The sequence below is a fragment of the Chitinophaga niabensis genome (assembly GCF_039545795.1).
Taxonomy (GTDB): Bacteria; Bacteroidota; Bacteroidia; order Chitinophagales; family Chitinophagaceae; genus Chitinophaga; species Chitinophaga niabensis_B.
In genome coordinates this window covers 1,619,805-1,677,475 of the sequence record NZ_CP154260.1, presented here as the reverse complement: position 1 = coordinate 1,677,475, position 57,671 = coordinate 1,619,805, and the positions used below count along the sequence as shown (strand labels likewise).

At 46.4% G+C, this 57,671-nt stretch carries 37 protein-coding genes (2 of these 37 cut by a window edge); 22 read left to right on the top strand and 15 right to left on the bottom strand.

Translation table 11 applies throughout. The features are described from left to right. The 8 genes from AAHN97_RS06945 to AAHN97_RS06910 form a co-directional block, all read right to left on the bottom strand. Nucleotides 1-547 carry the beginning of a RagB/SusD family nutrient uptake outer membrane protein gene (locus tag AAHN97_RS06945; RefSeq protein ID WP_343306835.1) on the bottom strand. The gene continues 959 nt to the left of window position 1, outside the view, so 547 of the gene's 1,506 nt are visible here — the first part of the coding sequence; it begins with the start codon at nt 545-547; its stop codon lies beyond the left edge, outside the window. A 28-nt stretch (nt 548-575) separates the two neighbouring features. After that, on the bottom strand, nt 576-3,626 hold the full coding sequence (locus AAHN97_RS06940; protein WP_343306834.1) for a SusC/RagA family TonB-linked outer membrane protein: 3,051 nt from the start codon (nt 3,624-3,626) through the stop codon (nt 576-578). A gap of 439 nt (nt 3,627-4,065) precedes the next feature. Beyond that, nucleotides 4,066-7,227 carry a PVC-type heme-binding CxxCH protein gene (locus tag AAHN97_RS06935; RefSeq protein WP_343306833.1) on the bottom strand — a complete coding sequence of 1,054 codons (3,162 nt, stop codon included), beginning with the start codon at nt 7,225-7,227 and terminating at the stop codon, nt 4,066-4,068. 66 nt (nt 7,228-7,293) lie between these two features. After that, nucleotides 7,294-8,151, bottom strand: coding sequence for a ThuA domain-containing protein (locus AAHN97_RS06930; protein ID WP_343306832.1), 858 nt, complete (start codon nt 8,149-8,151; stop codon nt 7,294-7,296). Then, complete coding sequence (locus AAHN97_RS06925; RefSeq protein WP_343306831.1) at nt 8,148-9,098, bottom strand: 2-hydroxyacid dehydrogenase; 951 nt, start codon at nt 9,096-9,098, stop codon at nt 8,148-8,150. Before AAHN97_RS06925 ends, AAHN97_RS06930 begins: the two co-directional genes overlap by 4 nt. Then, complete coding sequence (locus AAHN97_RS06920) at nt 9,095-9,586, bottom strand: VOC family protein (protein WP_343306830.1); 492 nt, start codon at nt 9,584-9,586, stop codon at nt 9,095-9,097. The genes AAHN97_RS06925 and AAHN97_RS06920 overlap by 4 nt, the downstream gene beginning before the upstream one ends. 10 nt (nt 9,587-9,596) lie before the next feature. After that, entirely contained in the window at nt 9,597-10,763 is a 1,167-nt protein-coding gene (locus tag AAHN97_RS06915) for a mandelate racemase/muconate lactonizing enzyme family protein (RefSeq protein ID WP_343306829.1), read from the bottom strand. A 3-nt stretch (nt 10,764-10,766) separates the two neighbouring features. Then, the gene (locus tag AAHN97_RS06910; protein ID WP_343306828.1) at nt 10,767-11,651 is read right to left on the bottom strand and encodes a sugar phosphate isomerase/epimerase family protein; all 885 of its coding nucleotides are present in this window, start codon (nt 11,649-11,651) and stop codon (nt 10,767-10,769) included. Nucleotides 11,652-11,957: 306 nt separating this feature from the next. On the opposite strand from AAHN97_RS06910, the gene AAHN97_RS06905 reads away from it, so the two are divergent. Next, nucleotides 11,958-12,857: an AraC family transcriptional regulator gene (locus AAHN97_RS06905; RefSeq protein ID WP_343306827.1), complete on the top strand. Its 900-nt coding sequence runs from the start codon at nt 11,958-11,960 to the stop codon at nt 12,855-12,857. Here the strand turns inward: AAHN97_RS06905 and AAHN97_RS06900 are convergent. Continuing rightward, nucleotides 12,854-13,606 (bottom strand): SDR family NAD(P)-dependent oxidoreductase, encoded by a 753-nt coding sequence (locus tag AAHN97_RS06900; RefSeq protein ID WP_343306826.1) that lies wholly within the window; start codon nt 13,604-13,606, stop codon nt 12,854-12,856. The two genes, AAHN97_RS06905 and AAHN97_RS06900, sit on opposite strands and share 4 nt — an antisense overlap. Before the next feature lie 88 nt (nt 13,607-13,694). Here AAHN97_RS06900 and AAHN97_RS06895 point away from each other — a divergent pair, with 88 nt between their 5' ends. From AAHN97_RS06895 to AAHN97_RS06850, 10 genes are all read left to right on the top strand, one after another. After that, nucleotides 13,695-14,075, top strand: a complete 381-nt coding sequence (locus AAHN97_RS06895) for a winged helix-turn-helix transcriptional regulator (RefSeq protein WP_343306825.1) — start codon at nt 13,695-13,697, stop codon at nt 14,073-14,075. A gap of 378 nt (nt 14,076-14,453) precedes the next feature. Continuing rightward, nucleotides 14,454-17,846 (top strand): SusC/RagA family TonB-linked outer membrane protein, encoded by a 3,393-nt coding sequence (locus AAHN97_RS06890; protein ID WP_343306824.1) that lies wholly within the window; start codon nt 14,454-14,456, stop codon nt 17,844-17,846. A gap of 41 nt (nt 17,847-17,887) precedes the next feature. After that, on the top strand, nt 17,888-19,363 hold the full coding sequence (locus AAHN97_RS06885; protein ID WP_343306823.1) for a RagB/SusD family nutrient uptake outer membrane protein: 1,476 nt from the start codon (nt 17,888-17,890) through the stop codon (nt 19,361-19,363). Nucleotides 19,364-19,391: 28 nt separating this feature from the next. Continuing rightward, complete coding sequence (locus AAHN97_RS06880; RefSeq protein ID WP_343306822.1) at nt 19,392-20,345, top strand: putative zinc-binding metallopeptidase; 954 nt, start codon at nt 19,392-19,394, stop codon at nt 20,343-20,345. A gap of 45 nt (nt 20,346-20,390) precedes the next feature. Then, nucleotides 20,391-21,452, top strand: a complete 1,062-nt coding sequence (locus AAHN97_RS06875; protein WP_343306821.1) for a hypothetical protein — start codon at nt 20,391-20,393, stop codon at nt 21,450-21,452. A gap of 129 nt (nt 21,453-21,581) precedes the next feature. After that, entirely contained in the window at nt 21,582-22,166 is a 585-nt protein-coding gene (locus AAHN97_RS06870; protein ID WP_343306820.1) for an RNA polymerase sigma factor, read from the top strand. Between the two features lie 46 nt (nt 22,167-22,212). Continuing rightward, a complete protein-coding gene (locus AAHN97_RS06865; RefSeq protein ID WP_343306819.1) occupies nt 22,213-23,376 on the top strand; it encodes a FecR domain-containing protein in 1,164 nt (387 codons plus the stop codon). A 193-nt stretch (nt 23,377-23,569) separates the two neighbouring features. Continuing rightward, nucleotides 23,570-26,911, top strand: a complete 3,342-nt coding sequence (locus tag AAHN97_RS06860) for a SusC/RagA family TonB-linked outer membrane protein (RefSeq protein WP_343306818.1) — start codon at nt 23,570-23,572, stop codon at nt 26,909-26,911. A 9-nt stretch (nt 26,912-26,920) separates the two neighbouring features. Next, entirely contained in the window at nt 26,921-28,357 is a 1,437-nt protein-coding gene (locus AAHN97_RS06855; RefSeq protein WP_343306817.1) for a RagB/SusD family nutrient uptake outer membrane protein, read from the top strand. Nucleotides 28,358-28,426: 69 nt separating this feature from the next. Further along, nucleotides 28,427-29,551 (top strand): TlpA disulfide reductase family protein, encoded by a 1,125-nt coding sequence (locus tag AAHN97_RS06850; RefSeq protein ID WP_343306816.1) that lies wholly within the window; start codon nt 28,427-28,429, stop codon nt 29,549-29,551. Between the two features lie 266 nt (nt 29,552-29,817). Here AAHN97_RS06850 and AAHN97_RS06845 read toward each other — a convergent pair whose 3' ends face one another. Further along, complete coding sequence (locus tag AAHN97_RS06845) at nt 29,818-31,026, bottom strand: right-handed parallel beta-helix repeat-containing protein (RefSeq protein ID WP_343306815.1); 1,209 nt, start codon at nt 31,024-31,026, stop codon at nt 29,818-29,820. A 290-nt stretch (nt 31,027-31,316) separates the two neighbouring features. Then, nucleotides 31,317-32,204 (bottom strand): AraC family transcriptional regulator, encoded by an 888-nt coding sequence (locus tag AAHN97_RS06840; RefSeq protein ID WP_343306814.1) that lies wholly within the window; start codon nt 32,202-32,204, stop codon nt 31,317-31,319. A gap of 115 nt (nt 32,205-32,319) precedes the next feature. Between AAHN97_RS06840 and AAHN97_RS06835 the strand changes: the two genes are divergently transcribed. Further along, entirely contained in the window at nt 32,320-33,480 is a 1,161-nt protein-coding gene (locus tag AAHN97_RS06835; RefSeq protein ID WP_343306813.1) for an alpha-hydroxy acid oxidase, read from the top strand. A 111-nt stretch (nt 33,481-33,591) separates the two neighbouring features. Here the strand turns inward: AAHN97_RS06835 and AAHN97_RS06830 are convergent, their stop codons facing one another. The 4 genes from AAHN97_RS06830 to AAHN97_RS06815 are packed head-to-tail and all read right to left on the bottom strand — an operon-like array spanning nt 33,592 to nt 40,929. Further along, nucleotides 33,592-34,695, bottom strand: coding sequence for a cellulase family glycosylhydrolase (locus AAHN97_RS06830; protein ID WP_343306812.1), 1,104 nt, complete (start codon nt 34,693-34,695; stop codon nt 33,592-33,594). 9 nt (nt 34,696-34,704) lie between these two features. Next, entirely contained in the window at nt 34,705-36,351 is a 1,647-nt protein-coding gene (locus AAHN97_RS06825) for an exo-alpha-sialidase (protein ID WP_343306811.1), read from the bottom strand. 11 nt (nt 36,352-36,362) lie between these two features. Then, entirely contained in the window at nt 36,363-37,901 is a 1,539-nt protein-coding gene (locus tag AAHN97_RS06820) for a RagB/SusD family nutrient uptake outer membrane protein (protein ID WP_343306810.1), read from the bottom strand. Between the two features lie 13 nt (nt 37,902-37,914). Then, on the bottom strand, nt 37,915-40,929 hold the full coding sequence (locus AAHN97_RS06815; RefSeq protein ID WP_343306809.1) for a SusC/RagA family TonB-linked outer membrane protein: 3,015 nt from the start codon (nt 40,927-40,929) through the stop codon (nt 37,915-37,917). Between the two features lie 164 nt (nt 40,930-41,093). Between AAHN97_RS06815 and AAHN97_RS06810 the strand changes: the two genes are divergently transcribed. From AAHN97_RS06810 to AAHN97_RS06765, 10 genes are all read left to right on the top strand, one after another. Continuing rightward, nucleotides 41,094-44,243, top strand: coding sequence for a two-component regulator propeller domain-containing protein (locus AAHN97_RS06810; protein ID WP_343306808.1), 3,150 nt, complete (start codon nt 41,094-41,096; stop codon nt 44,241-44,243). Next, nucleotides 44,233-44,991, top strand: a complete 759-nt coding sequence (locus AAHN97_RS06805) for a response regulator (RefSeq protein ID WP_343306807.1) — start codon at nt 44,233-44,235, stop codon at nt 44,989-44,991. The genes AAHN97_RS06810 and AAHN97_RS06805 overlap by 11 nt, the downstream gene beginning before the upstream one ends. A 207-nt stretch (nt 44,992-45,198) precedes the next feature. Continuing rightward, the gene (locus AAHN97_RS06800; RefSeq protein ID WP_343306806.1) at nt 45,199-45,783 is read left to right on the top strand and encodes an RNA polymerase sigma factor; all 585 of its coding nucleotides are present in this window, start codon (nt 45,199-45,201) and stop codon (nt 45,781-45,783) included. A gap of 72 nt (nt 45,784-45,855) precedes the next feature. Further along, nucleotides 45,856-46,995 (top strand): FecR family protein, encoded by a 1,140-nt coding sequence (locus tag AAHN97_RS06795; RefSeq protein WP_343306805.1) that lies wholly within the window; start codon nt 45,856-45,858, stop codon nt 46,993-46,995. Between the two features lie 93 nt (nt 46,996-47,088). Next, the gene (locus tag AAHN97_RS06790; RefSeq protein WP_343306804.1) at nt 47,089-50,415 is read left to right on the top strand and encodes a TonB-dependent receptor; all 3,327 of its coding nucleotides are present in this window, start codon (nt 47,089-47,091) and stop codon (nt 50,413-50,415) included. A gap of 11 nt (nt 50,416-50,426) precedes the next feature. Next, nucleotides 50,427-52,331: a RagB/SusD family nutrient uptake outer membrane protein gene (locus AAHN97_RS06785; RefSeq protein ID WP_343306803.1), complete on the top strand. Its 1,905-nt coding sequence runs from the start codon at nt 50,427-50,429 to the stop codon at nt 52,329-52,331. An 11-nt stretch (nt 52,332-52,342) separates the two neighbouring features. Continuing rightward, nucleotides 52,343-53,014, top strand: coding sequence for a DUF3823 domain-containing protein (locus tag AAHN97_RS06780; RefSeq protein WP_343306802.1), 672 nt, complete (start codon nt 52,343-52,345; stop codon nt 53,012-53,014). Nucleotides 53,015-53,017: 3 nt separating this feature from the next. Beyond that, entirely contained in the window at nt 53,018-56,500 is a 3,483-nt protein-coding gene (locus AAHN97_RS06775) for a PVC-type heme-binding CxxCH protein (protein WP_343306801.1), read from the top strand. Further along, on the top strand, nt 56,497-57,618 hold the full coding sequence (locus tag AAHN97_RS06770; protein ID WP_343306800.1) for an FG-GAP repeat domain-containing protein: 1,122 nt from the start codon (nt 56,497-56,499) through the stop codon (nt 57,616-57,618). The genes AAHN97_RS06775 and AAHN97_RS06770 overlap by 4 nt, the downstream gene beginning before the upstream one ends. 6 nt (nt 57,619-57,624) lie before the next feature. Then, nucleotides 57,625-57,671: the 5' portion of a sugar phosphate isomerase/epimerase family protein gene (locus AAHN97_RS06765; RefSeq protein ID WP_343306799.1), read on the top strand. 799 nt of this gene lie beyond the right edge of the window; the window shows 47 of its 846 coding nt (coding positions 1-47); the start codon lies at nt 57,625-57,627; its stop codon lies beyond the right edge, outside the window.

Here is a 57,671-nt window from a genome sequence, read left to right as displayed (position 1 = left end):
CCGGTGCCTGCTTAGGCTTCAGATCCGGAGAATTCAACTCAACCGGTTTCAGGATAAGCGGAATATTTCCGAACATACGCACCAGACCAAAGTAGTACCAGGCTCGAAGGAAGCGGGCCTGCCCCAGCAGCTTTTTCTTGTCCGTTTCGTTCATGTTGATGGCAGGTATTTTTTCGATAGCCAGGTTCGCATTAGCAATGCCCCTGTAGTAGCTCACCCAGTACGTGCGGCCATATGCATTATCCGGCGTATTGATCAGGTCTTTCACAAAATAGCTGTTCACCGCCTGCCCAAGATCTGTATCCGCCAGGCCGGTGGCAAATTCCGTCATCATCCAGGCACCACCGCCAAAGCCGCTACCCATAGGCTCACGCATGGATGCATAAATACTATTCACACCACTTGCGGCATGCTCGGCCGTGCGGTAATACTGGTCTATTGTGAAGTTACTCGGATCACTTTCGTCCAGGAATTTGCTGCAACCGCTCAGCAACACTGTTCCCGCGGTACAGAGCAGCAGGTAATATCTTGATATGTATGATTTCATGTTATTTCCTTTAAGGTTACGAAATGGGTTACAGGGTTACATTCAGCCCCATCATAAATACACGTGGCTTCGGGTAATCATATAAGCCAAAACCCTGATCAAAGGGAGAGCCGGAATTGGACACTTCCGGATCGTACCCTTTGTATTTGGTTGCCACAAAGGCGTTTTGCACAGATGCATACACCCTCAGCCTGTTCAGCTTCATCCTGGTAACGGCAGTTGCAGGGAAAGTGTAGGCAAGCAGGAAATTACGGCCGCGGATAAACGAGGCATCCGTCACCTTGTGGCTGTCATTATTTGTGTCATAGCCTGCCGGTACGGGGCGAACCTGTGCAATAGGTGTGTTCTGATTAGTTTCCGTCCAGGCATTCAATACGGTTTTGTAGCTGTTGGCAATACCCTGGCGATCTTCCAGGGAATGGATACTCCTGTCCAATACATCGTTTCCGTACATGTACTGGAGGTCCAGCGTAAGTGACCAGTTCTTGTAACGGAAGGTGTTCATAAAAGTGCCGAAGCCATCCGGGATCCCTTTTCCGATGATCATGCGGTCATTATCATTGATCTGCTTATCATTATTCCGGTCTAGGTATTTTATATCTCCGGGAAGGGCATTGTATACAGCCGCCTGCCCTTTTTCCTGCGTGCTCCAGGTACCAAGATTTACACGGCCGAAGAAAGCACCCAGCGGTTCACCTACACGAATAACTGTAGCACCTGAGTAAATATCGCTGCCGCCGGTGAGCGCCAGTACCTTGTTTTTATTGATGGAAATATTAAACTGCGTGTTCCAGGAAAAGTCTTTCTGTTCTATGTTAGTGGTATTGATGGACAGCTCAACACCTTTGTTCTCCATACTGCCGATATTGCGGGTAATGCTTGTATAACCACTGGTGGTAGGCAAAGGCGCCGCCAGCAGCATGTCAACTGTTTTCTTCCTGTACACATCAAACTCCAGTGAAATGCGGTTATTGAAAAGTCCCAGTTCCATACCGGCATCCAGCTGAAGGGTTTTCTCCCATCTCAATTCATTGTTGGACATGCGGCTGATACCTATACCCGGACTTCTTACACCATCGAAAACCACATCATAGTTACCCAGGCCTGCCAGCGCCTGGTAAGCGGATATTTCCGAGTTACCAGTTGCGCCATAACTGGCTCTCAGCTTGAGGTTGGAAATAGCTGGCACTGCTTTCATGAAGTTCTCCTGCGAAACGCGCCAGGCAATTGCTGCGGAAGGGAAAAAAGCAAAACGGTTGTTGCTCCCGAATTTGGAAGAACCATCCATCCTCCCGGTGAAAGTAACCAGGTACTTATCCATCAACCCATAATTAAGCCGGGAAAAATAAGAGTTCAGGCCGTAAGCAGTACCTGATGAAGTGGGGGCCTGTGGATTGGCGCCGGCACCGAGATTATAGAACTTAAAGTAATCGTCCGTAAAACCCTGGCTGGCGGCAAAGTTGCTGAACTGGTCCACATGCTGCCAGGAAAGGCCCAATAATGCATTCAGCGAATGGATACGGGAAAACTGTTTGTTATAGGTGAGGTAATTTTCGAACTGCCAGGAGTTATAGCGGTTGTTGGTGATCTGTGCCACACCTCTTTGCCCGCGGGAAATATAATTCAGATCCCTTCCACCGTAATAATCAAGCCGCTGGTTAATCACATTGGCGCCTACGGTGGTCCTGAACTCGAGGCCATTCGCCAGCTGAATGTTCGCGTAAATATTACCCAGCAGTGTTTGCGTACGAAGATAATAAAGCCGTTCTTCCAGCACCTGTATCGGGTTACCGCCACCTTCCATGCCCGGGTAATCATCATTTCCGCCCCAGGACCCGTCAGGGAATTTTACAGGAATGATAGGCAGTGCTTCCAGTACCTGGCGCATGGTTACGATACCTCCGCCTCCAAGCTGATCTACCTGTTTTTCATTCTGGTCCGTATATCCCAATGTACCACCCACTTTCAGCCAGTCTTTGATCTGCGTATCAAATACAAAGCGGGCAGCATATCTTTTCTGCCATGATCCTTTAATCAGCCCGTTTTCATTCCGGTAGTTAAGGAATGCACCGTAACTGCCTTTCTCATTACCATTGGTGAACGATAACTGGTGATTCTGTGTAAAAGCTTTCTGCATGGCTTCGTCCTGCCAGTCTGTATCATACAGTGGATTGCCCTGGCTGTCGAAGAGCAGCGGGTTGTTACGTTTTGTTCTGGGGTTAGTATATTTTCCATTTGTCCATCCTACTGAATCATACTTTTGTGCGTTCTGGTAAGCAAGATCTTCCACCTGCAGAAACTCTTTTGCATTCAGTACTTCCAGTTTGCGGGGTAATGTTCCCACACTAAAATCCGCATCATATGTTACTTTGCCTCCGCCGGATGAACCTCTTTTGGTGGTCACCAATATTACACCGTTTGCACCGCGCGCTCCGTAAATGGCGGTAGACGAAGCATCTTTCAATACTTCGATGGACGCAATATCATTCGGGTTCAAATAATCTATTGGCGTACTACCGTTCTGCAAACCGGCCACATTGAGGATCACCCCGTCAATTACATAAAGCGGATCGTTCTGGATGTTGATGGAACTGTAACCGCGGATACGGATGTTGGCACGGCCGCCGGGGCGGCCTGAGTTGGAAGACACGTTCACGCCCGTTACCCGGCCGGACAGTTCCTGGTTTAATGAAGAACTGGGCCGCTCCATCAGTGCCTCGCTTCTTACTGTTCCCACCGCTCCGGTGAGGTCTGATTTTTTCCGCGTACCATATCCAACAATCACCACATCACTGAGGTTGGACGATTTGGTTTTAACGGTGATCTTATATTCTGTACGGGCATCCACCGTTATCTCTGCAGATTCATAGTTCAGGCCGGAAAGTACCAGCACCGTTCCCTGCGGCACACTTAATGTAAACTTTCCTTCAGCATCTGTTGCCGTGCCCGTTTTGCCCTGTTTAACAGCCACGGATACACCAATGGCAGGAGCACCCGACTCATCGGTGACGGTACCTTTAATTGTTTTTGATTGTGCCCGGACGTAACCGGGAAGTGCAGGCAGGACGATGCACATCATGCAACACAATATCCTGCGTAGTTTTTCTGATCGCATATAACTGGTTTATCAGCAGCAAGCGCCGCCGGGGTTAGAAAATGAAAATAACAGGAGGCCAAACAACTGGTGTTTGCCTTCAAAAAAAAGATTAGGAAACATGAGGGTACGGGCCCGTACCTACGAATAGATTAACGTAACGTAGCGTAGATCCTCGATTAGATCTGGTTCACTGACCGGGTTTTCTTCATAACATGGAAATTTAACTTGAACGTGATTAAATGGGTGTTTTCATGCAAAACATTTTTCTATTGTACATACTCTCATGCTAATATTCTAAAAATATGGTGCCATCCAATGGGAAAGAGTGAAGAAGAGAGCCGGCTGAAAACGGCCAGCTCTTACTTATCAATCAAACTATTGGAAGAAATCATGAACACGGGCATTTAGCCCCCTTCCAATATCATTGTACCCTTTCCAGGGGATGTTCTTTCAATAATTGCTCAGCGGAATAGAAATCCTTTTTACTTTCTATGGCCTTTCTCACTTTTCTCACTTTCTCCACAGAAACAGCAGGACTGTTATTTCCAAATGAGTTGCGGACATAGGTCAATACAGCTGCTACCTCATTGTCTTTCAGTAATCCGCCAAAAGGTGTCATTGGCACCTGGCCCGGATACTTTTTACCATTTACCGTTATGGGTCCCATCAATCCTTTAAGCACCAGTTTGATCAGCCTTTCATCACTTCCCTTTACCCAGTTAGTGGATGCAAGGGGTGGAAAACCAGAAGCAGTGAGTCCTTTTCCGTCTGCCTGGTGACAGGTTTTACAGTATCCTTCTTTGTTATAAATAATTTTCCCCTGATTAAACAATGCCAGCTCAGCACCTTTCAGTACTGTTCTTTCTTCTTTCTCCCTTGCTTCCCTTACATTCATTCCATTTAAATGTGCTACAGCCGTCCTGTATGCAGGCAGCATCCAATCATCCATCGGTAATTTATTGGCCTCGGCTAAAATGGGAAGGCCTTTTTCTTTACCGAGCCAGGAAGCGGCTACAATAGCCATGAGCCTTACGCGGCTATGTTGGTCCCTGGCAGCCTGCATCAGCAAATTTGCCTGGTCAGGTACCTGGTGCCCTGTATAACGAACGACCATTACTGCTGCTGCCCTTACATGGTAATCCTTCGCTTTCAGCAGCTGCCTTAAAAGTTTCTGATCTACTTTATCCATTCCCCAGCTCACCCAAAGTCCTTCCAGCAGATGATGTTCATATCCCGGATCATTCGCATCCAGCTTAGCCACCCAGGTTGTTAGTTTAGACAGTACTTCTGAAACATCCCGGCCTCTCAGCTCCCGGCGGGTCCTGTAACGCGTTCTGTATTCCGGCAGTTTCAGATTATCCAGGAGTTCTTCAATACTGGCATCTGCTATCTTTGCCGGTTTCACCAGGGGCCTGGAAGGATAGGTAATGCGATAAATCCTTCCATGCGAGTGATCACGCAAAGGGTCCCTTGCATTATGCTGCATATGCCCGATAAGGATATTATGCCAATCCACCACGTACAAAGAACCATCAGGTGCAAACTCCAGATCTACCGGGCGGAAATTAGGATCATCACTCACCAGCAGGTCCTGACGAAAACGGCTTTTATAACCCGTTTTGTCATCTTCCATCGTATGTTCTTTTGTTCCGAGGAAGCCAATGGTATTATTGATCAGCAGGTCTCCCTGTACTTCATCGGGAAAATGCCGGCTGGATATTATTTCGATGCCTGATGTTGGCCTCACCAAGTGTTTCTCTTCTACCAGTTGTTTGGATTTGTGTGTAGCCTGCCCATACCTTGGCAATACAGTTCCGGGAAGCATCCAGCGTACATCCGGACTGGATGTTTCTGCAAAGAAAGGCTGCCCCCAGCTATCGAATGTAATGCCCCAGGGATTTGGAATAGCCAGTTGCGCGGTACGTTCCAGTTTCCTGCGGAGGGGATCGTATCTGTAAAAGCCGCCGTTGGTAGAATATACAGGCCCGTAAGAAGTTTCTACATTGGTACGAAGGAATACCCCTTCTCCTGAGTAGATAGCTCCGGAGCCATCTGTTGTGAAAGCGTGGTTGCTATGGTGCGAATCGTGATCATCAAAACCGCTCAGTAATATCTCCTTCTTATCCGCTTTACCGTCACCATCCGTATCTTTTAACAGCACAAAATTAGTTCCCTGGGACAGGTATACACCTTCCGGTGCTATCTCAAAGCCCAGCGGTAAATGGAGGCTGTCTGCAAATATGGTTTGTTTATCTGCTTTGCCGTCATTATCGGTATCCTCCAGGATAATGAGCTTATCGTTCGGCAATGGGTCTCCTACCCTGTATTGCGGATAACTGGGCATCACTGCCACCCACAACCGCCCTTTGTTATCAAACGATAACTGTACAGGTTTGGCGAGCGCACTGAATTCCGTTTCCGAAGCAAATAGCTCTACTTTATATCCCGGTGGTACTTTCAACTTACTCACAGCTTCCTGCCCACTGAGATATTCAAGGTTACCATTTTTACGACTGGGCTCATAGTTGGTTTTAACCTCCGGTAATACACTGGTATGTTGATCTGCAGCTGCCAGGTCCATCTTCTCACCTTTTGAAGCAGCCAGCCAGATGGCAGTATCCCTGATCACTGTCATCTCGCGGATCTTCTTTATTTCGGCAGGGAAATTGTCAGGCCCAAAAGGTTTGTACCTGCGGCCATATACATGCACACCGTTAGGAATTTTATAATCGTTCAGCCACATCCAGTTCTTTTCCATCACTGCATCATGCACCAGCTTTTTGTTCTGATCCGTATGCGCTGCGCTTCCTCCAAAGATCTGATCTGCCAGTAATAAGCCGAATTTTTTATACCCTTCTTCATTCAGTTGGGAGCCATCGATAGTTAATGGTGCTGCCGTTTCTTTATACCATTGCAGAGATGGTGTAAATGCATCTACAAAAAGTACCTTATTCAGTGCAGCCACTTCTTTCATTGCTTTGGTGTACAATTCCAGGTTTTCGTTTTCTTTACGGCCATCCGGCAGATCATACTTATCAGAGAGATCTTCAAAAGCAATGGGTGAAACAATCACCAGCTGGGGTGCAGAAGTACCATTGTACTTTTGTTTCAACGTCCATTTAATAAAAGCCTCCAGCTCTGCCTTATAGTTGGCAATCCCCGCTTTTCCCGCAAACGATTCATTGTAACCGAAAAAGGAAATGATCACATCTGTTTTAAGCCTTGTAAGCCATTGATCAGGTGTTTCAAAAAAACCTTCACCGGCATCTTCCATTTCCGCCCAGCCGGATGCATCTTTTCTTTTCACCATGTTAGCCCGCTCCACCTGGAATTTTTCCGCACCGGGAAAAGCCCATGCAGAATTTCTGCCGGCATGTGGCCGGAAGCCAGGCGTTTCGCCCGGACGGCACATATTACGGATGAACAGATCATACGTTGGAAAACGCAGATAGAGTTCCGTTTCAAAATTATCATAATGAACCATCCTCGACCCCAGGTTATTACCGATCAGCGCAATGCGCGATCCCTTGGTGATAACAAGAGGAGCAGATCCTTTTATTTTAAAGGCGTTTAAAATCATCATCGCAGGGATAACCGCGATAAGCGATAGAACGCTGATCTTTATTAATCTCATGATCTCAACGGATGTTTATTTAGCAACGCGGTAAGGTACCTGGATGTCCATTTTACCTTTCCATTTCGTGGGTATTTTCAGGCTCAGCTCATAGTGAATGGCATTGATCACGAGCCGCTGAAAGGCTTCTATTCTGAAATCTTCCGGATGGCCAAGCGTGGTCATAAAAACTTTTCCACCGAAAGAATTGGTGCCCGTCCAGGCTACAGGGTTTTCAACAGCGGGCCTTTCAGGGTCCACGGCTTTACCGGTAAGCAGCCAGGTAGAACCTTTAACAGGATAATCCGGTACAACATGGTATAACCAGGAGCGAACGTGAAAATCTTTTGCTACGCCCGTTAAAATAGGGTTGTTTGCCTCTTTGGGAACGATGCTCACATCTGTGCTGCTATTGTGCCCATAGTGTGTATGTTTGGCTTTCCCTCCCCAACCCGGAGGTGCATTCAATGCAAACTCTCCAAAGGCGTTCCATTTTTCGCTGGCATGCCCTTTAGGAAAATTGAAGGCATGTGTAGTAGTGCGGAATCCCATAACAGGTTTTCCGGTTTTCAGGTATGCTTCAATATGAGCAAGCTGCTCAGGAGGAAGTCTTCGCCAGCGCAGGAAGAACACAGCAAGGTCCGCATCCTTCAATGCTTCCAGGCCGGGAATATTCTCTTCGCTGTTATGATCAGGAGAGGCTTTGAGAACAATTGTTCTCATGCCATAGTTCTTTTCCAGTTCCGCCGCAATAATGGGCAGCGTTTCTTCACCACTGTATTCATGATCTCCACAAACAAAAACAACCAGGGGCTTTTTTGCCTTTTGCGGAGATTGCGCACAGAATAAACCTGTACTGAGTGTTAATAATAAGCTTATGCAAAATGTATTCATACAAACGAGTTTCGATTATATATACTGTTGGGATCCGGCTCCCCGCCTGTAAGTACTGCCACTACGTTGTTTACAGTTAGCAGGCACATTTGCCGGTAGGTGGATGCAGTTAAGCTGCCGGAATGCGGTGTAATAATTGTACGTGGATGTTCTACAAGCGGGAGGCTCTGAACAGGTGGTTCATCCGGCAGCACATCCGCAGCAAAACCTGCAATTTCCTGTGCGTTCAATGCATCCAACAGCGCCGCATGATCGATCAATGCACCTCTTGCCGTATTAACCAGGAATGCACGCGGCTTCATCAAAGCCAGCTCCTTTTCTCCGATAATTCCATTTGTTTCTTTAACCAGAGGGAGATGCAGGCTGACTATATCAGAATGACCTAACACTTCTTCCATAGACAGGTACCTGTATGGAAGCGCGTGTACTGCTATGTCCCAATACAACACCTCCATACCAAAGGCCTCTCCCAACCTTGCCACGCGCTTTCCTATATTTCCCATACCCAGGATGCCAAGGGTTTTGCCATTCAGCTCATCTCCCGCATATTGATTGCGCCAGTCCCAGTTGTGCTGCTTAACACGCTCCACCGATGTGTACAGGTCACGCATCAACATCAGCATCAAGGCCAGGGCATGCTCTGCTATGGTAGCCGCATTACTGCCTGGTGCATTGATCACCTGTATTTTTCTTGCCGTTGCTTCCGTTACATCTACATTATCCAACCCAACACCACAGCGGGCAACGACCTGCAAAAGCGGGCACGCTTCCATCAGGGCTTTACCGACCTGCTTTTTCCCCCTTGTGATAATGGCATGCACTTCCACTTTGTTCAAAACATCCTTTACACTGCCTTCGTCATATCCTGTAAATACGTTCACGTTTTCCTGAAGTACAGCCAATGCTTCGTCCGCAATAGTTTCAAGTAACAATACGTTCTTCCTCATGGTTTTTTATGATATAGAGTAGCATTATCAGATCTATCACCTCTGAAGTCGTTCCTGTTGGAAACATACAGGCCTTCTTCATACAGCTCGTCTTCGAAGATCCTGGGATCAACCTCTGAACCAGGCACAGAAGAGATCTCCACCAGGTTGCCTGCAGGATCGCGCACAAACATCTGCATAGCGCCATCAGGTAACTTTCTCACTTTGCCCCAGGGACTTATATCAATAACATTCAATTCCTTCATTCGGAAAAAAGTGCTGTTGAAATCATCTACCTGCACACAGATATGCCCGCGAAAAGAAGTACGATCTTCCCATTCCGAAATATGTAATTGCTGCTCATCGTTAAATTTGAAAAACATCACAGGATAATCAAAATGGAAGGCAGGCAATGGTTCCAGGCCAAGTTCCTGCTGATAGAATTCACCTGCTTTTTCCAGGTTGTCGACAATGAGTGTGACGTGGTTAATTTTAAGTGCTTTTGCCATAAGTATTTATTTAAACAGGCTGCTTAAACTGTTTCACAAAATCCCAATCTGGTGTTACGCCTAATCCAGGGGCAGAAGGTACATCGATCTCTCCATTTATAACCGTGATCTTTTCCTTCACCAGGTCGTACATCATGGGGTTTCCTCCCAGGGAAAACTCAATGATCGTTGCCGAAGGTGAAGCAAACGCTACCGTTAGCCCTGCCATGAAAGAAAAAGCAGATCCCCAGCAATGAGGTGCCAATTCCGCCTGGTGTACACTGGCCAGATGGCCTACGCGCATGGCTTCGGAAATACCGCCAATGATAGCCGCATCCGGCTGTATAACATCTATAGCCCTTAGTTCTAAAAGTTCGTGTATATCAAAACTGGTATATTCACTTTCACCTGCAGCGATGGGGATGTGTGTGGAAGCCCTCACTTCTGCAGTTCCTTTTTTGTTATCGGGACTAATAGGCTCTTCAAACCAATAGACATTACAATCTGCCACCCCTCTGCAAAACTGCTTAGCTTCCGGAACACTAAAGGTTCCATGTGCATCTACCATCAATTTGATATCCGGCCCCAGCGCTGCTCTTGCCGCTTTTACCCTGTCCACACTTTTCTGAACAGTATCATCCATTACCCCCACACGCATTTTCACGCCCTGAAAACCTTTGTCCACATAACTTTTCAATTGTGCGCCGATATTGTTCACATCAGCCCAGCCACCACTGGCGTATGCCGGCATCTTCTCCCTGCAGGCACCTCCCAGCAGATCAACTACCGGAACATTCAGCATTTTACCTTTCAGGTCCCACAAGGCGGTGTCAATGCCACTCATGGCAGAGATTGTAAGACCACGCCTGCCAAGGACCGGGAACTTCCTTCCTCTTGCGAGTGCGTAGTGGTCACGCGTGCCGTTGTACATTTCCTCCCAAAGCCGGGTGATGTTCCTGACAGATTTGCCGAGCAATATTGGCTTCAGATCGTGTTCGATACAATGTACAATGGAAGCGCATCCCCCCGATGACCCCACTGCAGCTTTCGCTTCTCCAAACCCCTGAAGCCCTTCATCTGTTGTTATCACTACCAGCGTCATATCAAAGTCAGTCAGCAATCCATAATCCGAAGTATGTTGTTTCTCCTTAGGAATGGGGCAGCGTAACCAGAACGCCTCTACGTTAGTTATTTTCACTCGCTATATAAGTTTTATTAAGGTATTATATGATTGTTGGGTGAGCATGGTGTAAAATTCTTCTGTAACGGAAGAGCTGCCATGGTCTATCAGGAATTTCTCCTGTTCGGGTGTAAGATTTTCAGGCGCTTCATCAATGGAACCCGGGTAGGGATTAGCGGGAGTACGGTCCAGTGGCGCACAGAACTCTACAGAAAGTACACTGTTATAATTTACTTCCCCCAGCGTATCTATGATCTTCTTCCAGTTGAGATGCCCCATTCCCGGCGCCATCCTGTTGTTATCCGCTACGTGAAAGCCTGCCAGCTTTCCTTTGGCCTTTCTGATCGCTTCAAACATATCCGTTTCTTCCATATTCATATGAAAGGTATCCAGGCATACACCACAGTTTGGACCAACCGCCTCAGCAAGCGCCAATGCCTGCTCTGCCCGGTTGATGAAATAGGTTTCGAACCTGTTAATGGGTTCTATGCCCAGCAGGATGCCTGCCGCTTCACTATATGCATAGATCTCTTTCATGGATTCAACTGCCCATTTCCACTCCTCTTCAGGCCTTCCGTCCGGCACCATCTTTCCTACAGTACCCGGCACCACGGAAACCATATGACCATCCAGCTCCTTTACCATTTTCACCACATCCTTTACGTACTGCACGGAACTGGCACGTTGGGCTTCGTTCCTGGCGAGCAGATTGCGGTCTCCCAGCATCAGGGTCACAGAACCCCAGCAGGTCAGGCCATGACCCTTCAGTAGTTTTCTTACCTCCTTTGTATCGTAATGTTCGGGACTTCCGGCAATTTCGAGTTTAGTGTAGCCAAGCGAGGAAACTCTTCTTATAGTTGTTTCAATAGTTTCGGCGCGCATCCAATTGTGTATCGCAAGTTCCATAACGGTGATGGCAGGTTTTGTAAACGTGAAAATTATATAACAAACTTATTCAGACTTCCTTTTAAATAAAAGTACTTCATTTGCCAATTTTCGATACTATATTTACCGTAATTAGCTTTTGGGGGCTCCGGCAACAAGTATTGTACCAAAAACAACGAACAGATGAAGCCGACAGACTCCATCTGACCCGTAAAAAATAAATATGAACAGATGAAGCCGACAGGCTCCATCTGACCTGTAAAAAATAAATATGAACAGATGAAGCCGACAGACTCCATCTGACCCGTAAAAAATAAATATGAACAGATGAAAGTTTCCTACCGCCATATATCCACACCTGAGGATGCCAGTTTTACGATCAAAGAATACTGTCAGCCCCGCTTTACCAATACTTTCCATTTTCATCATGGGTATGAAGTGATCCTGATCGTAAAAAGTGCAGGCCATGTTTATGTGGGCAACAAGGTGATGAATTATCATGAAGGAGAGATCTTTATGTTCGGTCCGGGACTCGTGCATTGCTGGTCCAGCGACAACCTGACCACCAGCGCCGATGACGTAGCCCAGGCCACAGTAGTGCAATTCACCGCAGATTTTATGGGGAAGGACTTTTTTGAGACCGTGGAATTGAGGAAGATAAAGGAGTTGTTGCAGGAATCCGTTTACGGCTTAAAATTCAGGAACACCTCTCCTTCCCTCCACCCGCTGTTCTTCCAGTTCCAGCCCAACCAGCAGATGAAGAACCTGATCCTGTTACTGCAGATCCTGGAAGAGTTGTGTCAGCGTAGAAAGGACGGCGCCATATTAATAACAGACGATGTGAGAAAGATCCATTACAAGGAGAGCGATTCTAAAAAGCTGGCATCTATTTTTAACTACGTGTTTGAGAATTATCATCATGAGGTAGATATCAGGACTGCCGCCTCACTGGCCTGCATGAGCGAAGCCGCCTTCTGCCGTTATTTCAAAAGGAACACGCATAAAACATTCTCTCAGTTTGTAAATGAGATCAGGATCAGCCATGCAACAAGGCTTTTAATGGGGAAAGAGAACAATATCACAGACATCTGTTATACCTGTGGGTTCGACAATGTTTCTTATTTCAACAGGCAGTTCAAAATTCTCCAGGGAATAACGCCCAGGGAATATCGTAAAGTGTTTATTGAAAGTAATGCGGGCAAACCTTTTCTGCGGACTGCAGATTAAAATGCATAATGCCGCATACCACCATCCACAACAGCCACAGTACCTGTGATATATCTTGCACGGGGTGATACCAGGAAAGCAGCCATATTCGCCATGTCCTGGGGTTCTCCAAAATCACCCAGGGGTATCTCCTGCGCGGCAAAGTTCTTACGCTCCTCACCCGGGAAGAAACGGCGGATGTTATTTGTATCTATCAGGCCTGGTTGCAGGCAGTTGACCCTGATACCATATTGACCGAGCTGGGCGGCGAGCTGCTTGGACCACATGACCACGGCTGCTTTGGCGACGGATGAACCGTTAACAGTTCGTAACTCATAAGTGCTGGCAAGGTTAAGGATAACGCCCTGCTTACGTGTGATGAAATGAGGCAATAACTGTTGTGTCAACTGCCGGGGACGATCAAAGTCAAGCGTCATGGCTCCTTCCCATCCTTCTTCCGTACCTATAACATCCAGGGGAGCACTCTGGCCGGCATTGTTCACGAGAATATCCACCTGCCCAAGACTGGCGAGTGCAGCTGCTGCGATCTTTTGCGGGCCCTCCGCCGCCGTGAAATCCTGGGCGAATGTAATGGGTTCGATACCGCCCGCAGCGGTTACTTCTTCTTTGAGACTGCTCAGCAGTTCTTCGTTCCTTGCAGTGGCAAATACTTTCACACCTTCAAGCGCCAGTTCTTTTGTGATAGCCCTGCCGATTCCCTGGCTGGCGCCTGTTACTACTGCTGTTTTACCTTTCAGATACAGATCCATACATATAATTTCTTTGTAAAAGTAGTGGGTAGCAGGTAATTTTATGGCCTATACCATCAATTGTATGGTACGCACAAACTTGTAAGTAATGGCAACCAGGAAGAAAGATTCAACGTATAGCAGTAACGAAAGATGGATCATTGAATGTGATCTCACCTATGCTGTGAATAAGATCGGGGGCAGATGGAAAATACTGATCCTGGATAAATTAGCAGGCCGAAGGCTCCGGTTCAGTGAACTGAAAAAGGAATTCCCGCTAATTACGGAACGCATGCTTACTTTACAGCTTCGGGCACTGGAAGAAGACGGCATGGTGAAACGGACGGTGTATGCAGAAGTACCTCCGAGAGTAGAATATGAGCTTACGGAGATGGCTGCAGAGATCGGGCCTATCTTCAAACAGCTGAGCATCTGGGGGAGCAAACACCGGGAGAAAACCGGACTTGATACTCCCACTAGAAAACTTTAATACACAAGGCTCAGAGCACCAAAGAATGTAATAAATTATCCCCCCTTTTCTAACAAATTTTTGTTAATTTGTTTGCAGATAGCTTTTTCCTCTGTAACCCGGGGAAACGGACAGTAAAGAATAACCAAAATCACCCCGCGGTGTTGTTTACAGATAGAAAACCATGAGAGGCGGTCCCTACTTTGTGAAGTTGATAGCTGCTCATTATTATGATTGTTAGACCAAAGTATATTCAATATTATGATTGTATTATCCCGGAATCCTGCTCTGCACTGCATGCAATGTGTCAACCAAATTCAGTTCGCAGCATTAATTGTCCAGAACGGTTCTGTAAGAACTGAAGCAACATCCTATCAAGTAAAAAAATAAAACTGCAACATGAGAAAATCTTACTCTCAATTTTCCCGCCTCTGCTGCATAGTGGTTGTACAACTATTATTTAGCGGAAGCGTTTTTGCGCGTGTAACTGCTGTTATGCCTGATGGCAATGGTGGTTATGCGAAGACTGCCCGGGCTGTAATTGATCTGCGGGGCACGATCAGGGACCAGAAAGGAGAACTGCTGATCGGCGCCAGTATTAAGATAAAAGGTACCCAGCAGGGTACTGTTACAGATGCGAATGGTGCATTCGTTTTAAATAACCTTCCTCCCGATGCTGTACTGGTAATATCCATGATCGGATATGAAACCCAGGAATATAAAGTAGGCTCCTCTACCAATATCCGGATAACGCTGGCGCCGCAAAGAGCCATGGAAGAAGTGGTGATCACGGGTTACCAGACCCTGAAAAAGATCAACTATGCGGGCGCAGCCACTACCGTAAAAGCTGCTGACGTTAAAGTTCCCAGCTTGGGTACCCTGGATAAAATGCTGCAGGGGCAAGTGGCAGGCGTTACTGTTCAAACCACCTCTTCCGTATTTGGAACTGCTCCTAAAATAAGGGTGAGGGGTAGCGCTTCCATCAGTGGTATCAACGAGCCCCTGTGGGTACTGGATGGTGTTCCGCTGGAAGCACCGCTTAACATTGTTCCTTCAGAACTCTATGCAGGTAATGCCCGGAACCTGCTGGCCAGCGCGCTCTCCAACGTAAACCCGGAAGATATTGAGGAGATCACCGTATTAAAAGATGCTACCGCTACCGCCATGTATGGTACCCGTGCCGTGAATGGTGTGATAGTGATTAGCACCAAACGCGCCAGGAAGAACTCGGCATTACGGGTGAACTATACTTTCAATTCCACCCTGAGCCTTAAACCTTCCATCCGTGATTTCGATGTGCTGAACTCAAAAGATCAGATAGAGCTTAACCAGGAACTGGGCATCATATATGACGCTACCCTGCAGAACTTCTCTGCTGCTACCTCAGGACCGCTTTCCAAAGCAATGGATCTGTACAATAGACGCCTTATCACGGAACAGGAATACCGGGAGATGATACGTGACCTGAAAACGCAGAACACAGACTGGTTTGATGAGCTGTATAAGAACTCCGTCATGCAGCAGCATTCCATCAGCCTCAGCCAGGGGGGAGAAAAAAGCGCCACCCGCCTGTCTTTCAGCTACTATGGTGATCCCGGTAAAACAAGGGGTGAAAACACCAAAAGATATACCGCCAATCTTGTACACAATCTGCAGGTAACAAGTAAGTTTGGTGCAGAGATCATGCTGAAATATGCCAGAAGAGAACAAAGGCAGCCAGGCATTCAGGTAAACCCCTTCACCTATGCCAGAGATGCCAGCCGCGCTTCCAAACCTTATGCATCAGACGGTAAATATGAATATTACAAAAAGGGATATGCAGATTTTAATATCCTGGAAGAGATCGACAACAACTACGTTTCATTGGGTAGTACCGATTTCTCTGCGCAGTTGAATCTGGATTACAAGTTTACAGACAAGCTGAAATTTACGACCCTGTTCAATACCCGGTTTACGAACTCTACCATAGATGAGATCCAGACCGAACATTCCAATTTTGCCAATCAATTCAGAGCAGACGATTTCAGGATCCTGGAAAATAATCCCCGCCTGTATAAAAGGCCCGGCTCTCCTTCCTATGAGCTGCCACAGACGGTTCTGCCGGAGGGAGGTATCCTGGACAAGGAAACCATTGAAGCAAAATACTATACTCTGCGCGGACAACTGGAGTGGACCGCGCTTGAAAAGAATGACCACAGACTGGCTGTAATGGCTGGTATGGAAGTAACGCAGAATAAACAAAGCGCCAATTTCTCAAGAGGTTATGGCTACCGGGGGGACAGCAAAACGTTTGCTTCTTCGCCTTTAGCTTATGAAAGATTGCTCCTTAGCAGCAACATGCCGGACGATGAAAGAAAGGTTTACAACGGCAGGAACCTCCTGCAGGGTACAGCTTCCTATGTGAACGACTTTACCCGCAATGCCGTATCCTACTACTCCAGTCTTTCTTATAATTACAAAGGCAAATATTCATTTGATGCCTCCTTAAGGAATGATGCAACAAACGTATCAGGCAGGGCCAGCCGCAACAGGTTCTTACCCACCTGGGCATTAGGCGGCGCCTGGAACTTCTCCGAAGAAGGTTTTATGGAGAGCCTGAAAAATGTGATCAGCAGCGGAAAAATAAGAGTCTCCTATGGCCTCAGAGGAAATGCCGGCTACCGCGGTCCGGATCTCGTGGCATATTATCAGAATATTGTAAGACCCTACCCTGACTATAATACTACCGGGGTGAACATTGTAGAAGCAGAGAACTCAGATCTGGAATTTGAGAAGGAATACATGTTCAGTACCGGTATCGATCTCGTGTTCGCTAATGCTGTGGACGTTACTTTCAACTATTACTCCAGGAAGAATTTTGACCTGGTAGGCTATAAACCCGTACAGTCCTCTTCCGGCTACCTCACCAAGCTGTTTAACTGGGCTGATATGAAGAACGAAGGAATTGAAGCCTCTATCGGCATTAAAGCCATCAAAATTGCCGGCGACTTCAGCTGGTCCGGTATGGTGAATGTGGGATATAACAGGAATGAGGTATTATCCGACTACCAGGGCAATAACCCTTCCGTATTCGATGCCACAGCCTCCGAAGGCTTCCCGCTGAAGGGCATGCCTTTAACAGGGTTGTATGCCTTCCGCTTTGCAGGGTTGAATGAAAGTGGTCTGGCCACCTATTATGATGTTACAGGTAAAATTGTGACAGGCTTTTCCGAAAGTAACAGGACCCTCGTGGATGTAAATTACCAGGGCAGCAGGGATCCCCTTTATTCAGGTGGTTTCAATTCTAATTTTATGTATAAAGACTTTACCCTCGGCGTGTCTTTTGTATTCAATGCAGGGCATGTGGTACGTAAAGCTGATTACTACAGGGGAGGCACTTTATCCAGCGTCTACCGGGATGATCAGAACGCACCGGGTGATTTCGCTTACAGATGGCGTGCACGAGGCGATGAGAAATATACAAACATTCCGCGGCTGCTGCTGCCGGCCGATGTCGATGACTATATTAATGCCGGCTACTTTGATGCATCCGTATATACGGTGTACAACAGGTCTGATATCCGTACTATCGATGCTTCTTACCTCCGCCTCCGCAACATTACCCTGCAATATAACTTTGGCCAGCTGGCCAGGCAGTGGAAGATGCAAAACTTTACCGTGGGCTTTGAAGCTTCCAACCTTGCCGTATTCGCTTCCGAAAGATTTAATGGCATGGATCCTGAAACACTGCTCACAGGGCTGAATATGCCACCGGTAAAATCGTTCACGTTTAACCTTTCTGCTACCTTCTAAATGGAACGCGAAAGTTTAAAGTCATCTTTAAAAAGAACAGCATGAAAAATAGAAACATATATCGCGTCCGATCTTCCCGGTTTATACTGGCGGGCGTATTCATGGGAATACTGGCCATCAGCTCCTGTTCCAAATTCCTGGAAGAACCGGTGGATAACAGAACGCTGATCACCACCATTCCTGATATGGAAAAAACGCTGAATCAGTTGCAGCCATACTCCGATCATCATTTTACGGATATCATGTCCGATGACTATATTTTCCGGGACCTGGCAGGCCATAATGTGGAACAGGCGGTAGAACAACTGCTGCCCATATTTGAACTGGCGATTACCCGGCAATCCCTCTCTGCCAACCGCTTTTTAAGCAGCGGGTTTAATCCTGTTTCCGCTTTCAGGAGATATTATAATTGTATCATCAATTCATTGCTTATTATCAAAAAGGCAAAGGAATACAAGCCTTCAAATGATGCTGAAGCCAGGAGCATAGCTGTCATCACTGGGAAAGCATTGGCCATCCGGGCATATTGCAATTATATGCTCGTGAACCTGTTTGCCAAACAATACAATCCCGCTACTGCTGCAAATGATGTAGGCATACCGTTTGTGGAAAGTTATGACGGTGCGCCTGTTGTACCTTATAAACAAGCAAGTGTACAGGCTATCTATGCATCTGTGGAAACAGACCTGCTGGCTGCCCTTAACCTGGTAAATGATTCAGAAGCCAGCAACCCACAGTTTACATTCAGCAGGGAAGCCATCCTGGCTTTATTGTCCCGCGTATACCTGAACAAAAAAGATTGGGATAAATGCATCCAGTATTCCACTCAACTGCTGCAAAGACGTAGCGTACCGCTAAACGTAGGCCAACTGAGAACAACCATCAGGGATTATGCACAGTACTCCAGCGCTTATTTCAACCCTAGCAATGCTGCCTACATCATGATGGGTAATAATACCTATCAACTGATGGCCTATTTCTGGCATGGCATGTACCCTTATCCTGCCAGGCAGGTAATGCAGCAGAACGGAGCGGATGATGCCAATGATTACATTATCCAAACCAGCGCACTGATGAATGACTTTGTACCACAGAAGTTAATGATCTTCCAGCCTACCGGTACCAGGAATGGGAACATCCCCTTACTCACCGTGGATGAAGTGTTGTTTAACAGGGCGGAAGCAGAAATTGAGAAAAGTAATGGTATCAATGACAACGCTAAAGCAGACCTGACCCTATTAATCAGAAATCAGAACTTCTCTACTAATACAGCCAATACCAAAGTGACCCAATTGAATGGACTCACTACCAGGGCCATGGCTATAGCCAATCTGATTTTATTAAAGAGGATCAGGTTTTCCAGTGAAGGAATGCGGTGGTTCGATATGAGAAGGCATTCATTACCCGTTGAACACGTAGGCCGCTCAGGCACCTACAAGATCGATGGCACCAAACCCGAAGACTATGTTATTCAACTGCCAACAGAAGAAATAACACGTAACCCGGGCCTTAACTAATCATTACATGAACTTAAATTGCTTTACGATGAATAACTATAAAATTCCTGCTCTGATCCTGATCTGCCTGGTTATAGGGCTGATAGCCTGTAGGAAAAAGGAAGCCGCGCTTACTGCAGAAGTGGACCCGCCACCTGTATTTGATACGCGGACCCCGCTGGGAGTAAAACAGAAAGACATCTTTGACAGATATGGTGTGATCATTGAATACAAATGGAACCGTTTCGCCTACGCGCCGGATGTAGTAGCCAACCCTGCCAACACAGAAGATGTACTGCCCTATATTGAGTTACTGGAGGAACTTTTCTTTAAAGCCATGGACTCCGTATCAGGTCCACGCCTTACCGCTAAAACGGAAACACCGGTAAGGATCCTGCTGATAGGAAATGGCCTTAACTACGGAGGTGCTGAAGATTTCGGAGAATCTACTGCCGGCCAGGCTGGTAATATCCAACCCAACAGGCTTACTCTGGGAGGACTTACACCTTTTGGAGAAGTGATCCGGGCTACAGGGCCTACTGCGGATGCGGATTATATGGAGGCTATCTATGACGCCGCCCCATCCAGCTTCCCGGACGATGCAGGACTGATCGGGTTCATTTACCATGAATACACCCATTACCTGGACAGCAAACACCAGATCCCTGTGGGATTTGAGAAGCCATCAAAAGTGGAATACCTACGGGGCTCTAACCAATACCTCAGGCTCTCACTGGCCACCGCTATTTCCAAAGGATTCTATATCCCTTATGGCATGCAGAATGAACATGAGGATTTTGCCACGTACGTACAGACCATTATCTGGAAATCGGACGCGGAAATGCAACAAAATTACTTGAGGAACGATACCACCAGGGCTAAACACCAGCTGGTAACGAAGTACTTTACTGACCTTGGTATTCCTATTACTTCTCTGAGGAATTATCTGACCAAACAATCCGTAAAGGACCGTTTGATTGCATTGAAAAGAAAATATGAATAGTAGAGACTATTGTTCAGCTATTTCAAAATCTATCATTTATTCTTTATGAACAGACTTATCAAAATACTACATAAACCGGCAGTGATAGCCCTGGCTGTGATAGCCACAGTCTCCTTCTCCTGTCAGAAGAAACTGGATTACACCAAACCGGCGGATGCCAACACTTTCGAGAAGGATAAAGTGGCCGCGTTCAAGGTGCTGACGGACAATGAGGATGCGCTTTGGGCCTGGGAAATGCCCAGCACCCTCACGGGCAATCCATTTCCAAGCATATTGCTGCAGTTCTTTAAAGATTCTACCGCTAATATCTATTCTATATTCGCAGATGGAATTGTAGAAGATCTGCGAAAGTTACGGGCTTCGGGAACCTTAACACCCACAGAATCTGCCCAGGCACTTTCTCTGATCAATACTTTTGCCCCGTACCCGGATAATCAGCTGAGGGACATACTGGAAAACCCGGCCAATATCACTTTCAAAAACAGGACCCTGGCTTTATTACCCAATTATCCGGGCTTTAATTCTCAGGGCGTATACGTAGAAGAAACAGATGGTGCATTTGACATGAACGGCCCGGTGCAACTGAGCCTTACTTTTCATAACAGTTCCCTGCTGTCTTTTTTAAAGGAGAATGGCGCACTTGATTTTGATTTCAGGGTGATGAGGGCTGTACCGGATACTGTAATCTTAGATGGATATTATGCCAACAATGCAAATAAAAAATCCACCTTGTACAAAACAATCGAAACACCCCTGAACTTTATGAATGGGTCTAACATCCTCATGAGAGTGAACCCCTCAAAAGCACTGGTTTCTCTGAGAGTAGACGGAACGGCTATAGCCACGCCTGCTGGATTCAGGTCAGGGCTCGATTTCTTCTACAGAGCATTCAATCAGGACTTTGATGCTAAAAAAGGTTTCGGTTTTTCCGCAAACGGAGTGGGTACTGCGGTGATGCCGGATGTATTAAAATCTGCAAAGATCGTAACGGTGAAAAGCTTCTTCAATGGTAATCCGCTCACTGCTCCATCCGGAACTGTTTTGGTGACCATGACGGTTAACAATAATGATGGATCTGCGAAGGATATCACCTTTGTGAAGGACTAAAATATCTTTTTCTTATAAGGAGGGTTTAGCGGCGGAAATGCTGCTAAACCTTTTTTATTGCCTGCAATTATTACCTACTTATGGAATTTTGCCCTAGTTTGCGCAGAATAATCTTCTAATTATAGATAATTGTCATCTAACCAACCATATAGTGATAAGGAACTGTTTTTGCGTATTGCCGAGGGGGACGAAACTGCTTTTGCCACCTTATTTAATCTTTACTCCACACCACTAGCCTTAATTGCTTTGCGGATGCTTCATAGCGAACCGGCAAAACAGGAGGTGGTACAGGAAGTTTTCATAAAACTATGGTTGAACAGGGACCGCTTAAAAGAGGTGCAACACCCCGGCGCCTGGCTCAGGAAGATCACCATCCATGAATGTTTACAATATCTCCGTAAAACTTCGTTGTATAATAGTAAACTGGAAGGCCTTGAGCCGGGAGGCACAAGTTTTAACCATGCCCTGCAGGCCATTTCAGTCAAGGAAATACAACAGGCAGTGAAACAGGCCCTGCAGGTTATGCCCTCCCAGCGCAGGACTATCTATGAATTGAGCAGGGGAAAAGGTATGGCCACGAAAGAAATAGCCGCTCAGCTTGGCCTTTCAGACGGGTATGTGCGCAATGCCATCAGCGCTGCCCTGCAAACGATCCGCAGCTTTCTGCCGGACTCGGTACAGTTACCTGCCATTATATTTTTATTGTTTTTTTAGAGCCGATAGTGACAACTCATTTTCTCCCGCATCTTATTAACAGCGCATGGACAATACACGTATATATTACCTGGCCGGTCAATACCTGAAAAAAAGCCTTAGCGAAACAGAGCAGGAGGAATTTCAGCGTCTCTTACATGACCCGGTGCACCAGGAGGCATTGCAGGCTGTTTTTGAAGAAATGGCAGGCGAACTGGACATGGACACCGTGCAGGATAAAGCGCTATTGCCCCTGCTGGAACGTTCCCTCAACAGCGACAGGGTCCAACACCGTGTTCGTTCCCTGCCCCGCAGAAGCCTTAGCTGGGCTGCAGCTTCTATCATCCTGCTGCTTGCTGCAGGCAGTTACCTTTGGACTACCCAAAAGAAAAATACACCTCAGGCTGCTATAACAACAGTGATAACTCCCGGCAAACAAGGCGCCATTCTCACACTGGCCGATGGTTCCCAGGTGGTACTGGACAGCCTGGGCAATGGTGTGATCGCTAAACAAAAAGGCGCCAGTATCGTGTTAACGAACGGCCAGCTTACCTATGCCCCTGACGAAAACGGATCCGGAGAAATTGTATTTAATACGATAGCTACCCCTAAGGGCAGGCAGTTCCAGGTGACCTTACCTGATGGCACACAAGTATGGCTGAATACAGCCAGTTCAATACGGTATCCTACAGCATTTGCCGGCAGCGAAAGAAAAGTGGAGGTTACCGGTGAGGCTTATTTCGAGGTGGCGAAAAATGCCGAAATGCCTTTCAGGGTGATCGTAAACAATAAAGCGGAGATAAAAGTGCTGGGTACACATTTTAATGTGAATGCTTACGAAAACGAGAAAGCGATTGCTACTACCCTGCTGGAAGGATCTGTGCGTGTAGCACCATATGAAACCGCATCAGGGAATGTGATCCTTCAACCCGGCCAGCAGGCCCAAATAGCCGGTGCACCCGGGATAAAAGTTATTGAAAAGGCCAATATAGATAAAGCCATCGCCTGGAAGAACGGCTTGTTCTATTTCGAAGGAGCTTCTCTCGCTGAGATCATGCGCCAGCTGGAACGTTGGTACGATATTGAAGTAGTGTATGAAAAAGGCATTCCTGACATTGAATTTGAAGGGGAAATAACCAGGGATGTTCCGTTAAACGGCTTACTGGCCATGCTTGGAAAAACAGAATTGCATTTTCGTATAGAAGGCAGGAAACTGATCGTGTTACAGTAACAAACACGCTTATTATATGAATAAAAAACCGTCACAGGGACTAGCTGTGACGGTACATAGATCCAATTGATCAAAAACGGTCTGACAACCAATTTATTAACAACCAAATCTGCTGCAATTTATGCAAAAAAAATGCTATTGGGCTCCTATGCGCCCGGGGGAACAGCGTGTGCTTACCAAAATCATGAGGGTTATGCGATTAACTGTCTTTTTATTAACCGTTGCTTTTATTCATGCTCATGCAGCCGTTAGGGCACAGAATGTCACTCTTTCCGGCAAGGACCTGAGCTTAAAGCAGGTTTTCAATGTTATTAAAAAACAAACCGGCTATGTGCTGTTCAATCAGAAAGGAGTGCTTGCGGATGCCAGGCCCGTATCCTTATCTGTGAAGGACCAGCCTTTACGGGACCTGTTAGAGCTGATCTTTAAAGACCAGCCGGTTGAATACGCCATCCAGGGGAAAACCATTCTTGTTTCCAGGAAACGCTCAGTGGCGCCTGTTAAACCACCGGCTCCGGCTCCTGAACGTGCCATCCCCACATTCATCCCTGTGCATGGTATTATTCGTTCTGCTACCGGCCAGCCTTTACCAGGTGTAAATATTGTAATACAGGGAACAAATAAAGGCACTACTTCTGCCGCTAATGGTTCTTTTTCTATTGACGCTAATGAAGGAGATGTACTGAAGGTTTCCGCTGTTGGGTTTGCTCCGATCAGTCTCCGTTTTGTAAACGGAAGTTTTCAGCTTGCCAAAGAAGACAGTCCTTCAAAACTGATCTCCGGCAATCCTTCTTCTCTCTCTATCCACCTGGCCGTAAGCACTTCTCCATTGGATGAAGTACAGATAACGGCCTATGGCACCACCACCAAACGGTTCAATGCCGGTAACATTACTACTATTACGTCTAAAGACATTGAAAAGAACCCGGTAAATAACGTATTGGAGGCATTGCAGGGCAAGGTACCCGGTTTGTTCATCCAGCAGGTGACCGGCCAGCCCGGAGGAGCTTTCACCGTGAGGATGCGTGGCTCTGCCAACCTGTTCACCGGCGCTACACAACCTATGATCATTGTGGATGGCGTACGCTACCCCGGCAGTACTTTACCGCTTTCCACCAATACTTCATACGGCACACAAAATTTCCTGCAGGGTGGCAGCGGGCTGAACTACATCAATCCGAACGATATTGAAAGCATTGATGTGCTCAAAGATGTGGATGCAACAGCCATCTATGGCTCCTCTGGAGCTTATGGCGTGATCCTCATCACTACAAAAAGATCAAAGGCAGCCCAGCAATCTTTTAATGCAAATATTTACACCGGCGTATCTGTCAATGGCCGCACGCCCACTTTACTCAATACAGATCAGTACCTGATGCTTCGCCGGGAAGCGCTGAAAAATGATAATATTACCGGACCTCCGACTGATAATGACCTGAACGGTACCTGGCCTGCTGACCGTTATACCGACTGGCAAAAGGAATTCATGGGCAAGGCTGCTGTTACCACTAATGCCAATCTTTCTTACAGTGGAGGCGCTCAGAACGTAACTTACCTGATCAGCGGAAGCATCCGGGATATGGGTAATATACAACGGCACCGGGGAACAAACAGGGATGGTTCACTTCGGTTTGCTTTAAATACAAGTACGGCAAACAACAAATTCAATATGGCCTTAACCGGTACGTATCTCTCTTCCAAAAACGATATGGTGCCCTATGATTTTTCCGTTAGTGCACTTACGCCTCCCAATGCGCCACCACCCTATAATAAAGATGGCAGCATTAACTGGGCTGCCATTGGAAGTGATGTTAATAGCAGCGGCACGGCAAGTAATGCCAATAGGCTGTATGAGAACCGCACAAATAACCTGCTAGCCAACGCAACACTCACTTACCGGCCCATCAAAAAGGTTACGCTGCGCAGTATTTTCGGGTACAATACCATCAGCGGAAAAGAACTGATCGGTTATCCCACTTCTGTATTCAATCCCAGTAATACCCAGGCGGCAACACAAACCGTGGGTATCTTACATCAGTATAATACCCGCTCTTTCACCATTTCACCTTATGGCGAATTCAATACGTTTATCGGTAAGAAAGGTGATTTCAGTGTTAAACTGGGTGGTGAGATCAACAACCGGATCACTTATTTTGATGATATCACCGGCACAGGATTTCCAACGGATGCTTTACTGAACAATCCTTCTGTGGGTTCCACCGTAACCACCAGTTATAATCTCACTGAATACCGTTCAATAGGTATGTATGGCATTTTGAAATTTGTGTGGGATAGTAAATATATTATCGACATCAATACACGGCGGGATGGCTCTACGAAATTCGGACCTGGCCGCCGTATCGGGAATTTTGGTTCTGCGGCACTGGCCTGGATCTTCAGCGAGGAAAAGCTGATCAGGGACCATTTGCCCTGGCTCAGCTTTGGTAAGTTAAGAGTAAGCAGCGGCATTGTGGGTGGTGATGCGATCGGCGATTTCCGGTACCTGGGAACGTATAGTGTGATCGGCGGGACCTATGATGGCAAGGTGGGATTAGGCCCTAACTCACTTCCCAATCCCGTGCTGAACTGGGAACGTAATTTTAATTCTGAAGCAGGCCTCGAACTGGGCTTTTTAAAAGACCGCATTACAGTAGATCTTAGCTATTACCAAAACCGGGCTGGCAATCAACTATTGGAGCAGCCTTTATCCAGTGTTACCGGCTATACCAGGTATGCTTTGAATTCAGACGCATTGATCCGCACCAGCGGCATGGAGGTCAGCCTGAATACCACCAACTTCAAAACAAAGAATTTCACCTGGTCTACCAGGTTCAATATTTCATTACCTGAAAGCAAGCTGCTGAGGCTGCCTACCCAAAGCAATCAGAAGTCAGACTATGTACTCAATAAGCCTGTTACCGGCATATTGCTCTACAAATACAATGGAGTGAATCCGCAAACCGGCAACTATAGTTTCACGGATGCTAAAGGCAATGTTTCTGATTTTATGGGAGGATTAACGCAGGCAGATAAAACCGAATTCATAGATCTGGCACCGAAGTACTTTGGCGGGCTGCAAAACAGCTTTACCTACAAACAACTGACGCTGGATTTCTCCTTTAATTTCACCAACCGCATGGGTAAAAATTCCCTTGGCCAAACCGTGTTTCCTTTTGGTATCTATGGGGCCAATGGTTCTACTATGTGGTTGCGCCGCTGGCAAAAACCAGGAGATGTAACAGACATACCAAAACTGAGCTCACAATTCACCTCTTATTTCAGGCAGGACCTGCTGACAAACAGTACCGGCGCCTATAGCAGGGCAACCTATGCACGATTGCAGAATGTGAGCATCCGTTACAATCTCCCTGCGGAGATCAGTAAAAAAATGCATCTCAAAAACCTCTCTGTTTATGTACAGGGGCAAAACCTGCTGACCATATCTGAGTTTGAGGGCCTGGACCCCGAAAACTTAAACGCGGGTGTGATCCCACCATTGCGTGTATTTACCGGCGGAATTAATGTTACACTTTAATGCATTGACATGAAGAAGATACTTAGTTTTTCAAAATACCTGCTTACACTCAGCATCACATTAAGCAGTTGTGAATCCTACCTCGATGGCACTCAACTGCCAGCCAATACTATCGCAGCTGTAGACGTATACTCCAGCGATAATACCACATCAACGGTTGTTACAGGGGTTTACCTGACCATGAATAATTCCGGGCCCTTTCAGGGTTCTGCAAGCGGTAACATTGGTTATACATTGGGCTTATATACCGATGAACTTCGCAGTTTGCTTTCCGGTAATTTTGCAGATGTATTCTACAAGAACGCCATTCAAAGCGCGCAAAGCGGCAACTGGTCAGACCTGTACAAAAAACTCTTTACGGTGAACACTGCCATTGACGGCATCAACACCAGCAAGGGTAACCTGGTTTACAAGAACCAATGGCTGGGTGAGTGTTATTTCCTGCGTGCCTATTTTTACTATTACCTGGTGAATATTTATGGCCCGGTGCCGCTGGCGCTTACTAATGATTATGCCATCAATAACAGGCTTTCCCGCTCTCCGGAAACAGAGGTATATAAACAGATCATCGCAGATCTTAAAATGGCGCAATCCCTTTTAAGCAACGAATACAAAAATGGTTACGGTGTTACCACCACTAACCGCTTCCGGCCCAATAAGGCCGTGGCTACAGCTATGCTGGCAAGGGCCTACCTGTATGCAAAAGACTGGGCGAATGCTGAGGCACAGGCAACGGCACTTATCAGCAACACAGATTACAGCATCTTACCACTGAACCAGGTATTCCTCGCCAACAGTAAGGAAACCATCTGGGCACTGGCTACCAACAACCCGAAAGTGACGAATGAATACGCTTTTTACAACAACGGTATGCCTGCCACTATCACCCCGCCGCAAACTCCCGGTTCTTCATTTGTATACGCGGCGTTAAGCAGCTTTCTGATCAATACTTTTGAATCCGGCGATGCACGTTTTAACAACTGGGTACGTACATCTACAGTGGCTGCCTCCGGCACAAACCCTGCAACCGTGTATTACTTCCCCGGCAAATACAAGTCTTCAGCCACCAATGCTGAATACCAGATCATGTTAAGGCTATCAGAGCAATACCTGATCCGGGCAGAAGCAAGGGCCATGCAAAATAAAGACAATGCAGCAGATGATCTGAATGTTGTGCGGCTGCGCGCAGGCCTCCAGGGTTTGCCGGCAGGTACACAAGCCACTCTCCTTACCGCCATCAATAAGGAAAGACAAACTGAACTATTTACAGAATGCGGTCACCGGTTCTTTGACCTGAAGCGGACCGGAACCATTGATGCCGTGATGGCTACAGTGGCGCCCACGAAACCCACTACCTGGCAGCCTTACATGGCTTACTGGCCCATTCCGCCCGCTGACCTTCTGCAAAATCCTAACCTGAGCCCTAACCCGGGATATTTACAATAACATATCCATCAAACAGGATGGCCACATGCCGTCCTGTTTGTTTTTCTATCACTATTAGCTGAATTTTTCATGAAAACATTACTTCTATTCGCAGCCCTGTTTACGCAGTCCAACGAATACACACTCACCATTAAACTTAATACACTCAAAAAGCCGGCAAAGGCGTACCTGATCAAAGATTATGGCTGGACTAATCAGCAGGTACTCGATTCTGCCGAAGTACAAAAAAATACTTTCCGGTTCAGCGGCCAATTGGATGAGCCCTCAAAAGTGCATGTGCTCATTGATCATAGCGGTCAGGGAATGACCAAATGGGAGAAAACAGCAGATGTGCTGGATCTCTACCTGGAAAAAGGTGCTATTGAAATTACCGCCAAAGACGTAATAAAAAATGCAAAGATCAAAGGAGGATCTGTGAACAGTGATCACCAGCTATATAAACAGGCTGTATTACCTCCCCTGGAACAGATCACCCAAAGCATCAATTCCAGCTACCTCACTGCTTCTGATCAGCAAAAAAAGGATCCGCAATTTATGGACACATTGATGAAACGGTATCGTGCAGCGGCAAAAGAAACAGACTCCCTGAAATATGTTTTCATCCGTCAGCATCCAGGTTCTTACATCAGCCTGGAGGCCTTGATAGAAGTGGCTGGAAAAGATGTAGATGTGCCGCGCATTGAGCCAATTTTCAAAAGGCTTTCTCCTGCTGTGCGCAACACCAGAACCGCTAAGGAATTTGCGAACATACTGTATGATCTGGGGCCGCTTTCGATCGGAGCACCTGCTCCCGATTTTTCACAGAATGATGTGAACGATAAGCCGGTTAAACTTTCTGATTTCAGGGGTAAATATGTACTGCTGGATTTCTGGGCATCCTGGTGCGGGCCCTGCCGGGCAGAAAACCCTAACGTGGTAGAAGCGTATCATAAATATTCAGATAAGAACTTTACGGTACTGGGCGTTTCACTGGACCAGCCTGGTAAAAAAGCAGCATGGCTGGCTGCCATTGAAAAGGATGGCTTACCGTGGATCCAGGTGTCTGACCTGCAGTTCTGGAATAATGCGGCAGCAAAGCTTTACCAGGTACGGGCCATTCCGCAGAATTTCCTGATCGACCCGAATGGGAAAATTGTTGCTAAAAACCTTCGGGGAGAAGCACTGCAGGAGAAGTTGAAGGCGTTGCTGAAATAAGCCCTATTGCTTTACTTCATAAGCACCAATTACACGTGATAGCAGGAATGGTTTGTGTTGCAATAAGCCCTATTGCTTTATTTCATAAGCACCAATTACACGTGAAGGCAGGAATGGTTTGTATTGCAATAAGCCCTATTGCTTTACTTCATAAGCACCAATTACACGTGATGGCAGGAATGGTTTGTGTTGCAATAAGCCCTATTGCTTACTTCATAAGCACCAATTACACGTGAAGGCAGGAATGGTTTGTGTTGCAATAAGCCCTATTGCTTTACTTCATAAGCACCAATTACACGTGATGGCAGGAATGGTTTGCCGGTATGGTCCTTCTGCGGATCTTGCAAAGAAAAACCTGCAGCCGCAGCAGGACTATTACCGGTAAGGGAAAAATCTCCCTTATCTGCATTACTGAACAGCGGGTCTTTGCCGGTCATTCTATTGCTTTCTGAAAACGGTAATTGCAGTGTGGCATTACCGGTATGGAACCACAGATTATTGGAAAAAGTAAAACTTTCCGGTGCAGTTCCCGGGCCTACACTACAAACAGTGCGCACCTGGTCATCTACACAAATAATATTGTTCCGGAAGGTATTATCGCTGCATTTGGCAAAACGCGCCGTATCCCTGTTCTCCTGCAGGATACGGATCACCCATCTGCCGGGTTTATATATCGTATTGTTCACTACCTCTGACCGAATACATCCTACAAAGGCTACAGGCACTTCAGCACCTATAAATACGTTGCTGTGAACTTTCAGATCAGCTGCTTCCCAGGTGGCATCAGCTGGTCTGAAAAAGGCCTGCCCGGTACTACCACCGAGGTTAATGGCCCTGCTCCCTGCATTTTTAAATACACAGGCTTCCACGCGAATGTTGCTACTCCCTCCTTTCATCTGCACAGCATTGGATCCCATATTCTCAAAGCGGCATTGAAGGATCTGGCTGTTATGGCATCCTACCATGTCTATACCACTGCCTCCTTTGGAGCCATTGAGAAAGGTGCATTGCCGGATGATAAGCTCATCTGCACCGGAGAGTTTCAGCAAATCATTATTGCCTGTGGCCGCCATATCCCGGAAAGTACATTGTAGGAAGGTGATATGATGCGTGGGTGTTTCATACGTAGCCCCATCATCAATATTAAGTCCGTTGCCCGTCTGGCCGGCGAATACAAACCCTTCAATGTGCAGATAGGCTATATCGCTGCCTCTCCAGGCTGCAGTGCCCCCTTCAAACAATACGTTCTTCTGGGCGATGATGTAGATCCATTTGGCAGCTGTGCCCTGGAGGCTGCCGAGTGACTGATCACCACGGTAGCTGCCTGTGTGCACGAGAATGGTATCGCCGGGAGCGGCAGCTCTGGCAGCGGCGGTAAGATCTGCATATGGCTGCCCATGACCTGTGTGGAGCACTTTGGCTGACAGGGGGCCATTTAAGCAGGAAAACAGCATCAGAAGGGATAAGGAACGCATAGAACTTAAAAATAGGGATAATTCCCCTCCTTTTTACCGGTAAACCTTGCTTTATATTCCTATATCCCTATATCGCTGAAAGCCCATTCCTATATCATTCTACCTACATTCCTATATCGGTTGGATATAGGAATGCTATAGGAGCGATATAGGAATGCTGGAACAACGATATAGGAATGCTATAGGAGAATACAACCAATAAGCCAGGTTGGCACTTATAATCAAAAAAAAACCGATTCGTTTTGCATTCAAAACGAATCGGTGAATGGACCTAAGGCCCTGGTAAAGTTTTACCCTAAAACTGGCACCTGCCTGTCCATATATTGCTTCCTATGCACCAGGGGCGTTTTGCCTGTAATAGATTTAAAATGCCTGTTGAAATTGGAAAAACTATTATACCCGCAATCGTAACAGATCTCTGCCACACTCTTGTTTGTTTCTGCCAGCAGTTTGCAGGCCTTCCCTATCCTGATCTCTATCAGGAACTCAGAAAACGTTTTCTTCACCCTTGATTTGAAATACCTGCAGAACGATTGTTCACTCAGGTGTGCCACTTCCGCTATCTCCTGCAGGGTGATCTGTCTGGAAAAGTTATTGAGGATGTATTGGTAGATATTATTCAGTCTTTCTGTTTCCATCGGGCTGTATTCAAACAACAAGCCCTTGCTGCATACCGGTTTGGTGTCTTTAGAGAAAGCGATCGTATGCAAGATCTGCATCAACCCTATAATGCGTTCCGCATGTCTGGCCTGCAGCAATTTCTTCATCATATCACTCACCCGGGCTTTTGCCGCAGCTTTGATCCTGATTCCCTGCTGCGCCTTTTCCAGCAACCGGGCAATGGACTGGTTTTCCGGTAATGCGAAGAAGTGTTCGCCAAAACAACCGGGTAAAAAATGGATAACAATCGCTTCTACTTTTAGGGAAGAGCCCTTTTTCAGGAACTTTTCATCACTGCGCCATAAATGTGGCAGGTCGCTACCCAGCAGCAGCATATCCCCGAATTCAAACTGCCCTACATTATCGCCGATGAATAACTGCCCTGATCCCTTTATGATGTACACCAGTTCTATCTCCGGGTGATAATGCCACTTATCGTAAAAATGCGGCACCACATCGTACCGGACGCTGAAAGAATGTTCCTGTGTTAAAGGGATCTTTAAAAGATGGATATTCAATTGATACTATAATGATATTAAAAAATCCTAAAAAGCAATAATATATGTGAAGATAGTGCAAATTAAGGCTAATACGCTTACATTCCACATTCTTCCCGGAGGTTATCTTTATAACATGAAAACACAATCATACGATCCACGTTATCCCGGCATGGACGACCTGATCAAAAAGGCTAAAAGCCGTATCCCGAAATTCGCCTTTGAATACCTCGATGGCGGCTGTAATGAAGATGTTAATCTTTATAAAAACACTTCGGAGATCCGCGAAGTGGAACTGATCCCTAACTATCTGACCAAACAACAACCCGTTCATCTGAAAACGGAGCTTTTCGGTCATACGTACGATGCACCTTTCGGCATCTCTCCTGTTGGGTTACAGGGGCTGATATGGCCCGGCTCTCCGGAAATCCTTGCCAGATCTGCATTTGAAAATAATATTCCGTTCATCTTAAGTACCGTGAGCACCAGCACCATTGAGCGGATCAGTGAAATTACCGAAGGCCGTGCCTGGTACCAGCTCTACCATCCTGCCGAGAACTCCCTGCGCGACAAGATCATTCAGCGGGCTGAAGCAGCGCACTGCCCTGTACTGGTGATCCTCAGTGATGTACCCACTTTCGGCTACCGCCCCCGGGATATCAGGAACGGACTGGCCATGCCCCCGCGCATGACACTCCGGAATATCCTGCAAATTATGGGCAGGCCGCATTGGGCTGTTAATACGCTGATACAGGGGCAACCCTCTTTCCAAATCCTGAAGCCCTATATGCCAAAAGGCCTCAATATGCAGAAGCTGGGTGCGTTTATGGACGCCACTTTCAATGGCAAACTGGATGAAGAAAAGATAAAGCCTATCAGGGATATGTGGAAAGGTAAACTGGTGATCAAAGGTATTGCCGGAGAACAGGATACCGAAGCAGCCATCCGGCTGGGCCTGGATGGTATTATTGTTTCCAATCATGGTGGCAGGCAGCTGGATGCCGGAGAATCAGCGATCCACTCCCTGCAACGGATTGTGCCAAAGTATAAGGACAAGATCACGATTATGATGGACAGCGGGATCAGGACCGGGCCGGATATTGCCCGTACCATTGCTTCCGGGGCACAGTTCACCTTTATGGGAAGGACATTTATGTATGGGGTTGCGGCTATGGGGAAAAATGGCGGGGACCACACGATCGCTATTCTGAAAAAACAGCTGACACAAGTGATGGCGCAGGTGGGATGTAATACCCCTGCAGAACTGGAGAGATACCTGGTGAAAAAAGGAGCATAAATATTAAAGCCGGGACTGATCAAAAAGTAAAAGAGGGCCTTGAGAATTGCATGCGGGTCTCCAGCAGAAATAGGGCTGACCAGTACGTTTTGGTCAGCCCCGCCCTTTGCATTACTTTCCTGTTAACATCTTTATAGAATCCACCTCTGATTGTTTATAAGGGCTTCCATCTTTTCTGAAGATATCATGGAACCACAATGCAGGCTGGCTGCCATCCGGTATGGGCGTATCCCAGGCATAAATGGTATTGGTTTTGCCTTCAACAAGCCCCCAGTTAATGGCTCCAACGTTTTCTTTCTTTAATATCGGCATAATATTACTGAACAGGCTGTTATTCCTCCTGGCCATATATTCCGTGCAGATCAAAGGCCTTCCGGTCCTTTTTCTTAAAGAATCGATCACCGTTTGATGCTCCTCAGGCCCATTATAGTTGTGATAGGTGGTGATGTCTGAATTATTCAGCTGAAACTCGTTCAATGCTTTCAGATCTTTACGCCATACGCCCACAGACAGTGGCTGGCTTGGGTTAACCGCGCGGGCCCAGGTAAATACCTTTTGCAGTAAAACCATACTGCTATCGCCTCTGTCAGAGTTTCCTGGTTCATTATACAGGTCCCACAGTACAATACGTTTATCATCTTTAAAAGTAGTGAGCACATCCGTTACATATGCCTCCAGTACTTTTACAAGTGTAGTATCCTCATTATAGAGATTTCCCGGGTCCTGCACCCAGCCCGAATTATGAACACCGGGTTTTGGTACAGGCTGTGTACCCGTATGATACGTAGGGTTCCAGCAATCATCGAAGAAAACAAACAAGGTGTTTATTCCATGCCGTTCTGCAATATCAAGATAGGTGGATACCCGCTTCTTAAAGCCATCCTTATCTATTTCCCATGCCGCATGGTGGAGGTAAACTCTCATGATATTCATACCGATGCTTTCAGCATACCCGAGTTCCCTGCTAATAGTGGCGGTATCAAACGTTTCTGCCTGCCACATTTCCAGCTGGTTGATGGCGGTGCTGGGTATAAAATCACATCCACGAAGCCAGCCCCATTTCTTGTACCATTCATTTGCTTTTTCAACTGGCCAAATGCCGTTTGTTGTTTCTTTTTCTTCCGCTTTCTGGTTTGGGTTCGCACATTGATAGAAACCGAATGATATCAGCACCATCATAACTGCTAATAAAAACCTGTTGTCATTTTTTTTCATACTGATCATTTATTTTAATTTTTCGGATAGCCAGCTAAATGGCTCGTTGGCGTTACAACCTGTTGCATCTTCTTTTACAGGTGCCTGGCCGGCTGCTTCCGTTTCACTCAATTGAATGTTTATACCCATCCTTGCACCAGCCCCCGGTTTCCCTCCTAACACAGACCATGGTATGGATACTTCCAGGGCATAACCACTAGGCTCATTCCCCGAAGTCGCCTGTACGCCTTTAGTATCCGGAAATGTAATCCAGTCACCATTCTTTCCTTCTTTTACAACCACGTTACCTGCTGCTGATACGGATACGGAGAATATACCTGTATGTGGCTTTTCATAACTTTTATTCTGTGCATCTATGAAAAAAGTAACCCCATCACTATTATCAATCACATGCTGGTCTTTTACCTTTGCCAGGAAGCGCAGGTGCTGATTATCATACGTGATGCCCGCATTTACCTGGCTGTTTGTTTTCCGGCCTACAAAAATGGTATTACCATCTATGATGTGCCCCCTGATCATCCAGGCTTCTGTTCTGTTGGATGCGGAAAATGCCCGCGTGCTGGTAACTGCAATAACAGAATTGTCCTTTAAAACACATACGCTGTTCCATTGACCTGATCTGTTCACCGGAATTACAAATGGTTCAGTTACCCTGTTAAATCCTGTGGCATTTTCATCACCAACGGCCACCATCATCACAGCATTTGGCTCTGTGCGCCCATCGGTGGCATTTGCCTGGTAAGAAAGAATGGTCTCTCCGGTGTTCAACTGTGCTATATAGGGAGCTCCGGCATAAATGTGATCATTCAGTTTATCTTTCAATGCATATAACCGGTTGCTGCCGGAAGCCCCCACAGTGGAAGCCCAGTTTTCGGAAAAAGTATTACGGATCGTATAAGGTTTGAACGTTGTAAATCCATTGTCCTCTATTGCAAAAACAACGGTTGACTTACCTTTCAGCAACAAAGGCACCGGCATCCCATCCCGGGAACCTGGCCTGAAACTTACGATCTGCGGGTTGGTACTCCATGTGGCGCCATTATCGGTGGAACGTAACATGGATATATTCTGTTCTGAGGAACTGGTATAGATACCTTCGTTCGCAAAGAACAATTGAATTTCACCATCAGGCAATTGTACAGCTGCAGGTTCCCAACATCCGTTCTCAAACTGGTATCCTGCTTCGTACAACAGCTGCTCATCTTTCCAGGTATTTCCTTTATCATAGCTTTTCTTAATGCGGATGCCAAACTTCCGGGAAGGATCAATCGCATGAGGCCTTGGGTTATACATTGCCAGTAAACTACCATCTTTCAATTCAAGCAGATCGGGTACTGCCATATTGATGCCAGGTGGTTTTTCTGCTACCGTTACAGTATTACTCCATGTTTTTCCCTCATCCGTACTTTTTCTGCTCATGATACTGCCACCCGATTCATAAATAGCGATCAGTGAATTATCCTGTAATTGTTTGATCCTGGCATACCCGTTATAATTGTTGGGACTGGCAGGGTCAGACACCTGTTGTAAAGTGGAATGATCCCAGGCGATCCGTGCCCCCGGTATAAAAGGCAGGGACCTTACACTATCTGCCGGATCATTCACTTCGCTATTGCTGCAGGCAGCCAGTAATACGCCTGCTAAAATAAGGTTCACTAAGCCGCACATTAATAACCTGCATTTTGATGACCAGTAAGATTAGGATTGTTCTGAATTTCGGATAGCGGTATTGGAAGCCTGATATTTTTACCCACTTTAAAATTCCTGAAGTCAGGATCACGTGTGGCTACGATATCAACGGCGGCCTGTGTATCCAGATCTCCCCAACGTTTCAGATCGGCCCAGCGTACACTTTCTCCGCAAAGTTCCAGTGTTCTTTCAATTTTTAAACGATTCCTGAAAAGCGTTTTATCAGTGCCAATGGCAGGATAGGCGACAGCAAGGTTCGCCATATTGGAGCGGGTCCTTACCCTGTCCACATACTGATAAGCAGCCCCTGTTTGTCCTAATTCATTCAACACTTCCGCATACATCAGTAATACATCAGCAAACCTGATATTGCGAACATTGATCTCATTGAAATAATCTTCGTTATTACGGTAGTAATCACGGGAATATTTTTTGAACCAGGCCTCATTAGCACCCCATTCCCAGCTGCGGCCATACGTTTTATTGCCAAAATCAGCTTCCAGTGCAGGATAGAACAGCGTGTACTGTAAACGGGGATCAAGCCTGTTATCAATGGTCCTCTCCTTCTTAAATTCATCTACTATCCAATAACGGGCCTGGCCATCTGACCAGCCGATGCTGCGTGGTGCAAAGAACTGCGCCCTGTTACATCCCATATTGGAAGAAGGCCCATCCCCTTCGCCGGTTTTATTCGCATCTGAAAACTGTATTTCAAATACGGACTCCTTGTTGTTTTCATTATTGGCGCGGAAATTATCCACGAAAGCAACCAGGTCATAGTAGTTTTTACCCGCACCGGTCACCAGGTAGTCAAGCGCTGTTTTAGCCTCCGGCCATTTCTTCTGCTGCATATATACTTTACCTAAAAGGGCCATTGCAGCTCCTTTTGTAGCCCTTCCGATATTGTCGCCTGTATATTGTTCAGGCAATGCTGCGCCTGCTTCAGTAAGGTCTTTCTCTACCTGCGTCCAAACTTCAGCCAGTGTTCCGGCTTTAGGAGCATCGGCAGGTGATTGCGGAGTTGTTACAACCGGTACATTTTCATACAAAATAGCTGCATAGTAATAATAGAAAGCACGCAGGAATTTGGCTTCGGCCAATAGTGCATCCTTTTTCTTTGCATCCGTGAATTCAATGTCCGGAACTTTGGCAAGCACCTGGTTGCATCGGAAAATTGCCTTGTAAATGTCACGGAAAGTATTTACGCTGCCTTCCCAGAAGTTATAGTTAATGTAGTTAAAACGGGTCCAGTCTGCCAGTTCTATCCATGGGCTGTTACTGAAACCCTCATCCCCGGTAAGGTCCAGCCGGAAGTAGATCCAGCGGCCAAATCCTCCGTTCTGGTAAAACATATGGTAAATAGCATTCACCCCCTTCTGCGCATCACTCTCTGTTTTCCAAAATTCTTCAGCGCCCAGGGAATTGGGATTTTTCTGATCCAGCAGATCCTTTCCGCATGATGTTGCAACCATACACAAAGCAAGCACAACCATTGATCTTATGATAATATTTTTCATTGTCTATATTATTTTAAAATCCAAAATTGATACCAACGGTAAATGTTCTGAGATTAGGGAAAGCTCCATAATCAAATCCCTTTTCGAAAATGCTGGTATTACTAAACTCCGGATCAAGACCTGTGTATTTGGTAATGGTGATTAAATTTTGTCCTGATATGGAAACCTGCGCATCCGCAAAACCGATCCTTTTAACAACCGTTGATGGAAGTTTATAGGAAAGGCCGATGTACTTCATACGGGCGAAACTTCCGTTCTCCAGCCACCTGTCTATATCTCCCCTTGAATTTAAAGTAGTTCCATAATAAGCCCTGGGGGTGCTTGTGTTGGGGTTTTCAGGTGTCCATGGCTGGATACCTTTCCTGTAATTGGAATTATCGTCAAACCTGTCCGTTACGCTGCGAGGGCCATTGAATACTTTGGCACCAAATGAAGCAAACCAGTCCATCGTAAACTCAAATCCTTTATAAGCGGCATTAAAATTAAGCCCCATTTCAAGTTTAGGCCATGGGCTGCCTACAATGGCTTTATCATCATTGGTGATCTGCCCGTCTCCATTATTGTCTTTAAAGCGTATATCACCAGGTTTGGAAGAGGGCTGGATCACTACGCCTGTTTTGTTCTTGTAATTATCTACCTCCGCCTGGGTTTGAAACAAACCGTCTGTTTCCAATACATACCACATACCAATGGGTTGCCCCTGCTGTGTAACGGTATTACCTACAAAAGTTTTGTTTTTCCCATACCCCAGGTCTACTACTTCATTTTTCAACCTGGTAACATTTAAGCCGATACCATATTTAAAAGCCGTACGGTCTTCCCGGTAATTTGCACTTAACTCAAAGCCACGGTTGGCAAGCGTAACACCATTCACCCGGGGATTGCCACCATCATTTCCGGTAGTGAGCAATATGGGATAGTTTAAGAGTACATCCTTTGTATTGGTGATGAAGTACTCTGCCGTTACTGTTAACCTGTTATCCAGGAAACCGGCATCCACACCATAGTTCTGCTGTGTTAACACCTCCCAGCGCAGATCGGAGTTGGCCAGTTGTACCTGTGTAGCACCAGGCTGTTGTGCCTGCCCCGGGCCAAAAACAACCGTAGAAAATGTATTGATGATTGCCTGGTATTCATATTCATTAATGTTATTGCTACCCAGGGTACCATAACTTGCCCTCACCTTCAGATCGTTGATGAAGGATGAGGAAAAGAAATCTTCCTTGCTGATCCGCCATGCTCCGGAAACAGAGGGGAAGGTTTTTGTGTTATAAGAAGACCCGAATTTTGAAGAAGCGTCATTACGAACAACGGCATTCAACAGGTATTTGTCTGCATAACTATATTCCAACCTCCCGAAATAGGATATCAGGTCTGTACGTAATCTGTAACCATTGGCCAGTGCAGAATTACCCTGGTCCAATATATCGTAATACTGACCGGTGCTTGGATTGAACAACATGTTAAGCTTGCTTGCCCCGATCAGTTCATAATTTGTGCGCTGGTACGACTGGCCTGCTATTACATTGATGGTGTGTTTATCAAATGTTTTATTGAAGTTCAGGGTATTCTCTATCAGGCCTGAAAAAAACTGTGCCCGGTTCTCGATCAGCCTGGAAGGATCAATTGGCTGGTTCAGCGTCCAGTTACCCACCTTCCTGATAAATTTGTAGTGATCGTTGCTGGTTTCAAGCCCCAGGTTCAGACGATATTTCAGGGAAGGCAGGAACTGCAATTCGGAAAACAGGTTACCCCTTATGCGCAGGTTGGCATTGGTAGTATTCTGGAGATTGGCTATTGCCAGGGGATTTGTTCCAAATGTACGGGCATTCGCTTCACTTCCATATCCGTAACCTCCCGGGTTGGCAGGATCGTAAACAGGTATGGTGGGCAGTAAACGTACCACATCCACGATGGGATTTCCCTGCATTTCCTTTGCTTTGGCATAACTGATGGCCAGGTTCTCCCCGATGGTAAATATGCCTTTCTTACCCTGCGTATTTACCCTGAGGCTAAGCCGGTTAAAATTAGTGCCGATCACCGTTCCTTTATTGTCAAAATACCCGGCAGACACCAGGTAACTTCCATTATTGCTGCCGCCGGAAAAACTGGCGTTATAATCCTGCATATTACCCGTGCGGAAAGCCACATCCTGCCAGTCTGTATTATTCTGCACCTGGAGGTTCTGCCTGGGCACACCGGCATTATCATATGCCATGTAGTTCAGTTTAGTGAACTCATTGGTATCCGCCAGCTTATAACGTGGTATTGTTTGGGTAGCAGCTTTTGCCGACACCTCCACTCTCATAGGACCATTCTTTCCCTTTTTGGTGGTGATGATGATCACACCGTTCGCTGCTCTCGATCCATAGATAGCAGCAGCAGATGCATCTTTCAGGATCTGAAGGGATTCAATGTCGTCAGGGTTAAAATCCCGGTTGGCGGTAGTGATCAAACCATCAATTACATATAATGGATTGGCATCTGAGAGATTTTTCAAACCCCGGATCTGGATCTGTGCCTCAGAGCCCGGCTGGCCTGCCGAACGCACCTTTATACCACTGGCCTGCCCCTGCAATGCCTCAGCAACTGTTGTAACCTGACGCTTTTGAATATCCTCCGCTTTAACAACAGATACAGCGCCTGTAAGGTCTTTTTTCCGCTGCGCGCCATAACCTACTACTACAAAGTCCTCCAGTTTACTTTCAAGCTGCTGTAGCACTATTGACATACCATTAACAGCGGCTTTTTCAACTGTCTGAAAACCAACAAAGCGAACTACAAGAATAGCTTTGTCTGAACTGACATTAATTGTAAAACTCCCATCTCCACTGGTCAGTGCAGCTTTTGTAGTTCCCTTCTCTACAACGGTAGCGCCGGGCAATGCAGTTCCGGTACTATCAGTTACCTTACCTGAAATGGTAACCTGCGAAAAAGCAGCAAATGAAGAAAGAAGGAAAAAGGAAATTAGTGGAAACAATTGTTTACATCTGCTATGCAGCATAGCAGACAAGTAAAGTTTTTTCATAACAGCGTGGATTGTTATTTAATAAAATCAGCAATAAAACTTCTACATACAAATCCCTGCCTAAAGAAACCCAGAAAATAGTTATTACAGAAAACGATATGTCTCAATACTTTGTTTATTTGTCTCATTTTACCAAATCGGCTTAAACCTTTAACTTACGCTTCATGAGAATGCGCCTGTTTTTTCTACTGGGGATGATGCTCTGCGGTGTCTTTAAAGCATCTTCGCAACAATACACTTTTCGCCATTACCAGGTGGAAGACGGGCTTTCGCACAATACAGTATGGTGTGCCTACCAGGATAGCAAGGGCTTCATGTGGTTTGGTACAAAAGACGGACTGAACAGGTTTGATGGTAATTCCTTTAAAATTTTCAGGAACAATGCTGAAGACAGCAGCTCCATCGGAAACAATTTCATACGATGCTTATTCGAAGACAATAAAAAAAGGTTGTGGATAGGAACAGATAATGGCATCTATCTTTATCAACCCGAAACAGAAAAATTCCATTTACTCCCAGCCTCCAATATTGCAGCCGTTATATGGTCTATAAAGTCAGACAGCAAAGGCAATATCTGGTTCCTGATAGGTGAAAAAATATATCAGTACAATGAACAGCTTAACCGTGTAATCCCTGTTTTTAACAACAGCCGGGAGATCATCACATCACTTTGCATAGATGCCAAAGACCAGGTTTGGTTTACAGCAAATGAGCAACTGAAACGTTATGACCCCGGTAAAGGCACACTGACCTCCTTTAATATTTTCTCCCACTCCCATCCTTCGGAGATAAAGATCATCAACACCATTCTCGATTGCAGGAATGGAAAGCTTTTACTGGGTACAACAACACAGGGAATAAAAATATTTGACATACCAACAGGAACGTATAAAGATGCTTTACTTAGTAACTCAGACAGAACGCCTGTTTATGTGAGAGACTTCGTACAGATAAATGACAATGAATATTGGGTAGCAGCAGAATCAGGCATCTATGTATATGACCTGGATAAAAACACCTATACAAATCTTAAAAAGGATTACAACAACCCCTATTCATTGTCTGACAATTCCATATACACGCTTTGTAAGGACAAAGAAGGCGGTTTATGGGCAGGGACCTTTTTTGGCGGTATTAATTACTTTCCCAAACAATATGCCCCATTCCACAAATATTTCCCCAATAATAATCCCTGCACACTGAGTGGCAATGCCGTGCGTGAAATAACACAGGACAAATACGGCAACCTCTGGATAGGCACGGAAGACAATGGGCTGAACAAGCTTAATCCAAAAACCGGGGAGATATCCCATTTCCTGCCTGGCGGCAAACCGGGGGACATCTCGCATTCTAATGTTCACGGCCTGCTGGTGAAAGGCAACGAGTTATGGATAGGGCTGTTCCACCACGGAATAGATGTAATGAATATCAGTACCGGAAAGGTTATTAAACGGTATACCAAAGCAAACTGCAACCTGAACTATAATTTCATCCTTTCCATCATCCAGGCACAATCCGGGGAAATCCTCATAGGCAGCCAGGCAGATCTGATGCAATATGATACAGTTACTAAAAACTTCAGCCATGTGAAAGAAGTTTTGGAAAACTACAACATTCATAATGTGATGCAAGGCCGTGATGGTACGGTCTGGATAGCTACCCATGGCCAGGGGTTATTGTATTACAATAAAGCATCTGCATCAGGAGGCCGGTACAGATATGATCCTCTCAACAGATCAAGCATTGGCAGCAATATGGTGAACAGTACTTTTGAAGACAGCAGAGGCATTTTATGGGTGGCCACAGAAGGAGGCGGCATATGCAGGCTTGACCGGAAACAAAACAAATTCATCCGTTATACCACAAAAACAGGCTGGCCAAGTGATTATATCTTCAAGATCCTGGAGGATGAACAAAACAAACTATGGGTAAGCACTGGAAGAGGCCTGGTTTGCTTTGATCCGGAAAAAGAAACCCTTCAATTGTTTACGCAAGCACATGGTTTATTGAATGATCAGTTTAACTATAACTCGGGCTACAAAGACCTGGAGGGGAATATGTACTTTGGTAGTGTGAAAGGAATGATCGGCTTTAATCCCAAAGCTTTTATCCAGGATACATTTACGCCCCCGCTGTACATTACTGACTTCCAGATCAGCAGTAAGGAAGCAACTAATAAATTAAGAGAACAGGGATCCAGGATGATCAGCCCTGAAATTAAACTTGCTCACAACGAAGCTTCTTTCAGTATTGATTTTGCTGCACTGAGTTATACGGCCCCCACCATGACGCAATATGCGTACATCATGAAAGGCTTGGGTAACAACTGGATAAATACCAAAAGTAACAAGGCCCACTTTACTGATCTTTCCCCCGGCACTTACACCTTTGCCGTAAAAGCCGCCGGCAATAATGGAAAATGGGGAGAACCGGTATCCCTTACCATTAGTATATCTCCCCCTTTCTGGGCCAGCATATGGGCTTATCTATTCTATATGCTTACCATTACAGCTATCGTGTATTATATAGCCCGCTTTTATTATAAGCGTATCCAGGAAAAGAAACGGATAAGGTTATTGCAAATAGAACATGAAAGGAATATAGAGATCTACCAGGCAAAGATGAACTTCCTGACCAATATTGCGCATGAGATAAGATCTCCCCTCACGCTGATCAAAGGCCCATTGGAAAAGGTGATAAAACAAGCCATCCACATTCCTGCTATCGCTAAAAACCTTGCAAGAATGGAGAAGAGTACCAACAGGTTAGTCAACCTCACCAACCAGCTGCTTGATTTCAGGAAAACAGAAGCAAAGGGCTTTAGCCTCACCTTCAGGAAAATAGACGTAGCTAAATTGCTGGAGGATACCTTTTTCAGCTTTAAGCCCCTGGCAGAACAAAAACACATTTCATTTTCATTGCAGCCATCTCCCGCTTTACATGCTTATGTAGATGAAGAAGCCCTGAATAAGATCCTGAGCAACCTGTTCAGCAACGCCATAAAATATTCACAGCATTCCGTTAAGATCAGGTTGCTGCAGCCAAACACCGAATACTTTATCATCGAATTTTCGAATGATGGTTATATTATACCTGCCAGCAAAAAGGAGAAGATCTTTGAGCCCTTTTTCCGCCTGAGTGAAAACCAACACCAGGAAGGAACAGGCATCGGGCTGCCATTATCCCGGTCCCTGGCAGAATTACATGGAGGTACGCTTTACATTTCAGATGATGTTACCAGCAAAAACGTATTCATCTTAAAAATACCTTTGATAATATCTACAGATAACTTAATCTCGTCCCATGAAATATAAAATTTTGTTAGTAGACGATGATGCGGATGTGCTTGAATTCCTGACAGAAGAACTGGAAGAAAATTATACCATATACACCGCTTCCAATGGAAAATCTGCACTCACAACATTATTAACGGAATCGATAGACCTGGTTATAAGTGACGTGATGATGCCCCAGATGGATGGGTTTGAACTTTGCCGTAACATTAAGAATACGGTTTCCTACAGCCATATTCCTGTTATACTCCTTACGGCTAAAAACATGCTGCAATCGCGGATCGAAGGGCTGGATATGGGGGCAGATGCTTATATAGACAAACCTTTTTCACCGGAACATTTACGGGTACAGATCACCAACCTGTTTAACAATCGTGCCAGGATAACACAGCATTTTTTTCAATCCCCCTCTGCGGATATTACCAGCATTGCCCACTCAAAATCTGATCAAACCTTTCTGGAGCAATTAAACCAGGCTATCAGGAGCCAGATGCAGGATATAGACCTGGATGTTGAAAAGCTCGCCAAATATATGAACATGAGCCGGGCCACACTCTACCGGAAGATCAGCGGTATTTCCAACATGACGCCGCATGAACTGATCAACACCACCCGGCTTAAAAAGGCAGCAGAGCTATTAGTTTCAGGTAATTATAAGATCTTTGAAATAGCCGATGAAGTAGGGTTTCAATCACAGGCCAACTTTGCCAAACTTTTCCTTAAACAATTCGGCATGACGCCAACGGATTACGCCAAAAAAAATAAGTAAACCCTGCCAGATTTAGCCTTCATACTGACCGAATAGTTAAATACCGGTGTATTAGAAGAATCTTATAAAGTACTCTGCAACAAATACCTTGCGCTGTAAATAAGAGTTGCAACACCGTCTTTAATACCCGCTTCTTGCATCTATCAGAAATTTATCCTAATTTACTTTGACCTCCATCATCCACGTTTAAAAAAACATACCAATTTCATGTGTTCGGTTGAAGAAACTGGGTTCATTCAATTCCTGTCTTCAGGAGATGACAAGGCTTTTTCTGAGCTGTACGATCGTTACTGGGAGCCGCTTTTCGGCTATGTAATGCATGTACTCCAGGATAAGGAAGACAGTATGGATATTGTGCAGGATACTTTTATTACCGTATGGCAGCAACGCACCTCCCTGGGTAATGTGCAGTCTTTCAAAGCTTATATTTTTTCTATTGCCCGGTATAAAGCGCTGGGGTATATCCGGATGAATATCCGGAAAAGAGACTACCTGTCCTCCCTCCTGAACTTTTTACAGGCGCATGATGAAAGTCCGGAGGAACTGATGATCAACGGGGAATTGCAATCTATTATTAATACTGAAGTGGCCAACCTTCCTCCCAAAATGAGGGAGGTTTTCCTGTTAAGCCGCGAGCAGCGGCTTTCTTACAGGGAGATAGCAGCAAAGCTGAACATCTCCGATAAAACGGTAAAAAAACAGATCAGTAACTCCCTGAAACTCATCCGCCTTAAAATGGAAGGAGATCTTCCTTCTGCCCTACTGCTGTTAATACTGCTGAAAAGTCTCTGAGAAAAATATTTTTCATTCCATCTACTACCAACTTCCTTATTCTGACACTTACTACTGAACCACGTTGATCTGATGACCGGTAAAGAAGATATAATAACCCTTTTAAAGCAATACGAAGCCGGTGCCTGCAGCCCGGAGCAAAAAGCATTGCTTGAAAAATGGTTTGCAGAAAGGCAGGCCTCTTCCGGCTGGCGATGGAGCAGTGAGGAAGAGCGTTTGCTGGTGCAGCGGCTGATGCGTTCGCAGATTGAAGATCAGATCTTTAAAAAGAAGAAGCCGGAGAAAAGAATATTCACGTTAAGAAAGATCGCAGTAGCAGCCTCTGTTCTACTGTGTTGTTTCGCTGCAGCCTGGATCTTCCGCACGGGCAGTACGGATAAAGAAGTAAAACGATACTATACTGAAAAGGCAGTTAAACCGGGTAGCAAAGCTGCCCGGCTGACACTCTCCGATGGATCTGAGATCACACTGGATGATGCGGACACAGGCATGTTGTTCAATAAAGGAGGTGTTAAAGTATCCAAGCTTGCCAACGGACAATTATTATATGAAGCAGCAGATGCGCCCTTCCAAAATCGCAATAATACGCTCAGCATTCCCCGTGGAGGCCAATACCGGATCACCTTACCGGACGGCACTGTAGTGTGGCTTAATTCCGCCACAAGCCTTACCTGGCCAACTGCATTTACAGATAAGGAACGCGTGGTCACACTCTCGGGAGAAGCTTATTTTGATGTGGCTAAAAACAGTGAACAGCCTTTCAAAGTCAGGGCCGGCGGGGCCGAGATCCTTGCAACCGGCACCAGTTTCAATATCTCCGCCTATGAGGATGAAGACCAGGTATCTGCTACACTGGTAGAAGGAGGTGTAAATGTAACAGGGCCGAACGGTATGGTAAGTCTGAAACCCGGTCAGCAGGCTACTATCTTCTCCGGCAACAACCAAATGCAGAAAAAGGATGTGGATACAGATCAGGCACTCGCCTGGTTACAAGGTAACTTCCTTTTTGAAGACCAGGATATAAGGTCTATTATGAGAAACCTGGCACGGTGGTACAATCTTGAAATCAGTTATGAAGGAAAGCCTAATCCTATGAAGTTCGGAGGCACCTACTCCCGCTCCAAAGGATTGGATGAATTATTGAAACATCTTGAATCACTGAGCGGCATGCGGTTCAGCATAAATAATAACAAGGTGACTGTTTTAATGTAACATACTCTTCTCTCAGCATACTTACAGCATTTACAATTAACTAACCGGCTTCACCGCCGGATCGGATTTCTATTATATAAAACCTAGCTTGCCATGAAACTTTCTACACTCATGTTGCTGATCGGTTTCTTTCAGCCAAGGGCGGAGGCAGAGGCCCAGGAAGTAAGCCTGAATATCAGGAATGCTCCCCTCGCCAAAGTATTTAACATGCTTAAAAAACAAACCGGGTACGACTTCCTCTATGTATCCGAAGAACTAAAACGAGCCACTCCCGTAACCTTACAGGTAACCCGCAAACCCTTGGCGGAAGCACTGAAGCTCTGTTTAACGGATCAGCCGCTCACATTTGAGATCCACAATACAACAGTGCTGATCAAACAGAAAGCGGAACCACCCCAGCAGGACAAAAAAGTAGAAGGTGTTGTAGTTGACCAAAAGGGTGAACCCATACCAGGCGCCACCGTTACGGCGAAAGGCACCAAACTTGGCACCACTACAGATCTGCAGGGAAAGTTCTCTTTCAGTGTGCCGGATAACATTGCCGTTATTGTAGTGACCTATGTAGGTATGAAAACAGTAGAGGTCAGTACCGGGCAGGGGCTGCGTGTTATGCTGGAAGCTACGGACGAAGCGCTCAACGAAGTGGTGGTGGTAGGATATGGAAGACTGCGGAAACTCAGCCTCACAGGGTCTATCAGCAGTATCTCCAACAAAGACATTATTACCACCCGCGCTCCTTCTCTTGCCGTTGCCCTGGCAGGTAAGGTACCGGGATTGCAGATCCGCCAGAACAATGGTACACCCGGAGGTTTTAGCACCAATATCAATATACGCGGCATGGGTACACCTATGTTTGTAATTGATGGGGTGGTGCGTAACGAACCAACAGAGTTTCAGAAACTCAACCCGGAGGATATTGAAAGCATCACGGTACTAAAAGATGCATCTGCCGCTATATACGGTATCAATTCCAGCAATGGTGTAATTCTTGTAAAAACAAAATCAGGTACCAAAGGCCCGCTGCGTGTTTCTTACAGTGGACTGGCAGGCGTTACAAGGCCAACACAGCATACGAAGATGATGGATGTGAGCCAGTATTGGGAGATCAGGAATGAAGATGCATTCAACTCTACAGGAACACCTTACTTTTCTTCAAAGCAGGCATTGGAAGAAGCAAAGGCCCTCCCCTATACCAACTGGTATAAAGAAGTATTTCAACAGGTAGCTTTCCAGCATCAGCATAATATCACCATAGAAGGCGGCACGGATAAAATATCCACCTATACCAACATAGGATATATGACTGATAACGGTTTGCTCAGAAGCGGAGATATCGGTTACAATAAATACTCGTTCAGGAACGGTACTACCTTCCAGCCTAATAAATATGTAAAGGTGGAACTGAACCTTTACGGCTTTACGGATTACCGCAAACAACCGGGTACCTGGGATGATGCATTCTTCTATCTGAATAAAGCTGCCCACGGGCTGATACCTTCAGAGAGTGTATATGCGAATAATAACCCGCTGTACTATAATCGTCCGCGTACATTCAGTGATAACCCGCTGCAGTTCTCCCAGCGCGATATTTTTGGTTATGGGGAATGGAGGGATAAATTCTTTCAATCCTTTCTTGCAATGACCATTAACGTTCCCAATGTAGAAGGCCTGCAACTAAGGTTCCAGGGAGCATATGATGGAAAGACCACTATCAGAACACGTGTACAGAAAAGAGCTATCAACTACATCTACTCTGCTACCACAGACAGCTACACGCCTTACAACAACTACGATCCAAGCATACAGGAAGAAGCGGGTACCACAACACGCCTGAACTTCCAGGGGCATATCCTCTACAACAAACAAATTGCACAGCATCATAATGTTGGTGTTGTACTGGTTGCAGAGGCACGCCAGGATAACACACGTTACCTGAGCGGCAAACGTTTTTATGAAGGCGATCTGTTCACCATCGATAATATAGACCGGGCACCGGTGACCAATCAGCAAACAGCGGGTAATACCGGCGTGTTTAAATACGCATCATTCATCGGGCGTTTCAACTATGACTACAGGAGCAAGTACCTGCTTGAGTTTGCCTTCCGTGAAGATGGATCATACCGGTATGCACCGGATAAACGATGGGGTTTCTTCCCTGTGATATCAGGGGGATGGCGGATATCTGAAGAACCTTTCCTGAAAAACAATACGCGGGTGATCACTGACCTGAAACTGAGAGGCTCCTATGGTACTACCGCACAGGATGCGGGTAATGCCTTCCAGTTTATTCCGGGTTATACGAGTTATAATGGTTATGTGCTCGGCGATAAATTTATCAGCGGGTATACCAATGCAGGGCTATTGAATGCCAACCTTACATGGACCACTTCCAAAACAGCAGACGTAGGTATTGACGTTAGTTTATGGAATGGCAAACTGGACTTTACATTCGACCTCTTCCGCAGGAACAGGACGGGCCTGCTGGCCACACGCGCTCAGGCCTTACCCAATACCTTCGGTGCCGCCTTACCACAGGAAAACCTGAACAGTGACCGTACAGATGGTTTTGAAATGAGCATCGGGCATAAGAACAGGATAGGTGAGCTGGAATATGGTGTATCCGGCAATATGTACATTGGCCGTACACAGATGCTGTACCTGGAAAGGGCACCTTTCCGCAGCAGTTACGACAGGTGGAGGAATGGAGCTGCTAACCGCTGGCAGGACATTGGCTGGGGCTACCAGGTTGCCGGGCAATACCAGAACTACGATGCGATACGCAATGGTGTGATAGAAACCACTTCTTATGGCAATTCCAGAACATTACCCGGCGATTACATGCACCTGGATGTAAATGGCGATGGTGTGATCAATGGCAAAGATCAGATGCCGCTCTTCTGGAACGGCCAGCCAAAGATGGGCTTCGGACTTAATATCAATGCAAGTTGGAGAGGCCTGGACTTTAATATGCTCTGGCAGGGAGCGGGTATGTATTCCCTGCGCTACAACGAGGTGTTAGGCAGGGTGCTTGCACTTGATGCTGCCAACTCACCTGCCTTCTACTATGACCGCTGGCATCTGGCAGATATATACGATCCTAACAGTGAATGGATCCCGGGGAAATATCCTTCCACACGCCGGCTGGATTCAGACAATGGCGCTAACTACCTGGAGAGCGACATCCAGCGGGTAGATGCTACCTATGCCCGTTTGAAGAATATGGAAATAGGTTACAGATTACCGAACAGCGTTTTACGGTTCCTGGGTGTTTCAAGGTTCAGGTGTTATGTAAACCTGTTCAATCCACTGGTGATCTGCAACAGTTATCTTAAAAGTTTTGATCCCGAGATCACTGATGGGAACGGATTCCAGTATCCGCTTTCAAAGGGCTACAACTTTGGCGTAAACCTAACCTTTTAATTCTCCATGCTATGAAGCGTTACACAACTCTTTTAATAATATCCCTGTTCTGCCTGAGTTCCTGCTCCAACTTCCTGGAAGTAGAACCGAAGGACAGGATGACGGGAAATGCCCTGTTTGCCAGCGATGGCGGCATCAATGCCTATATGGCGGGGCTGTATTTTGATCTGCCGATGGAAGATTACCGTTATGATTTCACCAACAGGTTTAATCTCACCCGTTGTGATGGCGGTAAAACCAATATGATGGCCACACCTGAAGCAGTGCACAGTGAATGGGGCGATCATGCGGGGCAACCGGATAGGTTCGGCAACTGGGGAGATCTGTATGTATATGTACGGAAGTACAACGAACTAAAAGAAAACCTCCCGCTGATGCGGCCATCCAACCCGGCTACATTAGAGATGCTGCGGGGCGAGTACCATTTCTTTTTAGCCTATACTTACTTCGCATTGGCCAGAAGATATGGCGGCGTACCCATCATTACAGAAGTGCAGCAGTTCAACGGAGATTACAAGACTATCAAAATTCCCCGCAGTAAAGAAGTAGCTACCTGGAAGTTCATCCTCGCGGAATGTGACAGTGCTGCCAAACTGCTGCCTAATACCACCATACAGGAACGTGCGAACAAATGGACGGCCTTTGCTTTAAAATCAAGGGTGGCGCTGCATGCTGCCTCTGTTGGTAAATTCTGGAACGCCAATGGCGCCGCCCTCTCTGGCCAGGCTGTTACAGAAGGCCTTGCAGGTGGATTCACCGCAGAAGATATCCGGTTCTTCTACCAGGAGTGTATCAATGCATCCGCTGAAGTGATCAAAAGCGGTAAGTTTGCTTTGTATGGAGAAGCGCCTGCAACACTGAATGAAGCCGCTATTAACTATGGCAAGGTGTTCACAGCAGGGAAAGGTATATCAGAAGTGATCCTGCTCCGGAACTTCATCTATCCCGGCGTTGCACATAATATGGGTAAATGGCATGAGCCAAATCAATTGTCGGTTGAATTTGGCGGCCGCGTAGGCCCCACATTAGACCTGGTTGAATCCTACGCAAAGATCGATCCCCTTACCCGCGCAGGCACTTATAATGTAAAACTCGAAACGACTACAGATGGTAACGAAAATTATACCGTAGGGTATGCCTTCTCTAAAACCATCAATTACAAAAGATATGACAACCTCACGGAGATCTTCGCTAACAGGGATCCTCGCTTATATGCATCTGTTATACTGCCCGGCACCCAATGGGGCGGGAAAACCATCATTATGCAGGGAGGCCTTGTAAAGAACAACGGAGATGCTATCTGGCAGACTAACGACAAATACACTTACAATGGCGTTGATTACTATGGTAAAGGAGATGCCAGCGAAGGAAATGTTTCAGGATGGGTGAGCAACCGCGCCAATGGTACCCGCTCCGGCTTTCTGTTGAAGAAGTACCTGAATGGCGCCAATGACCAGGTATGGGACCAGGTGGTAACACCTTTCTCGGAACTACGGTATGCAGAAGTATTACTGAACTATGCAGAAGCTGTTGCCGAAAGCAGCCTGCCTGATGCAGGAGGTGTTATCACCGCAAGGGAAGCATTGAATAAAGTACGTAAACGCGCCGGATTCCTGGACAATGTTGATCTCACCACACAGAACGTACGTTATGAGCGCAAAGCTGAGTTTGCCCTGGAATATAATACCACCTGGGAATATTACAGGCGCAGGGAATACCACACCTTCTTCAATAACACCTATCACCGCAGAGGCCTTATAACCATGGCCGACTTTATAACAGGATCTTTGAAATACATTTTCGTGCGGGCGAATGTGGAACCGGGGAATAGTGCCAAGAACTTTGAACCCAAAGCCTACTACCGTCCTATCCCCGGTATTGAAAACAACTCTTTGATTCAAAATCCTAACTACTAATGCTTCGCTATATGAAAACATGGATCATAGTATCGGCTGTTCTGTTTGCATCCTGCAAATTAGATCAGTATGACGCGCCCAGCGCCACCATTCATGGCTCCTTAAAGGATGTTAACGGTGGCGCGCTTATTCAGCAGGACGTAGAAGCCGGCTCCAGGATCATTTACAAGGAACATGGTTACCAGAATCCTGAAGAGCAGCAGATGATCTTTAAAGAAACAGGGGAATACCGTAACAATCTGATGTTCCCGGGCCTTTATGATATTTATTTTAATGAAAGTAATTTCGTAAAACCGGATACGCTTAAATCTTACGCGGTTAAAAGCGGCGATAACCAGCTTGATTTCACCGTGCAACCTTACATCAGGGTAAGTAATGTTTCCATCGTAAAAACAGGGAATGAAATTGTAGCCACCTTCACTATCACACCTACCGTAGCCAATAATGTAAAACAGATCGGCCTCTTCGGGCATATCGACCGTATAGTGGGCAACCAGTTTGCGCAACAGCGGGCTACACAGAACATCGATGCGGCATCGAAGGACACGCCTAAAACTTACACGTTGAAGTTCAGTACGAATGGATTTACAGCAGGCAAAACGTATTATTTCAGGGTAGGTGCATTGATAGATGTTGCCAATGCAAAATACAACTATGCTCCTTCCGTAACGATCAGTCTCTAAAGTATGCAATACAGGTATTTACTCTTATCCCTGCTGTGCGCAACTGCATGCATCCGGCAGGGAAAAACAGATCAGGCAAAAACACCGAAAGAAAAATTTTCAGAACATGTTCGATCCACCGAATTCCGTACACCGGAAGAAGAACGGGCTGGTTTCAAGCTGCCGCCAGGTTTTGAGATCACCTTGTTTGCTTCAGAGCCGGATATCAGTAAACCCATCAATATGGAATTTGATGACCGGGGCCGCCTTTGGGTGACGCAATCTTCCGAATACCCAATGGCGGCCAATCCCGGCAAGGGAAAGGACCGTATCAGCATCCTGGAAGATAAAGATGGAGATGGCAGAGCAGATAGCTTTATGCATTTTGAGGACAGCCTGAATATTCCCATAGGTATTATGCCGGTGGCCAACGGCGCCATCGCTTACAGCATCCCCGATGTATATCGTTATACGGATAGTAATGATGATGGTAAGGCCGATCAGCAACAGGTATTATACGGGCCCTTTGGTTTCCGTGACACCCACGGCATGGTGAACAACCTCACCCGCGGTTTTGATGGCTGGATCTATGCCTGCCATGGTTTCACCAACACTTCTACCATTGCCGGTACAGACGGGGATTCTATAACAATGGTATCCGGCAATACGTTCCGTTTCCGGGTAGATGGCAGCCGGGTGGAACGTACTTCCAATGGACGGGTGAATCCTTTCGGTAATGCCTGGGATGAATGGGGCTACCTGTATTCCGCCGATTGTCATTCCAAACCTATTTATCAGCTGATCAAAGGAGGTGAATATCCACACTTTGGTAAAAGATCACCGGGCATTGGCTTTGCCCCGGAGATGATGCATTATGAGCTGGGTTCTACAGCCATCGCCGGGCTGGATTATTATATAGGCGAGCAATTCCCTGGGGAATACCGTCATAATTTTTATTCAGGGGATGTAGTGACCTGCCAGATCAACCGCAACAGCATGACATTGCAGGGCACTACTCCCACTACAAAACGGGAGGCTGATTTCCTGTTGAGTGATGATCCCTGGTTCCGCCCCGTGGATATTAAAACAGGCCCGGATGGAGCCTTGTATGTTGCAGATTTTTATAACCGTATTATCGGTCACTATGAGGTACCCCTCACACATCCCGGCAGGGACAGGATAAGCGGGCGGATCTGGAAGATCACTTATACGGGTAATAAACCTGCAAAAGTAACTGACTGGACCAAAGCCTCCATGCAGGAACTGCTGGCTGGTTTACAACATCCCCAACTGAACATCCGTATGAAAGTTGCGGACCGGCTGGTAGATGTATGGAAAGACAAAGCGGTTGATCCGGTGAAAAAGATGATGGGATCTGCTAAAGGTTATGCTTATATACAGGGATTATGGATACTTTTCCGTTTGCATGAATTACCTGATGATCTGCTCAATAACGCCCTGCATCACAAAGATGCCATGATACGTGTACATGCCTTACGTGTATTGCGGGAAATGAATACCCTCAGTGAACAACACCGCAGCATTGCCATCACCGCATTGAAAGATGAGAACCCGCATGTACGCCGTATAGCAGCTGAAACACTGGGCCGCTTTGCAGATGCAGGCAGTGTTGCGCCGCTGCTTGCTTTGTATGACGAAACCGGTGAAGCAGACTCGCACCTGCGTTATACATTGCTGGCCAGCATCCGCAACAACCTGCAAAATGATAAAGTGATGCAGCAGACGGCACATGCAAAATGGACGGATGCTCAACTGGCTGTATTAACGATCGCCATGCTGGATGCACCCTCTCCATTAGCCGCCAATTTTATACTGAACTATCTGCAAAAGCATGCCGTACCACAGGAACAACTCATAAAAAGCCTGGAATATATTGGCCGATATGTACCACCGGCCAACCTGGATGCAGCCATTGCACTTATCAGGCAGAAATTTGCAAAGGAGCCGGATGTACAGTTCACCATCTACAATACCATCCGCCAGGGCATGGTGCAGAGCGGCACCAGCGTTCCGCCACGCATGCGGCAATGGGGTGTACAGATGGCAGAACATCTGCTGACAAATATCTCTACGGCAACAGATACCTGGAAAAGCAAGACCCTGAACGATCCACTTAATCCCTGGAAAGTACAGGATGACTTTCTGACGGATGTGATGCCGGCATTCCGGATCATATTCAGTGAATGGAAAGGTTATCATCCTATGGCAGTATTGCATTCTGCTCCGTTCAAACTACCCGCTACGCTGCAGATGAATGTATTTGACAATGATCTTGATAACAGTACAGAGAAAAAAGGCACCTCCCGCAATACGGTCCGTATACGCCTGAGTGGTACTGATCAGGTAGTAGCAGAATACCGGCTGCGTATGGACCGCAAAGTTGTATGGAAAGACCTCATCAAAAAAACAACATTCGACCTGCATAGCTGGCAGGGGCAGCAGGGCTACATTGAAGTAACAGACAGTTCTGTTACAGGCGCCATCGGTATCGGCAAGCTGGCGCCGGCCGTGCTGCCTATGCCGGCTGTAAGCCCCGGTGAAATAGCAGAACGCAGGGCACATGCAGTAGAAATGGCAGGAGATCTTAAGGTGAATTCGCTGGAGCCTGTGTTGCGTAAGTTATTATCAGCACCCTGGGCAGATATCAATGTACGCATGGCTGCGGCCCCCGCACTGATGAACCTTTCCCTTCAAGGAAATATCAGTTACCTTGGAGCTATATTCAACGATCCTGCCCAACCTGCCGTATTACGCGAAAAAGTAGCGCAGGCATTGGCGCAAAGCCCCTCGCCTGCTGTATACGCCATGCTGGCCAAAGGTTTAAGCGGCATCCCCCGTAATGGCCAGGTAAGCATTGCTACCCTGCTGGCCAATACACAGGCAGGTGCTGATCATTTGCTGGCCGCTCTCAAGGCTGGCGACATCCACCCGGATGTGATCGCTGAACCGGCTGTAAAAGAGCGCCTGATTGCACATGTAACACCCGCACAGCAACAGGAGCTCGATAAACTAACAACAGGCAACGCTAATGCAAGGCAACAATTGATCGCGGACAGGCTGGAAGGCTTTACACATGTTACCGTTAAGGCAGAAGATGGAAGGAATGTGTTTATACAGAACTGCAGTATGTGCCACCAGATCAAAGGTAACGGTGGTATGGTAGGCCCGCAGCTGGATGGTATTGGTAACTGGGGAGCGAAGGCCCTTACAGAAAAGATCCTGGACCCTAACCGCAATATTTCAGCAGCTTTCCGCAACTATAATATCACCTTAAAAAACGGGAAAACACTCAGTGGCTTATACCGCCGTACGGAAGGAGCCGTTCAGGTGTTCACCAATGCAGCCGGCCAGGAATTTACTGTTGCCAGCGGTGATATCAAAGAGAAGAAAGCATCCGTTTATACATTGATGCCTGACCAGTTTGGTAAAAACATACCGGAGCAGGATTTTTATGCGTTACTAAAATTTTTACTCAGCACAAAATGATGAAGCAATTCGTACTGCCATTACTCCTGGTGAGCAATATAGCTACCGCCCAATTTTCTAAACAGGTGATCACCCGCGAATTTATTACGGAAGGGGTGGCTGTTGGTGATGTAAACAAGGATGGCCGCAAGGATATTATCGCCGGGGCTTACTGGTTTGCGGCACCCGGCTGGAAGCGCCATGCACTGGCTAAAGCAGATACCTTTTCCGTCAGTAACGGATACAGTAATTCCTTTCTCAACTTTGGTATGGATGTAAACCAGGATGGATGGACGGACCTGGTGCGCATCGATTTTCCCGGTAAGGCAGCAGTATGGCATGAGAACCCGCGTAATAAACCCGGGCACTGGAAAACACATCCTGTATATAAATCTGTAGGGAATGAATCTCCGCTTATGACCGATATGGACGGAGACGGCCGTCTTGATCTGCTATGTAATGACCCGCAGGAGAAGAAGGTGATCTGGCTGCGTTCTCCGGACAAAGGTGATACAGCCTGGCAACGCTTTGTGATCGCTGAAGGAAATGCACGGGGGGCAGAGATGTTCACCCATGGATTAGGCTTTGGGGATGTTAACGGAGATGGCCACAAGGATGTGCTGATCAGGGAAGGCTGGTGGGAAAACCCCGGTAACCCCAGGCAAAACAATTGGACTTTTCACCCCGCAGACCTGGGCGCCGATTGTTCCCAGATGTATGTGCTGGATGTAAACAAGGATGGTTTACCGGATGTGATCAGCGCCTCTGCACATAACTATGGGATCTGGTGGCATGAGCAGGTAAGCGGTGGCTCCTGGAAACATCATGAGATACATAGATCATTTTCACAAACACATGGCGTAGCGCTGGCTGATATTAACGGTGATGGATATCCGGATATCATAACCGGCAAACGGTACTTTGCACACAATGGGGGTGACCCGGGTGCATTTGAACCTGCAGTCCTGTATTGGTTTGAGTTTAAGCCGGGAAGCACGCCTGCCTGGATACCGCACCAGGTAGATAATGATTCAGGCGTAGGCCTGCACCTGGTAGTAGAAGACATGAATGGAGATGGTAAACTGGATATTGTTGTGGGCAATAAAAAAGGGGTACACCTCTTCCTTCAGAAAAAATAAGCTCTTATGCGTTTTGGCATCAATACTTTTCTTTTCACTTCGCCATTTACGAA

What these genes read in the sequence shown, in the direction of transcription:
- AAHN97_RS06940 (WP_343306834.1), bottom strand. Translation starts at nt 3,626, where the DNA reads ATGATGTGCATCGTCCTGCCTGCACTTCCCGGTTACGTCCGGGCACAA.
- AAHN97_RS06935 (WP_343306833.1), bottom strand. Translation starts at nt 7,227, where the DNA reads ATGATGATTTTAAACGCCTTTAAAATAAAAGGATCTGCTCCTCTTGTT.
- AAHN97_RS06930 (WP_343306832.1), bottom strand. Translation starts at nt 8,151, where the DNA reads ATGAATACATTTTGCATAAGCTTATTATTAACACTCAGTACAGGTTTA.
- AAHN97_RS06925 (WP_343306831.1), bottom strand. Translation starts at nt 9,098, where the DNA reads ATGAGGAAGAACGTATTGTTACTTGAAACTATTGCGGACGAAGCATTG.
- AAHN97_RS06920 (WP_343306830.1), bottom strand. Translation starts at nt 9,586, where the DNA reads ATGGCAAAAGCACTTAAAATTAACCACGTCACACTCATTGTCGACAAC.
- AAHN97_RS06910 (WP_343306828.1), bottom strand. Translation starts at nt 11,651, where the DNA reads ATGGAACTTGCGATACACAATTGGATGCGCGCCGAAACTATTGAAACA.
- AAHN97_RS06905 (WP_343306827.1), top strand. Translation starts at nt 11,958, where the DNA reads ATGAAAGTTTCCTACCGCCATATATCCACACCTGAGGATGCCAGTTTT.
- AAHN97_RS06900 (WP_343306826.1), bottom strand. Translation starts at nt 13,606, where the DNA reads ATGGATCTGTATCTGAAAGGTAAAACAGCAGTAGTAACAGGCGCCAGC.
- AAHN97_RS06895 (WP_343306825.1), top strand. Translation starts at nt 13,695, where the DNA reads ATGGCAACCAGGAAGAAAGATTCAACGTATAGCAGTAACGAAAGATGG.
- AAHN97_RS06890 (WP_343306824.1), top strand. Translation starts at nt 14,454, where the DNA reads ATGAGAAAATCTTACTCTCAATTTTCCCGCCTCTGCTGCATAGTGGTT.
- AAHN97_RS06885 (WP_343306823.1), top strand. Translation starts at nt 17,888, where the DNA reads ATGAAAAATAGAAACATATATCGCGTCCGATCTTCCCGGTTTATACTG.
- AAHN97_RS06880 (WP_343306822.1), top strand. Translation starts at nt 19,392, where the DNA reads ATGAATAACTATAAAATTCCTGCTCTGATCCTGATCTGCCTGGTTATA.
- AAHN97_RS06875 (WP_343306821.1), top strand. Translation starts at nt 20,391, where the DNA reads ATGAACAGACTTATCAAAATACTACATAAACCGGCAGTGATAGCCCTG.
- AAHN97_RS06865 (WP_343306819.1), top strand. Translation starts at nt 22,213, where the DNA reads ATGGACAATACACGTATATATTACCTGGCCGGTCAATACCTGAAAAAA.
- AAHN97_RS06860 (WP_343306818.1), top strand. Translation starts at nt 23,570, where the DNA reads ATGCGATTAACTGTCTTTTTATTAACCGTTGCTTTTATTCATGCTCAT.
- AAHN97_RS06855 (WP_343306817.1), top strand. Translation starts at nt 26,921, where the DNA reads ATGAAGAAGATACTTAGTTTTTCAAAATACCTGCTTACACTCAGCATC.
- AAHN97_RS06850 (WP_343306816.1), top strand. Translation starts at nt 28,427, where the DNA reads ATGAAAACATTACTTCTATTCGCAGCCCTGTTTACGCAGTCCAACGAA.
- AAHN97_RS06845 (WP_343306815.1), bottom strand. Translation starts at nt 31,026, where the DNA reads ATGCGTTCCTTATCCCTTCTGATGCTGTTTTCCTGCTTAAATGGCCCC.
- AAHN97_RS06835 (WP_343306813.1), top strand. Translation starts at nt 32,320, where the DNA reads ATGAAAACACAATCATACGATCCACGTTATCCCGGCATGGACGACCTG.
- AAHN97_RS06830 (WP_343306812.1), bottom strand. Translation starts at nt 34,695, where the DNA reads ATGAAAAAAAATGACAACAGGTTTTTATTAGCAGTTATGATGGTGCTG.
- AAHN97_RS06820 (WP_343306810.1), bottom strand. Translation starts at nt 37,901, where the DNA reads ATGAAAAATATTATCATAAGATCAATGGTTGTGCTTGCTTTGTGTATG.
- AAHN97_RS06815 (WP_343306809.1), bottom strand. Translation starts at nt 40,929, where the DNA reads ATGAAAAAACTTTACTTGTCTGCTATGCTGCATAGCAGATGTAAACAA.
- AAHN97_RS06810 (WP_343306808.1), top strand. Translation starts at nt 41,094, where the DNA reads ATGAGAATGCGCCTGTTTTTTCTACTGGGGATGATGCTCTGCGGTGTC.
- AAHN97_RS06805 (WP_343306807.1), top strand. Translation starts at nt 44,233, where the DNA reads ATGAAATATAAAATTTTGTTAGTAGACGATGATGCGGATGTGCTTGAA.
- AAHN97_RS06800 (WP_343306806.1), top strand. Translation starts at nt 45,199, where the DNA reads ATGTGTTCGGTTGAAGAAACTGGGTTCATTCAATTCCTGTCTTCAGGA.
- AAHN97_RS06795 (WP_343306805.1), top strand. Translation starts at nt 45,856, where the DNA reads ATGACCGGTAAAGAAGATATAATAACCCTTTTAAAGCAATACGAAGCC.
- AAHN97_RS06790 (WP_343306804.1), top strand. Translation starts at nt 47,089, where the DNA reads ATGAAACTTTCTACACTCATGTTGCTGATCGGTTTCTTTCAGCCAAGG.
- AAHN97_RS06785 (WP_343306803.1), top strand. Translation starts at nt 50,427, where the DNA reads ATGAAGCGTTACACAACTCTTTTAATAATATCCCTGTTCTGCCTGAGT.
- AAHN97_RS06780 (WP_343306802.1), top strand. Translation starts at nt 52,343, where the DNA reads ATGAAAACATGGATCATAGTATCGGCTGTTCTGTTTGCATCCTGCAAA.
- AAHN97_RS06775 (WP_343306801.1), top strand. Translation starts at nt 53,018, where the DNA reads ATGCAATACAGGTATTTACTCTTATCCCTGCTGTGCGCAACTGCATGC.
- AAHN97_RS06770 (WP_343306800.1), top strand. Translation starts at nt 56,497, where the DNA reads ATGATGAAGCAATTCGTACTGCCATTACTCCTGGTGAGCAATATAGCT.